We start from the raw sequence: 43,517 nt of genomic DNA on the forward strand, positions 1-43,517 counted from the left end.
CACCACGGAACGCTATCGGCGTTGTAGACCATGCCCAGCACTTTCGTGCCGAGCCGCTTTGCCCAGCCTAGAATAGTAGCGCTGTTCGCTGAACCGGCAGCCTCTGTTGTGCCCAACTTCGCCCTAGCCGTCTTCAGCCACTTCGGCTCTGTTGCCACAACGCTTACTCCTTACACCGACGCAAGCCGAACTGCCCGCGGTCGCGCTTGAACGCGCGGCGCTAGACCATCCGTTCCATCAGCGGCCGCATCGTCGCCACAACCGCACTGATCATGGGCGCGCCGATCATCACGCCATTCGGCGCATCAGTGCCGCGTCCGGCTGGCATCAGCCACAGCGTTCAGGCAGTCTGCCAGCACTTCCCATTGCCGGTATTGCTCCGGCCGCCCGGGAGGCGTCTTCTGCATACCCGACGCTACGATCTCGCACGCGCCCATCTGTCCGTGATCGGCCATCAAGGCGAAGGCCTGTTCCCACGCGTTCTGCATCAAACGGACAACCAGTCGGACTCAGCATCGTCGACCGCGGCGAACATGTCGCCCTCGGCCTGCATGGCGCTGAGATGCTTCCGCACCGCTTCGGGATCCCCATTTCGGGGGAAGCGGCGGTCGGCGAGTGCGGCCACAGAGAGTTGACCGACAAGATCGCTTCGGTCCTTCTGCGTCACAAGCCACTCGCCGAACGCCGGTTTCGGCTCCTGCTGGTCGTCATCGTGATCGGTCATTTGGCGTCCTTCAAATCATTGGCCCACCAATCGCATCAGATCGGTGTTCTTGCAATGTTCTTACGTACCGATCTGGATGTGGGAGGGCGACGCCGGCGCGACGCCCTCCCGTTCGCTCAGCGAACCGTACCGCGACGAAACATGTTGACGATCGCGAGCAGGATCACCGCGCCGACCAGCGAGATTAGGATCGACTGGATGTTGAGCGCGCCGTCCATGATCGAAGCGCCACCGATGAGCGGCGTGATCAGGAAGCCGGCAAGCAACGCGCCGACGATGCCGACGACGACGTTGAGGAAGACGCCCTGCTGCGCGTCGGTCCGCATGATCATGCTGGCGACCCAGCCGATGAGTCCGCCGACGACGAGAAGGATAATGAGGTTCATGATGAGGCTCCTGTTCGATATTGGTACAAATGCTTAACGGTCGCGGCGCCCGATCCGTTCAGTTCGCGCGGTTTTCGGCAAATTCGAAATTGGTGCGCAAGTACCGGGGCCATTGGTATATTAATGCCGGTGCGATTGGAACCAGGAGCCCTCCACGGCGCTGAACCGGGATGACCAAGATGCCCGCGAAACCGCTGCACGCCCCCACCCTGCACCATCTCGAACAGCTCATGACCGGGCTGCTCGAGGGTGTGATCCTGATGGATCCAACCGGGATCATCCTGAGCGCCAACCCGGCCGCGCTGAAGATGCACGGGGTGCGCGCGGTCGAGGATCTCGGGCAGACCGCGGATGAGTATGCCACGCGGTTCCGGCTACGCTACCGGGATCACCGCAAGCTGCCACGGCGGGACTATCCGCTGATGCGGCTGCTCGCAGGCGAGAGCTTTCCCGATCTGATCGTCGAGGTCGCGCCGGTCGACGCCGACGAGCCGCGCTGGGTCCACCAGGTCCGCGACATCGTCATGGACGAGGATGGCGGCGAACCCGATTGCCTGGGCCTCGTCATCAACGACGTCTCCGAACGGTTCGACGCGGAGGACCGGTTCGAGGCGATGTTCCACGCCAACCCCGCCCCCGCGCTGATCATCCGCGTCGCCGACCAGCGCTATGTGCTGGTCAACCAGGGTTTCCTCGACCTATCGGGCTATGCGCGCGACCAGATCGTCGGCAAGACGTTGTTCGATTTCGACTTCCTGGCCGAGGTCGACCGCAAGGCGTTCGTCAAGGAATGTATCGCGGCGGGCAAGACGATCCCGCAGCTCGAAGCCGAACTGCCGCTTGCCGGCGGCGAGACGACGCTGGTCATCCTTGCGGGGCAACCGATCGAGGTCGCCAACCAGGACTGCCTGTTGTTCACCTTCGCCGATCTCGAACCACGGCGGCGCGCGGAACATGCGCTGAAGGCAAGCGAACGCCACTTCGCCTCGGTGTTCGAGATGGCGCCGGTCGCGATGGTCGTGACCGAAGGCGACGACAACCGCATCGTCCAGGTCAACGCGGCGTTCAAGGCGCTGACCGGCTACACCGACCACGCGGTGATCGGCCGCATCGCCGACGACCTGCAACTCTGGAACGATGCCGCGCAGCGCCAGCAACTCGAAACCGAGATCGGCGAGCATGGCGGCTTCCGTAGTCGCGACGTGCAACTGCTGCACAAGGCTGGCGAGGCGCTCGACTGCCTTGTGTCCGCCGAACGGATCAGCGTCGACGGAACGCCGTGCGTGCTGTGGCTATATCAGGACATCTCGGCCCGACGACGCGACGAGTTGGAACTGGTCGAGGCGATCGACACGGTGATGAAGGACGCCAACTGGCTCAGCCGGTCGATCATGGATAAGCTGGCGACCTTGCGGAACCCGCGCGGCGCGACCGGGTCCGCGGCCCCCACGGCCGATCTCAGCAAGCGCGAGCGCGAGGTGCTGGAGCTGATCTGCCAGGACCTCGACGACGCGGCGATCTCGGAACGGCTCGGCCTATCGCGCAACACGGTCCGCAACCATGTCGCACGGCTTTACGCGAAGATCGGCGTCAACCGGCGCAGCGCCGCGATCGTCTGGGCGCACGAACGCGGCGTCGGCCCCTCATAAGGTGCACGACGTGGAAGATGCGGTTTGAGATGCGGTGCCGACAGTTCGGGCCTCATACTGCCGAGCAGGTCCTCAATCCGCATCGCTCACCGACAAGAACGTCACGGTCCCGTTCTCAAGCTTTACGCAGGTAAGGACGCCGGTTTCATAGGCCCCGGTATCGATGCCGATCCGATTGGCGCGGTGTTCGGGACTGCTGCTCGTCCAGGTATGCCCATGGACCACGATCTTCTCATGGCGGTTCGGCGAACCGAGAAACTCGTCCCTGATCCACAACAGGTCGGCTTCGGATTGCTCCGCAAGCGGCATACCCGGCACGATACCGGCATGTACAAAGGCGTAGTCGCCAACCGTCAACATCAGGTCGAGCTGTTCCAGGAAGTGCAGATGGGCGACCGGCAAGCGTTCAAGCAGATCGTCGCGCGCGCGCAGATGCTCTAAGACGTCGGCCGTGGCGCACGGTGGTTCGACCCCATAGGACTGTAACGTTTCCACGCCCCCGAACCGCATCCAGTCGCGCGCTTGCTCCGGATCTCGAACATAGTCGAGCATCACAGCCTCGTGATTGCCCTTGAGAAAGCGCACATCATACGGAGCGTAACGCTTGAGCCAGCAAAGCGCGTCGAGGACGCGCGCGGAGTCGGGGCCGCGATCGACATAGTCGCCACAAAAAATCAGGGTTGGCGCGGCCGTATCGCTTCGCGATGCAACGTCTTGAGCAATCTTCGTTAGCAACGAACGCAGCAGTTCGTAGCAGCCGTGGATGTCACCAATCGCATATATGATTTGGCCGTCGACGCTGCCGATGACGGGAGGCGTGCCCGGAGACGGAATAGCTGCCGATGTCACCAATCATTCCCCGTCGATCGCCGCTCTTCAATGAGATCGAGAAGCTGCAGCCGCAAGTCGCGGTAGCGGTCCAGAGTAGCGTCCGGGCGGTCAGATGCGCGTCGCTGCAAATTGGTCCAGCGCCTTTGAACGCGCGCCAAAGCCTCGCTATCGACGCCGGCACGACGCGCCGCTTCATAGGTCGTGAGGAGCTGACGATGCGCCGCCAACAGGCTTGGGCGCATGCACCATGCACGCTCATCGTCTGGCAGATCATCACAATTGTCAGCCGACCGAAGCGGGCGCCGGACATTGTCGGATCGAGCGCCCAACCCGGATCGCTCGACTTGAACCTCGGTTTTGCGAGGGGCGGGCAATGTCTTAGAAGTCGATGCGACCACCGTCGGCGGAGAGACCGATGACGCCGACGTCGTATCTGCAGACGCCTGTATCGGATCAGGAAGGGTTACTGGCGGACGCGGGACAAGAGCGGTCTTACGCACGGTTGAGGTTTTTTGCGCCACTGTCGTAGGCCGAGTGGGAGACACGTCGCCTACGAATAGCGCCAGCCCCGCCGATGCGCCCGCCAGCACAAGTACGCCAATGCCGATGACCGCCGGCATCACCCCCCGCCGCCGCCGCGTCTTCACGATCTTGACGATGCTGGTCGATCGCGGCGTGTCGCGTCGGTCGGTGAAAATTGCGTCGAGATCGCGCGCCACGCCGCTCCGTCGCGTCGCGAATACCGATTCCCGGGTTTCGTGCTCCATTGTTTCACCCTCGGTATCGATGTGTCGGTCGGCGGCGTATTGCCGCGGCAATATGAACGGCGGGCTAATCGCGACCTTGCCGCCGTCAAGGGCCGACGCGATTGCGCAAACGCTTCGACAGGCTACTCGTGATGAACATCATACCGGCTATGGCGAACGACCCACCCCAGATGACCAACACGATGATGAGTGCGATTTTCAGCATTCCCAGTCTCCTAAACGAGGAGACTATCCAAATCGTTCGGCACACCGTCTGAACATAATTGTTATGCGAAGTTCATGATCGTCAATCTGGTTGCGTTCCGCCAGCGCGCCGAACGTCGTCGCTGGGTGGACCCGAGGTGACACACGCGCAGGGGGACAGGCACGGGTGGGCGCGCATGCGGTCCCGCCGATGCTAGCCGCGAACTGCGGCGCTGCCCGTTGGCCCTTGTCCCCCGTGGACGCGTTGGTCCGCCAAGATGAATGGTACCGTTGCAGCGGGACCGGCCTTTCCGAACAGATAGCCTTGTCCGTAGTCACATCCGCGGTCGAGCAGGTAGCGCGCCTGAACATTGGTCTCGATACCCTCCGCCACGACCTCCATGCCCAATTTGTGACCAAGCCCGACGACCGCGTCGATGATCGCGGCATCGTCGGGATCCGTATCCAGATTGCTGACGAAGCTGCGGTCGATCTTGATGATGTCGACGGGAAAAGCTTTGAGATGGGTAAGCGATGCGTACCCCGTGCCGAAATCGTCGAGTGCGATCTTCACGCCTTCACGACTGAAGACGTTCAGCGCCTCCGCGACGGAGTCCGCGCCGCGACCGAGAAATACCGTTTCGGTGACCTCGAGCTCGAGACGCGCGGTCGCTATGCCCGAGCGGTGCAGGCGCTCCAGAATTCGTGAAACGAGGGATTCGTGGCGGAACTCGGCGGGCGAAAGGTTGACCGCGATGCGCCCGAACTCAACGCCGTCGTCGAGCCAGCGACGCATGTCCTGGATGATTTGGGCGAACATCCGTTCGCTGATACCGGTGGCCAGATCGAGATCCTCGAATGCGGCGGCGATGGTTCCGGGCGCTTGCACACCCAGCGTCGGGTGATGCCAGCGCAGGAGCGCCTCGAAACCACAAACGGCGTCGTCCTTCAGCGAGACCTTCGGCTGGTAATAGGGCATGATCCGGTTATCCCGAGCGGCATCGCGGGCAACGCTGATCATCGAGGACCGTCGCTGGAGGTCGGCGCGCATCGCCGCTCGGAAGGGCAGAAACCCACCACGGTTGCGCTCCTTCCCCGCGTATAGCGCGATGTCGGCGGCCTTGAGCAAATCTGCGGCGCTGGCGCCATCTTGGGGGTACACCGATCCGCCCGCCGTAGCCTGGCAATCGACGATGCGCCCTTCATAGGTAAGCGGCTCACGGAGCGCATCGAGCGCGGTCTGGACCTCGACGACGAGGGTGTCCTCGTCGGCCCGTTCGAGAATGACGGCGAATTCGTCGCCGCCAAGCCTGCCGATGGCACCGCGCTTGCCAAAAAAAGTCGTCAGCCGGTCGGCCAGGGTCTGCAGAAGCAGGTCGCCGGCGTCGTGCCCGATCGTGTCGTTGGTTTCCTTCAGATGATCGACGTCGAACAACACCAGCGCAACATGCGTATGATCCCTCGCGGCAGTGGCGATGGCGCTCTCCAACCGCCCCACGAACGCCGTACGATTGGGCAGGCGCGTCATCCCGTCGTGCTCCGCCGTCCATCTGATCCGGTCTTCGACGTTTCGTTCCTCGGTCACGTCGCGCACCGTCACGAGAACGCGGTGCAGCCTGCCCAATGGGGCTTCGATCCGCCACCCGGCCGTCTTCATCCACCGCTCGGCACCCGTGTCGGCGCGCCGGATCCGGACCATCGTCTCGAACCGGTGTCCGCTATGGCCGGCTCGAACCGCGCCGATCAACGTCAGCAGCTTGGGTCGGTCGTCTGGCACGACGCAGGACAACGCGGTATCGATGGACGGCGTGGCATCGATCGGCAGGCCCAGCATGGCCTTGAACTCGTCGGACCACTCGCGTCGGTCGTGCGATGCATTATAGTCCCAGATGCCAAGGCCAGCGGCCTGCGCCGCGAGGCGGAAGCGCTCTTCGCTGTCGCGCAGGGCCTGCTCCGCCAACTTGCGGTCATGAACGTCCTCCAGCGTCCCGTACCAGCGCACGACCCGACCTGCATTATCGAGCCGGGCCACCGCACGCGAACGGACCCATCGATATTCGGCGTTGCACGTCTTCAACCGATACTCGATGTCGATCGGTAGCTTGGTTCTGACCGACGTCCTCCAGGCCTTCGCCGTATCCGTCGCATCGTCGGGGTGAAGCCTTTTGAGCCACTGATCCCCCAAAGCGGCCGATGGTTCTGCGCCCGTCATCTCGGCCCACCGGGGGCTGACGCGTTCGATGCTCCCGTCCGGTGCCGCGGTCCAGTTGATCTGGGGACTAAGCGCCACGGCGTAACGCGCGTCTTCGTCATCCTCATCGAGGCTACCGGTCGACGACGGCTGACCGGCAACGCCCATCGCCGCTTCCTCCGCGGCAAGGACCGCTTCCGCGAAAGGATCTCCAGGTGCATCCCGGTCGTCATGGGACCGAAATTCTTGATGTCCGAGCTGATCCAACCCTCGCCCCTCCGATGCCGCGCATCGTCGCACGTGCCCCACTGATCGACGGTCACGCCTAACGAATGGTAACTGAACCAAAACGGGCGATAATTGCTCTAGTTGGGCGATACGGGTCGCGACAAATGGTGCATGATGTTAGTAGCCTTAGCCGCCTTGGTGAAGGAGGGGGACTATCATGCGAACCACATCAGTGACGTTTGCCGTATTGCTTCTAGCGGGATCTGCAACAGCACAAGAAACCCCGCAGGAGGTAACACGCCGGACCAACGGTGAAATCCAGTTCGCCAATTACCCGCGTGGATCACTTGCCCGTGGTGAACAGGGAACAGTAGGAATTGAGGTCACTACCGATAAGCAAGGTCGGCTACGATCATGTGCGGTATCTAAAAGCAGCGGTTTTCCGGCATTAGATGAAGCCACGTGCGACCTGCTCATTTCTCATCTCAAAATGAAACCATGGCTCGCGCCCAATGGCGGCGGGGTAGTAAAACGTCAGCAGGGACAAATCACTTGGGCACTGCCCAAAGACTACCAAGGCCCGATCGCCAAGCCTGCTGGACAGATAGCGCTCAAGACCAAATCAGCGGACCCTAACCGCAAAATTTGCCGTCCACAGACAACCACTGGATCGCTCATCGCAAGTACGCGAATTTGCCTGACGCGGGCGCAGTGGCAGCAGCAATACATCCATGCCCAAGAGGAGACTCAGGACATGCACTCAAAATTTCTACCGGGAGATTGAGAGGGGAAAGATCGCGGTTAACGAATGTCCGTTAACGGGAGCCCGGCTCGCCAGCTTGAACGTCCAAGCGTGAGCGTAAGCGGTATGGCGTTTCTGCGGAGGAAAAATTCCACATCACCCTCCATCGAAAAGCTCACTCTCCCGTTCATCGACTGTGCTCGAGCCTGATGTTGCTCGCGACCACATCCGACAAGCAGCGTGAAAAACGCAACGGGTAGGATAGCCTGACGGTCCATCCGATGATGGTAGCCACCTTAACGGTGTCCGCATTCGGGTATGCTACCACAGCTTTTGAATGGCTGCCTCAGGGCGGAACTGTCCCGCAAAGCGGAGCTGGCAAGACCCGCATTTCGACATTTACGCCGCCATTGCCGCTTCTCCAAACCAGACGCTTGTTTATCTTGCCACCGCCGCGCGGCAGAAACTAATCCCTTTCCATCCTTCGCGAGCTTGATAGCGTCGTGAACGTGCCCAATGATCGTATAGCGCTGCTAGCGTCCGTTCGGTCGACAATCATCCGCATATCGACGCGTAGCTTGTAGCGGTCAAAATCTAGCTTCGCCCAGCCTGCCTGCTCGACGTCAGCAAAACGAACATGCGGATTGTTGCGATCGATGTCGCCGAACCGGCCCAATGGCGACGACGCGACCGCGAGGGCCGAGGCAACAATTTCGCTTCCGATCCCCGAACCGCTGGGACCATCGAGATCATTGACCTAGCGGGAGTGCACGTCGCCACTCAGTACGATCGGATTACGCACGGCCAGGCGCGTCATTTCGTGCAGCATCCGGTTGCGGTTGGCGGCGTAGCCGTCCCACCGATCGCTGAAGGTCGATCGCCGCATCCCGTCGAGCCAAAGCGGCGCGAAAAACACTTGCTGCGCCACGAGCGACCAATAGCACCGCTCTCCGGCAAGCCACCCGGACAGCCACCTTTCCTGTCCCGTGCCCATGATCGTCCGCGCCGGTGCGGCGGCTTGCGCGCGCGCGTCAAGCCGCACGTTGCGTGCAACGCTCGGCGTGGCACATGGCGGCGTGCTACGGCATTGGCGGGTGTCGAGCACCGACAGCGACGCAATGTTGGCCCAATCCACCGCGCGGTACAGCTGCGGTTCGCGCCGTCCGCGCCAAAAACTCGGGCCGATCGGCAGATGTTCGAAATACGACCGGTACGCGACCGCGCGTCGCGGTGCCGTCGGTATCGGGATCGCAGTGATACCATCGCGCCGATCCATGAACACAGCGCTATCCATGACACGTGATCGGATCGTGACAATCGGCGCGCTGACGAGCGCTGGCGGGTTCAAGAGCGCGCGTCGCCAACGGCATCACGAGGACGTTCGGCACGCCGTTCATCAACGGCAAGATCGCCACCAAGGACTGGTTTCAGCTTCAGGTCGGTGCGACCCTCAGACTCGGGCGGCAGGAGTTCTTCGCCAATTATGCCAAGAACATGCGCGCTTATATCAGCTCGTTCCGAGGACCATTCGGTACCACGCAGGTCGGCGTCGAGATCGGCGCGACCTATCGGGTCGCCCGCCGGCTCTCGCTGATCGCGTCGTATTCTTATAACGACAGCATTTATGACGACGACACCGTCAACGGCACCGCGTTCGTGCCGACCAAGGGCGTCCGCATTGTCGACACGCCAGCACATCTCCCAAGAGGCGAGATCAATTACGACGACGGCATGTTCTTCGGCAACGTCGCCGGCGCCTTTACGTCGCGGCATAACGTTACTTACACCGACGACGTATCGGTGAACGGCTACACGCTGCTAAATGCCGCGGTCGACTATCGCTTCCCGGCGAACAGCGCGCTGGCCGGCGTCGAGATCCAGGTCAACGCGGTGAACCCGACCGACGCCTCCCTTGTCGCATCAACTGCCGTGACCCAGTTCCAGACGTTCAACCGCAATTTGCGCCTACGAACTCCGGACATCCGTTAATGGCGGCTCTACGCGTCGACAATAAGCCTTTGAAAGACAAGTAGTGGGACTTATTTCCCGTTCTCAGCATCTTCAGCAATCGACTGCTTTCAGGAGAAAACAGACCTCCCGGCGCCCCCCGGTGAACGCGAAGCACAAGTACCGATGGTCACTTGCCGACCTCCGACAACGGGCGGTCCTCGCGAAATGCCCAGCTTAAACTTACAGCGCCGCCACTCCTCCTTCGGGAGAAGGGTACGGCGCGGGTTTTCCGTCAACCCTCCAACCAATCACTTGTGATCTCGCCCCTATGCCCCTCCGGTGCCAGCACAGCGCGGAGGGCTTCCAGAAGAGGTGGCAGCGCCTGCATGAAGGCGTAGGGCGGGTTGACGATAAAAAGGCCAGCGCCATTATAGATGCCGGGCTGATCGTCATCGTACAACCAATGCTCCACCCCCAGCAATTTCGGGATGCCGAGCCGGCGCAACTGCGCCTTCCACTGCCAATGCGTGGCACGGTCTTTCAGCGGAAACCAGATCACCGTCACGCCATGCGCCCATTTGCGGTGAGCGGCGGCAAGGGTGGCTGTGATCCGTTCGCGCTCATCGAGTTGCTCGTATGGCGGGTCGACGACCACCACGCCGCGCGCAGTTCGGGGCGGCACCATCGCCAGCCAAAGTTCATAGGCGTCGCGCTCATGCACGGCAGCGGATGTGTCGCGCATTACGCCGCGCAGGGTATAGGCATCTGCGGGATGTTTTTCGTTCAGGATCAGGAAATCCTGTGGGCGCAGAAGCTGCGCCAGGATCCGCGGCGAGCCTGGGTAGACGTGCAGCTCGGCCCCGACGTTCACCGCCTGTACGACGGCACGGTAGTCGTCCAGCAACGGGTTCGGGTCGGCAAAGGCCCGCAGTACGCCCTGCGTGGACTCGCCGGTGCGTTGGGCGTCCTCGCCCTCAAGGTCGTACAACCCGCAGCCGGCATGCGTGTCGATCAGGGTCAGCGCGCCCGGTTTTTGCTGCAAGGCCCGCACGAGGGCGATCAATAGGCTGTGTTTTACGACATCGGCGCTGTTGCCGGCATGGAAGGAATGGCGATAATTCATTGCGACCCAAAATCCTGACGATCTACCTTTATCGTGCTGCTGGGCGCGGTTGCCAAGCGAGAGGCGACCGAAGCCGCCGATCGGGTGCCGATATAAAGTCGGACGGAAACCTTCAACGCACTTCGCGGCCGGTCGCTGAGTAAAGCCTGTAATCGCTCCGACCCGATCCGGTCTGCAAACGCCGATCCGACCGCGATGGCGAGGCACTGCGGCATCGCCTCCGCCTCGCTTACCTGCCTGTACGTGAAGCCGCTTTACGACAATGCGGAACTGCCGGCTGCGCCGGACCAGTTCCTTCGCCAATGAGCGAGACTACGACCGTGACAATCCGCCCTCAGTAAGAGCTGCCACGCCCCTACTCGCGATCGCTGCTGCGCCTCCGAATGGACGTGTGACTTGCACTACAGGATCGTTGGCTGCCACACCCGAACGCGGCCCGCGAGCCGCTTGAACGACGCCCGTTAACGTGGAGTCGGTACGTCACATAGGACATTGAGTGCCCCCAATCGACTCAACGCGCAGGAGGCTCAGTGCACCGGTGCAGATCAGGTTAGCCGGTCTCTGGTAGCGCCCCCCTGGTTTGTGGACACCGTCTGGCACACTGGTTGTGAGCGATGTTTCGTCATAACCTGTAGGGGTGCGGCAGCGCCGCGCAATGTCGGCTACCGCCATCTGCCTTCCCGTAAGCGTACAGTTCGCAATCCTTCCCTAGCAGCGCATAGAGGGGTCGAGAGCGGGTGTTCGAAGGTAGGGATACCGGCAAGCGACGAGCCGCCATCAACGCTTAGTCTCACGCGCCACGTTAGCCCCGGACACCGACGCATTCCCTCTCGCGCCAAGGCGAAAGTCAGGCGCGGCGCCCCGTTGCCTAACGCAACCAGCCTGTGACAATCGGCTCGGGTTTCGCTCGGAACCGCTCGAGCCTATAGACGCCGCATGACAAAGCCACCTCGCGAAACTAGCACCTCTAAGAAGCCACCTCTCAATGGTTGGCTCGGGATTGGCATTGTGCTTGTCACCATGACTATCTCGTTCTTCGTGGCGTATGCCTACTTGCTGTCGTAAATCCCGCTCGATCAGCCAGTCGCATACCGCGGTGTTCGAGCGCATGGGGAATGCGCCGTGAGCGATGCGCGCTGTTCTTCTTGATGGTGCGGTACATAGAACAGAGCTCGGCATACGTTAAACGCCAGCAGGTCGTTAGGACGTCGCAAATCGCCTATTCGTCGTACGATAAGGCGTCGGAGAAATCGGCGGCGTCGGTGTTGCGCCTGCGATCGGCAACGTCTTTTATCACGCCGACAAACGTATTCGCAGCCTCCCGATTATACTCGACCGGACGTTGCATTCGGCCGGGCTTGCTTGAACGGCGTCCGCGACCGATCGGTGCCCCGTTGATGAGTATAGCTCATCGCTCCATCAACGACGCGGCAAATTGTTCAAGCGATCAGACGGGCTATATTGCGAATTCGCCCCGCAGCCTCGTTGCGGTCGACAGCGCTCGAACGAAGACACGTGCCGTGCATGAACCGTGCGGACACCCCAATCCGACATAAGGACGTGCCGACATGGCCTCCCTCGTTGCTATTCCAGCGACTCGATTTGACGCGACAAAGGGCGACGCCAGGCCGGCACGCTGGAGCGCCGTGTATGCGATGGCGCTGTGCAGTTTCGTGCTCGTCGCGTCCGAATTCCTGCCGGTTAGCCTGTTGAGCCCGATCGCGGAGACACTGCGCCTAACCGAGGGACAGGCAGGACAGGCGATCGCGATCTCGGGGGTGTTCGCGGTCGTCACGAGCCTGTCTTTTTCGATACTGCTCGGAAGGATCGATCGACGACACGTCGTGCTAGCGCTGATCGCCATGTTGATCGTTTCGGGCGCGATGGTCGCGTTTGCGCCGAGCCATCTCATATTCATGACGGGTCGGGCGCTGCTGGGCATCGCGATCGGCGGTTTCTGGTCGATGTCGGCGGCGATTGCGATCCGGCTGGTCCCCGAGGAGTCGGTCGGCAAGGCGCTCGCGATCATGAGCGGCGGCACCGCGCTGGCGACCGCGCTCGCCGCCCCGATGGGCAGTTTCCTCGGCAGCCTGATCGGCTGGCGCGGCGCGTTCTTTTGCGTGGTGCCGGTCGCGGTCGGCGCGCTCGTCTGGCAGGCGAGCGCGTTGCCCAAGCTCCCCGTCGCAGAGCGGCAATCGGCACGCGCGATGCTCGGGTTGCTCCACAGCAAGGCGGTCCTGCTCGGACTGTTTGCCGTCGCCATGCTGTTCGTCGGCCAATTCGCGCTATTCACCTATCTACGGCCGTTCCTCGAACAGGTCACGCACGTCGGTGTGGTCATGCTCTCGGCCATGTTGCTGATCGTCGGCGCCTCCGGCTTCGTCGGGACCGTCGTGATCGGTCGGTTCATCGTCAAGCGCCTGTTCCTCACTCTTTGGCTGCTGCCCGTGGCGATGGCAGCGGTCGCGATCGGCCTAGCGCTGTTTGGCAGTTCTACCGTCGCAACCGCGCTCTTGCTCGCGGTATGGGGCTTTGCCGGAACCGCGGCGCCGGTCGGATGGTGGACCTGGCTCGCCCGGACCTTGCCCGAAGACGCCGAAGCGGGCGGCGGCCTGATGGTCGCGGTGGTCCAGCTGGCGATCACGCTTGGCGCGATCGTCGGCGGCGCGGTGTACGACACCGTCGGCGCCGTGCCCGAGTTTCTTAGCAGCGCGGCGTTGCTCGGCTTAGCGGCGATCGCCGCGTTCGCTGTCGCACGGCATGATCGCGCCAATGCCACTCTCTAATGAAAGATGGCGGTCGACACGCGCTTCGGCCTGTTTGTCACATCGACGAGGTCGACCCGACCATGTCGCCGTTAGGGCGAAGAACGTCGGGCTCCGCGTGCGCGGCTATCCGGTGACGCTGGACAAGCATATCAAAGAATTGCCCGATCTCGTCTGACACTTCACCTCAAAGGAGTACGACCATGGAATTAAAACGCGCAGGATCGCAGCCGTCGCAAAAGGGCCCCGCCGACTGGTTCACGGGCACGGTCCGCATCGATCCGCTCAACACCGCGAAGGAGCCCGCGCGGCACAGCTGTGCGGCGGTGACGTTCGAGCCCGGCGCCCGGACCAATTGGCACACGCATCCGCTCGGCCAGACGCTGATCGTGACGGCCGGTTGCGGCTGGACCCAGTGCGAGGGCGAGGCGATCGTCGAGATTCGTGCCGGCGACGTGATCTGGTGCCCGCCCGGCCACAAGCACTGGCACGGCGCCACGTCGACCACCGCGATGACGCATATCGCCATCCAGGAGGCGCTGGACGGCAGCCCGGTCGACTGGCTGGAGCCGGTGACCGATGCGCAGTATCTGGGTTCGGCCGCGTAGAGCTCTGGGATACATAACAGGACATGGTCACGAGCCGATCCGATTTCGCCGACTTCAGCTACTTCCTGGCGATCGCGAAGCACCGCAGCTTCCGCGTCGCCGGGTTGGAGCTCGGCGTCAGCGCGTCGGCGCTGAGCCATGCGCTCAAGGGGCTCGAGGGTCGGCTCGGCGTGCGGTTGCTCAACCGGACCAATCGCAGCGTGACGTTGACGGCCGCGGGCGAGGAACTGCGCGATGCAATCACGCAGCCCTTCGCGGCGATCGACCAGGCGGTCGAGGATCTCAACCGTTACCGCGACGCGCCGACCGGCCGCATCCGATTGAACGTGGTCGTCGATGCGGCCACGCTTCTGCTCAGCCGCGTCCTACCCGAATTCACCGATCGCTATCCGGACATCAACCTGGATATCGTCGCCACCGACCGCATGGTCGATATCGTCGGCGGTGGCTTCGACGCGGGGATTCGTCACGGCGGCACCGTCCCCGAGGACATGGTGGCACAGCGCATCTCGGGCGATATTCGCTGGGTGGTCGCAGGCTCGCCCGCCTATCTCGACCGGTTCGGCGACCCCCAGCATCCCGACGACCTCCAACAACACCGCTGTCTCGGCGTCCGGCTAGGCGACGACCGCATCTACCGGTGGGATTTCGAAGGCCGCGACGGCGAGTTCGCAGTCAGCGTGCCCAGCAAGATCTACGTCAACGAAGGCCGCGCGATGCTCGGGCTAGCACTCGGTGGCGCCGGGCTGATGTACGGCCCCGAACCGCTGTTCGAACCCTATTGCGCGCGCGGCGAACTGCGCATCGTCCTGCGCGATTGGGCGACGACGGGCCCCGGGTATCACGTCTATTATTCGAGCCGCAGACAGGTGCCTGCCGGCCTCCGCTTGCTGATCGAACTCATCCGCGAACTGCATCCCTTAGGACTGTAACAGGAACGAGAGCGGATATATGCGGGGCAGCGGAGACCCGGTCCCGGACATTCACGTCCGACTTGTGACTTCCCCACTTCAGCCTTTCGTAAGCTTCAAATTCAGACTTGAATTCGATATTCTCAGACAGGCGGCTTTCGAGCCTAGCCCTAGGAAAACGGGGATTTAGACTTTCCCCAACCGCGAGGGAGCGATGCGGTCGCGACTTTGAAGGCTTTAAGCAGGGCCTCGTGCTCGACTAGCCAGTCGATCGACTGAGGCGCGTCATCGCCATCGCCGCCACCGCAAGCAGCAGGATCGCGCTCGCCTCGAACACGATATTTTCGGGCGCCATGTCCTTGCTTTGCAGCACGATGAGCCGCGCCAGCGCGGTGATCGCGATGAATATCGGATAGATGAAGGTCGCGCCCTTGCCGGTGTAGAACACATTCACCATGCCGATCACCTCGGTGTAGAGAAACATCAGAAGGATATCGGCGAGATTGATCGAGCGGGTCTGGTAGATTTGATAGATCTCGGTTGCCGCACCGCAGATCGTCATCAGTGCGACGAGCAGGAGTAAGATGCGTTCGACGACATGAAAGCCGATCGACGCGACAGTGTGCTCGGTTTCGCCGACTGTCGGCTTGAAGGACCGATCGGCGACGATGTCCTCCTTCGAGGCGCCGGCCTGATTCTCGCCGAAAGGCTTCATGCAAGGCCCTATGCAATGCGTACCATGACCAATGGCGGGGGCAGAGAGGACGTGGCGCCGGACACACCGGCGCCACGATTTGCGTCACGGCATGAGCACCGTGTCCACCACGTGGACCACACCGTTCGACTGCATCACGTCGGCCGTCGTCACGATCGACTTGCCGCCCTTGGCGTCGGTCAGCACGATCTTGCCGTTCGTGACGCGCGCGGTGAGCGCCTCGCCCTGCACGGTGGTGAGCGTCGCCTTGCCGCCCCCGGCCTTGATCGCAGCGAGCGCATCCTTCGCAGTGATCTTCCCCTGCACCACGTGATAGGTCAGGATGCTCGCAAGCTGCGCCTTGTTCTCGGGCTTGAGGAGCGTCGTCACCGTGCCGGCGGGCAGCTTCGAAAAGGCCGCGTTCGTCGGTGCGAACACCGTGAACGGGCCTGGGCCGGACAGCGTCTCGACGAGACCGGCGGCCTTCACGGCGGCAACAAGCGTCGTCAGGTTGCTGGCGGCAGAGGCATTCTGGACGATGGTTTTGCTGGCATACATGGCGGCACCGCCAACCTTCGGGTTAGCGGCGACCGCAATAACCGGCACCGCAACCGACAGTGCGAGGCAGACGCCCAATGTGCGCGCGATCCGTGATGTCATCTTGGTTCTCCTAGCATCATACACTCCCGTCTGCCGGCCACCGACAAGCGTTCGGGATCCTGAAACGACGGGCCTGAAGGGGAGTCACAGCGCCTTTTCGGGGCGCGAAATCACTCACCATCAGCCCGTCTGCGGTCTCGGCACTAGGCGTTCGCCAGGCAATACGGACCAAAGGACGGGTCCGACCTACCCCGATCGGCAATGCGATCCCCGATACGCTGCCGTGCGATCATATCCTCTCGTCGAGCGACGCGACGCTGGCCGGCACGGGATACGGCCCAAAGTCCGTATCGTGACACGATTGACGAGAGCGTAGCGAAACCCACCCGCGGGTCTGCCCCCACCAGCACCGATCGGGCGTTGCAGCCGTTCGCCCCTGTCGCGGTGCCGCATCCGCGGTTATCGCACGGGATCGAACGACCGCTCGTGGAGCGCCGCAGATCCTCTCCCGACTCCCAGGAAAGACGACCGTCATGACCCGCCAGCGCGCTATCGTAATCGGATCGGGGATCGGCGGCATCGCCTGCGCGATCCGCCTGCAGAGCCTCGGCTTCGATACGCAGATCGTCGAGCAGCTCGGCGATGTCGGCGGCCGCGCCTATGTCCGCCGCGTCGATGGCTTCGTCTTCGACATGGGCCCGACCGTGCTGACCGTTCCGCATTTCATCGAGGAGCTGTTCTCGCTCGAGCGCGACGCGGCGATGCTCGACGAACCGGACTTTCCGCCATCGGTGCTCGCCGAGGGTAGCCGCATCGTATCGGGCGCAAGCGGCGGCCCCAACACGCAGCGCTACGTCGACATCGTGCCAATCCTGCCATTCTACCGGATCTATTTCGACGACGGCAGTTTCTTCGATTACGATGCCGATCCGGTCAACGTGCGGGCACAGATCGCGCGGTTGGCCCCCGAGGATCTCGAGGGTTACGAACGCTTCCACGAGGCCGCACGCGCGATCTTCGAGCGCGGCTTCCTCGAACTCGGCTATACCTATTTCGGCTCGCTCGGCTCGATGGTCGGCGTCCTTCCCGACCTGTTGAAGCTCGGCGCGATCCAGCCGCTGTTCTCGCTGATCTCGAAATATTTCAAGAGCGACAAGATGCGGCAGGTGTTCAGCTTCGAGCCGCTGCTGATCGGCGGTAATCCGCTCAAGGTGCCCGCAATCTATGCGATGATCCATTTCGTCGAGAAGACCTGGGGCGTGCATTTCGCGGTCGGCGGCACCGGCGCACTGGTCAAGGCGATGGTCCGCAAGTTCGAGGAGCTCGGCGGATCGGTGCGGCTGAACGCCAAGGTCGATCGGATCGACGTCGAGAAGCGCGGCCGCAAGCGCGTCGCGACCGGCGTGACGCTGGCGAACGGCGAAACGCTGCCGGCCGATCTGGTCGTCTCCAACGCCGACTATGCGACGACCTATCTGAAGCTCGTCGACAAGGCGCACCGGCGGATCAATCGCGACGCGCTGGTCAAGTTTCGCAAGCAGAGCATGTCGCTGATGGTGATCTATTTCGGATACCGGAAGCAGGACGGCGACCCCGACCTGCGGCACCACAACATCATTCTCGGCCCGCGCTACGAGGAGCTTCTGACCGACATCTTCGAGCGCAAGATCCTCGCCGACGACTTCTCGCAATATCTCCACATCCCGACGATCACCGACCCCAGCCTCGCGCCGGCGGGGCACCACGCGGCCTACACGCTGATCCCGGTCCCCAACAACCAGAGCGATATCGACTGGGATGCGGTCGGCGAAGGCTTTGCCGACACGGTGCTGACGTTCCTCGACGAACGCGGCTACATTCCCGGTCTGCGCGAACGGATCGTCCATCGCAGCTTCGTGACGCCGGACTATTTCGAAGAGGTGCTGGGGTCGCATCTCGGCAATGGCTTCGGGGTCGAGCCCCGAATGACGCAGACCGCGTTCTTCCGCCCGCACAACCGCAGCGAGGATGTCGCCAACCTGTATCTTGTCGGTCAGGGGACGCAGCCCGGCGGCGGCACGCCCTCGGTGATGATGTCCGCCAAGATGACCGCGCGCGAAATCGCGCGCGACTTCGCGATCGATCCGCGGATCGTTGGCGGCGTACCGTCGCAGGGTGGCGATGATCGAGCGCTGGCGATGGGGCTGGCGGGGGTCTGAACGGCCCGCGCGCGGCATGCGCGCTACGCGGCTGCCAGCATCTGCTCGGCAAGCTGCCGCCCGGATCGTGTGGCACCGGCAGCGGGCCAGCGCGTAACCACGCGAGCGCTGCCCAGCCGTGCATAGCCTCGACGAACGCGTGATCGCGCATACGCAGGATAGCCTGCAATGCCGGCAAAGACGATCGTAACCGTCCCGCGTGTCTCCAACCGATGGTACCGGGACATTACTGCCCCGGTGCCGGTAGAGGTCTCAGCCGGTCGGCAGCAGCACCTTGTCGATCACGTGGATCACACCGTTGGTGCAGGCGATGTCGGCGGTCACCACCTTGGCGCCGTTGACGGTCACGCCGTCGGTGCCATCGACGTGGACCGTCGCGCCGCCGGCGGTTGCCGGGTCGAGCACCTTGCCGACCACGTCCGCCGCCATCACCGTGCCGGGCAGCACGTGGAGCAGGAGGATTTCGGTCAGCTTGGCCTTGTTCTCGGACTTGACCAGATCGTCGACGGTGCCGGCCGGCAGCGCGGCGAATGCGTCGTCCGACGGTGCGAAGACGGTGAATGGCCCCTCGCCCTTCAGCGTGTCGACCAGCCCAGCGGCGCCGACCGCGGCGACCAGCGTCGTGAACGAACCCGCAGCGACGGCGGTATCGACAATATCATGCTTGGTATCGGTCATCTTGTTCGTCCTGAATCAGAGCAAATTAGTGCGTTTGCCAAGGTTCGACTGACGCAACGATCCGCCGCGGCCACCATCCGAGGCCGAAGATCAGAAATCGTCGCGCCGTGTCGTCGTCCGGCGCACCCCTCATTCCACCCGGTCATGCGAGGCGCGATATGACCTTTCGGTCGTATGGAAATCGGCGTCGTCAATGCCATGTGCCAATCCACCCCCGGAAAAGGGCTGTGGCTTTTTCCAACAGGTCCGGGATGTCGACAGCGCTGCCGTAGGCATCCGAAAGCTTTTCCCAGCCAGGGTCACCCGGTCCGATCGCAACCCAGCCTAAGCGACGTATCCGATGTCCGCAAAACCCGGTTGCGGAATGCACGGTCTTGCCGAGACTAATTGACGAGGGTCAGACCCGCGGAACCATCACGAACGGATCGCTACACGTAATTCGGCCGGGGGCGTCGATGCGCCCTGATACCCGCCTTAGATAGTTGGGGACTTTCGCTGCACCGATCGTGATGTCGTACCACCCATGGCTCTGGCTTAGCGGCCAGCTACGCTGGGCTTCGGTCAGCGGCGTCACCAGGGTCGTCGCGCCGATGCGTTCGGTCCGCGCGATCAGCTCGGACGTGCGGTGCCCGGCGGGAAGAAGCAATGTCATCTCGGTCGTGGTTGCGCGCCAGACCAGCTCGGACAACGGTGCGGGATCGTCCCTGTGCCCCATGAAGTGTCGGTGAAACCCGTTCGGACCGAGCACCCAGAGATCGTAGCGGCCTTCGTGATCGAACGGCCAGCGCCCATTTAATGCGCGTCCGGGCTCGACCGTGAAGCGGCGCGGCGTCTGGGTCAGGTTGGTCCGATCATAGACGTGGAACACTGCGCCCTGCGTGCCGTCCACGGCGAAGCGAAGCGTGATCGCGCCATCGGCGATCGTCTCGCCGACGGTCAACGCATAAGGTAGCGGGCGGGCACGACGGATCCCGGGTTCCTGCCATGGAGGCGATGAACCAGCCGGCGCCTGCGGGCTTACTTGCTTGGGGATCGCGGCAGCCCGCACGGCATCCGCGTGCGGATCGGGCATGGCGGCGAACGGCGCAGGGTCGGCAGCGGTGAAGTCGAACGCGGAGGTCAGATCGCCGCAGACCGCGCGACGCCACGGTGCGATGTTGGGTTCGTGGAAGTCGAACCGCTTTTCGAGGAAGCGGATTACCGAGGTGTGATCGAACATCTGCGAATTGACCCACCCGCCCCGGCTCCACGGCGACACGACGTACATCGGCACGCGCGGGCCAAGTCCGTAGGGACGACCGCGATAGGTGGGGAGATCGAGCGCCGCATCGCCCTTGCTCGGTTCCGTGTGATAGCTGCCGGCCAGATCGACCGTCGAGCCACCAAGTAGCGTGCCGTCAGCCGAACGCGATGGCGGCGCAGGGGGCGGGACGTGATCGAAGAAGCCGTCATTCTCGTCGAACATGACCAGCAACGCGGTCCGCGCCCAGACCTTCGGATCCGCGGTCAGCGCGTCGAGCACCTCTGCGGTATAGGCGGCGCCTTGCGCGGGGCTCGACGGACCGGGATGTTCCGAGCCTTTCGCGGTGGCGATCACGTACGACACTTGCGGCAGTCGCCCGGCGAGCACGTCGGCCCGCAACATGTCGAGCCCGCGTGTCGTCAGCGCACGGTCACGTAATGCAGGATCCCCGCTACCCTGGTGCGCGTCGCGAAACGCCGCGAAACCAACCAGCGGGTTGTCGGTGAAATTGTCCGCCATGTCCTGGTAGATGCGCCAGTCGACGCCCTTGGCCTGCAAACGCTCGACCACCGTCGTCCAGCGGTATGGTTCGGCATTACCGCCATCCTCGGGAAAGCTGTCGTGCGAATTGCCGATCGCGGGACCGCCCATCGTGCCGCCGGGATCGTTGGTGCCGCTCCACAGGAACAGGCGGTTTGTGTTCGTGCCCGTCTGGACCGAGCAATGATACGCGTCGCAGACCGTGAACGCCTCGGCGAGCGCGAACTGGAACGGGATGTCCTCGCGCCGGTAATGCCCCATTGCGCGCTGGCTCTTCGCCTCGGGCCAGTGTGCCATCCGGCCCTCGTCCCACCCGCGCTGCGCATCGGGCCAGCTGTGCGGCGTGCCCTCCATCCGCATCAGGTCGAAATTCGTGCGCGTGGCGAGATGGAACGGTAGGACGGTGCGCGCGCCGCCGGCCGCCGTCCGGTCGCGCTGATACCAGACTGGTGCGGGCTTCGTCGCATCGGCCGCCGAAGGCACGGGGATCGGCAACCGGTCGGCAAACCCGCGAACGCCGCGCAACGACCCGAAATAATGATCGAAGCCGCGATTTTCTTGCATTAGGATGACGACATGCTCGACATCCATGATCGACCCGGTCTTCACGTCGGGTGCGATCGCCGCCGCCCGCGCGATCGCCGCGGGAAACGCGGACAGCGCGGCCCCGGTAAGGCTGGCACCTAGCAGCGAACGGCGGGAAACGTCGGTCATCGGGGCAATCCACAAGTGAAGGACATGGTCCGCAAACGCCGACGAACCATGCCCATTTCAGATCAGAAGTCGAGCGACAGCGACGCGGTCACGGTCCGCGGCGTGCCGAGGAACGCCGAGCCACCATCGGCACTCGACAGATAGCGTTCGTCGGTCAGGTTGGTCGCCTGCACCGTGAACGACACGCCCTTGAGCTGCTCGCTCACCGCCTCAAGATCGGCGCCGACATAGCCGCTCACCAGCGTGAAGCTGCCGGCCTGGGCCTTGCCCTGCGTGTCGATATTGCGGTCGCCGACGAACTTGGTGGCGATACCCGCCTTGAAGATCGACTTCTTGTAGTCCGCCGAAACCACCCACATTGTACGCGGCGAATTGATCACCTGCTGGCCCGGCGTCACGCCGACATCGGCATCCTGTGCAACGTCGCCGGTGCCGATATAGGTCGCGTGGTTGTAGGTGAAGCTGCCCGACAGCGTCAGCGGTGGCAGCACGCGGTAGGCCAGCGCCGCCTCGATGCCGCGGCTCTTCACCCCGCCGACGTTCAGATAGACGCTGTCCTGCTGTTCCAGATAGTCTATCCCGGTGACAAGGTTCGACGAGATCGAGACGATCTGGTTCTTGAACTTGATGCCGTAGCCGGTCAGCGACGCCTGGATCCGCCCGGTATTGTAGCGTGCGCCGATCTCGATGTTGTTCGCGGTTTCCGGCCGCAGGTTGCGGATCGTCTCAGGCGGCTGTCCGAGGGGGCCGTTGCCGATCGCCGCGAAGTTCTGCGAATAGCCGGCGAACAGCTCCATGCCCTGCAACGGCGTCGCATAGGTCAGGCCGGCGTTGATCAGCGGATCGGAATGCGACTGGATCGACGTCGCGCTCAGATTGCCGAGCAGTTCGGTGCGGCTCTGATCAAGGAAGAACTGCTTGACGCCGAGCCGTGCGGTGACCGGGCCATAAGTCACCGCGTCTTCGGCATAATACATCACTTCGTCGAGCCCGTAGTCGGTGCTGAACTGCACGTAATACGGCGTGCCGTCGAAGGCTGGCCCGACCCGCGCGTTGGTGATCTTGTGCCAGTCGCGAAGCTGGTTGGCGCGGCTGTGCTCGAACCAGAAACCCGCACGGAACTGGTTCTGCACCACGCCGAAGTCATGCTGCCAGTCGACGTCGCTGGTGAAGCCCATGCGGTCGTTCTCGTAGTGGGTGTGGCGGTACGACATGACCGGCGTCGCGTTGGATGCGTAGCAGGTCGGCGAGTATTCGGCGGGCACGCCGCTGGTGCCGACGCAGCCGACGGTCATGGTCGCGGCCGCACCGGTGGGCGTGACGAAGTAGATCTTGCCGAGCGCATCGCTGCTGCGCACCGTCGGGCCACCGACAAATTCGCTCTCCGGGTTGCCGACGCCATCGTTGCGGACATCGACCAGGTACGGCGGCGCGAAATCGCCGCGGCCGCGCATCCGGTGATAATAGCCCGCCGCCTGCAGCCTCACTTCGCCGAGTTCGGTACGGGCCTTCAGATACCCGAACAGGTTCTTCCGCAGCGCGCGCGAGGTCGGGCGATAGGCCTGGTCGACGTACGGCAGCCCGGTCCAGCTGTCGGTATAGGCGTCATGGTTCGGATCGTTCGCGAACTGCGCGGGCGATACCGATCCGAACTCAGATTCATCCGCATCGTCGTACGAGACGAACCCTGTCAGGTCGACCGTACCGACACGGCTCAACACCTTGGCGTCGATATGGTCGCGGCTCGTCTTGCCCGATCCGCCGATCCAGTCGCGCACGCGTGAGGTCGACGCGCTGACATAGGCGGTAGTATTGGGCGCGATGGTGCCGGTATCGCCGCGCACGTAGAATTTGCGCGCACCGAAATCACCCCCGGCGGCAGTGAAGCGCAACCGGCTGTCCGTGGTCGGATCGGAGGTCACATAGTCCAGCGTCGCGCCGAGCGCTTCGTTGGAGCGCGACGAGATGTCGGCAGTGCCCTGCGACACGTTGACGGTTTTGAGATCGAGCACGTCGATATACCGATTGGCGCGCGATCCTCCGCCATAGCCCGAGCCGCCGTTCGGCAGGCCGTCGATCGTCGAGCCGATCTGCTGGCCGCCGCCGCCGCCGCTGTTGAAGCCGCGGATGCTGATCGAGGTCGCCCAGTCGGACGAGCCGAAAGCGTCACCCTCCGCGACGAACACGCCGGGCAGTTCGTTGATGACGTCGTTGACACTGGCGAGCGCGGACTGGCGGTCGATCATCGGCGCGGTCACGCGCGTGTTAGCGAATGCCGTCGACTGTCCGGTCACGACGATCTCGTCGCTGCGCGGCTGTTCTGGATCGCCAGCAGGCGTCGCGGACGGCGTTACGGTCGTCTGCGCGCGCGCATTCGTCGTCGCCGCGATCGCCAGGATCGCAGCCCCCATCATCCACTTGGTCATGTCGTCTTCCCCTTGCCACGGTCCGAGCATTGCCGGGCATCCTGTGACGCAGCCCTTGCAAGCGCCGTGTGACATGGCTGTGACATCGTGTGGATATTGTTGGTATTTTGTGGCTTGTACCCAACGGGAGATGCGGAGAAACAGGCCGTACAGGAGAAGCCGTGTGACGCAGTCGGATCGTATCGCCAGTCTAGTCGCGTTGCTCGAAGCGCGGGGCTCGTGTTCGATCACGATGCTCGCGGATCACTTCGCCGTATCGGACGAGACGATCCGGCGCGATGTGCGGCAACTTGAGGCGAGCGGCCGCGCGTACAAGGTGCATGGCGGGGTCAAGCTTCCCGACAACAGGCTGGAAGCGCCATACCGGTTGCGGATGCAGGCGCAGGCGGACGCGAAGCAGGCCGTCGCGCGCCAAGCGGCGACGCTGATCGAGGACGGGATGACCGTGCTGATCGATTCGGGCACCACCTCGTGCTGGGTCGCGCGCGCACTCGCCGATCGGCGACGACTGACGATCGTCACGAACAACCTGGAGGTGGCGGGCGACATGCTCGGTCGCGACGGGATCCGCGTCTTCCTGGCCGGCGGCGCGGTCAACGTCGATTACCGGGCGACGTTCGACGCGGAGGCGATCCGATATTCGCGCGGCTTCTCGCCCGACGCGACGATCCTGTCGATGGGCGCGATCGAGGCGAAGCGCGGCTTCATGGATTTCGAACCCGACGAAGCGGCGTACAAACGCGCGCTGCTCGATGGCGCGCGCCGAGTAATCGTCGTCGCCGACGCGGCGAAGTTCGACCGCGCCGGCACCGTCCATGTCGCCGACTTCGCGCAGGTCCACGATCTCGTTACCGACCTTCCCGCGCCACCGGCGATCGCCGATGCCGCGACACGCGCCGGCGTCCGGCTCCACACCCTCTGATCGCCCTCACCGCGCCGGCGGATGGCGGACGAACCAGAATGCCGAGACGAACGTCAGCACCAGCAGCGCGGCGCCGGTCAGCACGCCGGCATCGAGGAACAACCCGAGCCAGTTCCGCCCGGGGGCGGTCGTGCTCCGCATGAGCAACAGACCGATACTGCCCGAATAGCCGAACGCGTCCGCCAGATAGATCAGGAACCCGGCGGTGCCCGGCGAAGGGCTGGCGGCCATGATACGGTCGAACAGGATCGCGCTGAACGGGGCGTAGGCGAGGTAGATACCGACGCCGGTCAGGATCATACCGGTGACCGGCCCTATCGCCCCTGCGCGCAACGCCAGCATCGATCCGCCAAGGATCACGGCGCCCGCCATGATGACGCCGTGGATCGTGACCACCGCATACCGGTTGTCGCGCACCAGCCCCAGCATCGCCAGGCCGAGCAGCACAATCACCGCCACGGGCACCTCCGTCGCCACGTACAGCGCAGGCGTCGCCGGGTGATCGAGCGCCATCCACAGCTCGGGCGCGAAATTGTCACGCAGGTCGCGAAGTGCCGCCAGCATCGTATAGCCCACAACCAAAGCGGTCACCGGCACCCAATGCCGCTTTAGATACGCGCGCCGCGCTGCCGCATCCATCGGCCCACGCACCCCTCTCGCGATCGAGTCCGCCGCATCCGGCGGGGGAGAACGCGTCAGCGCCGCCACGCCCACCAACAGCAGCGGCGTGAAGATCAGCCCGGTCAGCGCCGGCATCCAGAACGCGCTGACGCCGTGCTCCAGCAACAGGCTGCCGACCGACCGCGTCACGCCCGACGACAAGATGAAGCTCGCGGTCAGGATCGACGCCAGCACCTCCGAATTGCGCCGCCCCTCCAGATAGCTGAACACCAGTCCCCAGATCATCCCGAGCGGCAACCCGTTCAGCAGCATCGCCAGCGGGCCAAACCGGGCAGGCAACAGCGCCAGCAGCAACAACGCCGCCCACGCCGCGCCGACCAGCGACAGGATCAGGCGCGTGCGGTGCTCCGGCCGATGGACCGACACGACATGCACGCCAATCATCTTCGACAGCGCATAGCCGACCGCTTGGGACAGGATCAGCGCCGTCTTGTAGTCGAGCCCGGCAAACACGGCCGGCACGCCGTCGAACCCTGCTGCCGCGATTGGCTTGCGAAACCCGTACATCGCAAAATACACGCAGAACGCGGCGATGCCCGGCGCGGTCGCCGTCAAGCTGGTTGGGAGGCGCATCGACGACGACAGGGACCGTAAGTTCACCGGCAGTCGCTAGACCAGTCACGTTTCATCCGCGTGACGCCGTTTCGCGTCAGGCTGCCTCACCCCTCCACCAGATCCGGATCACCGCAAGGAAGCCGCGGTACGCCACCAGGTTCTTCCACAGCCTGGATCCGGACAACCCTTCTTCCATGACCGCGTTGCCGCCTCGCGACGGCAAATCGCTCAAGACTCCTTCGTCCATCCGATGGCATTCAGGAGGACGTCGAACAGATGCGTGTTTGCGAAAAAGCCATGGATAGTCTCCGCCCCTGGCCCCGAGGCAGCGGCGATAACTTCCTCGCCGGTATGACCGTCCTGGACCCCGATCACGTCGTTGCTCGCGATCGTGGCGCCTGGTTTGGCCGCGGCTGCGGCAAACTGTTCGGCGAGCGGTGCGTCACGATCGCCGCCCGACATACGCAGGCCAAAGCTGTGGTCGGCCGTGAACAGGATGAGCGTGTCCTTGCCCGCAATGGCGGTAACGCGGCGGATCATGTCATCCATCTCGACGACGTGGCGCAGCCCCGCTTGCGGGTTATCGGTGTGCATGTCCCATTCGACCATCAGGAAATAGCCCTTGGGGTTGCGCGCGAGTTGGCCGATCGTTGCCTCGACGGCCGGTAACGGCGCGTAATCGTCGTCGCGCAGAACGGCGGCCCGTGCGGCAGTGCGAACGAGCGCCGGATCCGAACCGTAGCGATACCCCGCCTGGGTAAAGGCCTGCTCGGGCGTCTGCTGGATCTTGCCAAAGGACGCGACCGCGTCCTTGCGGCCCTTGCCGATCAGGATGTCGACACCGTTGCCAAAGCGGGGCGCCAACATCTGACGGAAAATCTCGTCCTTGTCCTTGCGGGACGCGACATGCGCGTAACACGCTGCCGGGGTGGCATCCCAGATCGGCATGTTCGTGACGACCCCGGTCGATAGACCGTGCTGCTCGGCGTATTCGAGGAACGTCTTGATCGGCTTCACTTCGCCGCCCGAGCCCGACGGCACGACCGATACCATCGCGTTGTTCGTCTTCCGCCCGGTCATGATCGCGGTCATGCCCGCACCGGAGTCCGTGACCCAGCGGTTGAGCGACGAAGTGTCCGATAAGCCGATATATGGCATCGACTGGATGTACAGGGATTGCGGTTTATCGTGCGCAAGGATGCCTGCGGCGTTAAGCGTCGGCAGACCGCCTGCATCGCCCAGGAACACGATGACGTTGCGGGGCTTTACGGGTCGCGCTTGAGCGGACGCTGCGCCGCTCCCCACCAGACCGGCGGCCAGACAGCACGCTGCCAATACATCCTTACGCAACGTGCGTTCGGAGGTGCTTCCGGTTCTTGTCATTGGTCGAGTCCCAGACTGGTAACGCGTTCGAGCGAAGATTTGTGAGTTGTCGCTACAGCGAGCATCTTACCCATTTGTGACAGCAGCGTTTGCAATCCCGCTGCGAAACCGCGCCCCTTAAAGGCGGCCAGGAATGACACCCGTCACCGTCCAGTCACGCAATCATCATGGGACAGTAATGTTACCGTAGTCCCGCCGTCATAGCCCGCCCCCATAGCGCTGTGGACACGTCGGCCGGTAAGGCCGGGACACATTGGGGTTCGAGTTACCATGCAGACGATCACGATACTGCGGGGGACCGCGGCGTTGATGGCCATCGCCGTCGCCACCGGCCCGGTCGATGCACAATCAGCGCCGATCGCACAAAAAGACACTATGTCGGCGCCCGATGCCGGTTCCGGAGATGAGATCCTGGTTACGGGCCGCCTCGGCACCGTCGCGCAGAAGAAGGTGGATGCGAGCTATTCGATCACCACGATCAGCGAGAAGGACCTTCGCGAGCGAGCGATCGGCAACCTGGCCGAGGCGATGCAGCAGATCCCGGGCGTGTGGGCGGATTCCTCAGGCGGCGTCGGTGCGAACAACACGCGCGTCCGCGGCATCCCGCGCGGCGGCTACGAGTCGCTCGCGGTGTACGAGGACGGCCTGCCGATCCAGCATGATCCCGGCATCAACTGGATCAATGTCGACCAGTTCCTCCGCATCGACGAGACCTATTCGGGGATCGAGGCGGTCCGCGGCGGCCCCTCCTCGATCTTTGCCGCCAACGCGCCCGGCGGCCTCGTCAACTTCATCCCGCGCAAGGGCACGCCGCAGCTGAGCGGCCTGCTCAAGCTGACGACGTCCGATTACGGCCAAATCCGCGGCGACGCGTGGCTCGGCGGGCCGATTGCGGACGGGTGGCGCTTTTCGGTCGGCGGCTATTACAACAAGGACCAGGGCATCCGCGATCCGGGGCCGGCGGCGAACAACGGCGGCCAGGGCCGCGTGCTGATCTCCAAGGATTTCGCGCGGGGCAGCATCTCGTTCGGCGTGAAGTACATGGAAGATAACAACTTCTTCTTCGACGCCATCCCATTGGTGCGCAACGGCGACGATCTGAAGCCGCTCGCGCCGTTCAACGGCCATGACGACACGCTGACCGGACCGCAGGACGGTCGCGTCCAGATCAAGACGCCCGACGGTATCCGCAAGGCGCAGTTCAACCTGTTCAACCAGACCAGCGACCTGCAGTTCACGCTGAAGGGCAATACCGAGTTCGACGACGGCACGACGATCAGCGGCGGGTTCCGCTATCGCGACTCCACCACCGATCGCAACGCGCGTGGGCTGAACAGCCTCAACACGCAGGCGGCGCAATTGTCCTCGGTCCGTGCCAACGCGGTCAAGGCGTTCGCAGGCCGCGGCGCGACCGACGTGCGGCTGGTCTATAACGACGATGGCAGTGCGTATGGCGCCAATGCGAACGGCAACGGCCTGGTCGGGGTCAACACCTTCCAGTCGATCCAGAATCCGATCAAGGAGACCATGGGCCTGATCGAACTCGGCCATGTCTACGAGACCGGGATCGGTCGACACGACGTGAAGCTCGGCCTGTACGGCACCACCGCAGACTGGGCGCATGATCGCAACGACGGCGTCGGCCTGACCGAAGTCGCGCCGAACGCACGCCTGCTCGATATCGTCGCGGTCAACGCGGGCGGGCAGGTCGTCGGGCGCGTCACCGACACCGGCATTCAGCGCTACGAGGCACGGTTCGCGCATTCCTATGGCGGGTATGAGGACGTCGCGTTCTACATTTCCGACGAGTGGCAGGTCACGCCGAAGCTGCGCGTCGATGGCGGCTTTCGCTACGAGACGATCTGGATCCATGGCTATTCGGAAGGCGTGAAAAGCTTCAATCTCGGCAATCCCGACACCCTCGCCGACGACAACGTCTTGTACGGCTCGGGCGTGTTCAACCGCTTCGACCCGAAGTTCAGCGACCACAGCTACACGATCGGCGCGAACTGGCAGTTCATCCCCGAGGCGGGCATCTTCGGGCGCTACACCAGCACCTACCGCCTGCCGCAGATCGGCCAGTACCGCGACAACGTGCTGCCGACCGGCATCCGCAGCCAGTCGATCGAACAGGCCGAGGCGGGCGTGAAGTTCCAGAAGCCCTGGGGCAGCCTGTACGCCACGCTGTTCTACAATTCGTTCAAGGACGTGCAGTTCACCAACACGTATATCGACCCGGCTAGCTTACGCATCGTCCAGGAGATCAATTACGGCGACGTCAGCACGACCGGAGTCGAGCTGGAAGCGAACCTGAAGCCGGTGCGCTGGTTCGACGTCTCGGCGACCGCGACGTACCAGGAGCCGAAGTTCAAGAACTATACCTACAACACGATCGTCGCCGGCGCGCCTGTCACCACCTCGTTCGACGGCAACCGCCCGTCGAGCATGCCCAAGGTGATGGCGAGCATCCGCCCGCGCGTATCGCTAATCGGCGGCCGCCTGCGCGTGCTGGGCGAATGGCGGTATGAGGGCGACAAGTTCAACGACGATTCCAACCTCGTGAAGCTGCCGGCGTTCTCGGTGTTCAATGCCAGTGCCGAGCTGGACGTGACGCAGAACGTCACCGTGCAGGTCAAGGGCACCAACCTGTCGAATGCACTCGGGCTGGGCCAGGGCGGCGGACAGCAGCTCGTGCCGGGGGCGGCGGATGGTGCGGTGATCCTCGCCCGACCGATCTTCGGCCGCGCGGTGCAGGGTTCGGTGTTGTTCAAATTCTGATCGGGAGAGTATCCGTGAAGCGATCGATCTTGGCGGGGCTGACCCTCGGCCTTCTTACCCAAACGGCAATGGCGCGCGATACCGCGCCGCCGCTGCGGATCAACGACGTGGCGGTGATCGGCACGCATAACAGCTATAAACAGCCGATGCCCGCCGCGACGATGGCGAAGGTCCGTGCGGCCGATCCGGCGATGGCGGATGCGCTCGATTACTCGCATCGCAGCCTGACCGAACAACTCGATGCCGGCGCCCGGCAACTCGAGATCGACGTGAACTACGATCCGCAGGGCGGCCATTACGCGCGCGGCTCGAACGATCCGAAGCTCAGACGGCCGGGCTTCAAGGTGCTGCACATCCCCGGCATCGACAACGCATCGAGCTGCGTCCTGCTGACCGAATGCCTGACGATCATCCGCGACTGGTCGGCAAAGCATCCGCGTCACGTGCCAATCCTGCTGATGTTCAACGCCAAGGACGAGCGCAACGCCGCGCGCGGCGGGATCGATGCGCTGGCGTTCGAGACGGCGGCATATGATGCGCTCGACGCGGAAATCCGCTCGGTAATGGCGCCCGGCAAGCTGATCGTGCCCGACGACGTGCAGGGTCGCTATCCGACGTTGCGCGACGCGGTGCTCGCGGACAACTGGCCGTTGCTGGAGGTCTCGCGCGGGAAATTCCTGTTCGCGCTCGACGAGCCGCCCGCCAAGGTCGCGGTGTACCGGGGCAAGCGGCGTTCGCTCGAGGGGCGCGTGTTCTTCATCAACACCGACGAAGCCTCGCCTGCGGCCGCCTATCTGACGCTCAACGACCCGGTCCGCGATGCCGACCGGATCCGCCGCGACGTCGCTACCGGGTTCATCGTCCGCACGCGGGCCGATGCCAACACGCGCGAGGCTCGTGCCAACGACATCGTTCCTCGCAACACCGCACTGGCGGGCGGCGCGCAATATGTCTCGACCGACTATCTCTGGCCCGATCCGCGGCTCGCCGGCGGCTATCACGTTGCCCTGCCCGGCGGTCTGGTCGCGCGCTGCAACCCCGTGCGCCGTCCCAAGGGCTGCGGCGATCTGGAAGGCGCTGCAAAGTGATCCGCAGCCTGTCGCTGCTCGCGGTCCTCGCGCTGACAGGCGCGGCGGATGGTCCCGCGGCTTATCTCGCGAACCAGCCGATGCCGGACCTGATGCAGGTCCTGCCCGCCCCGCCCAGGCCCGGTTCGCCGCAGGATGCCGACGACCGCGCAACCTTCCAGCAAACGCGCGCGCTGCTCGGGACGCCGCGGGGCGAAATGGCGACCCGCGACGTCACCGACGACCGCTTCACCGTCTTCGCCTGCGCGATCGGCCGTAAGCTCGATACGACGTCGTCCCCTGCCCTCACCCGCATCTTCGCGCGAATGAGCGACCAGGGCATGGTCGGCCGCGCCAAGGATGGCTTTGCCGTCAAGCGTCCGTACCTGAGGGACGACCTGCCGATCTGCGAACCCAAGACCGCGCATCTGGCGGGCAATGGCGATTACCCGTCGGGCCACACGACTTCGGGGTGGTCCGCCGCGCTGATCCTCGCCGAACTGATGCCGGATCGCGCCACCCGGATCCTGCGCCGTGGACGCCAATATGGCGAGAGCCGCTACATCTGCGGATCGCACAGCCGAAGCGCGGTCGAGGCGGGCTATATGGCAGGATCGGTGCTGGTCGCGATGCTCCAAACCTCGCCGGACTTCAGGCGTGAGATGGACGTGGCGCGATCGGAACTCGCCGAGATCAAAGCGCCTGCACCGGACGCGGAGCGGTGCAGGGCCGAAGCAAAGGGCGCCGGTCACGGATGATCATCGGCCGTTACGTGCGCACGGATATGGAATGTGTTGTCCGCCACCTCATCCATGTCGAACGGGACCGCCATGCGATAGCCGTCCTCGGCAAGCGCGGCCGCCAGTCCGCCGAGCAACATTTCCTGTCGCCTATCCAGATCATTCTGCGACACCAGCGGGCGGATCGTCGCGGTCAGCGAGCATTGCCTGGCCCGGCATTCCATTGCGACCTCGGATAGCAGGGGATACGCACGGCGGAGGTCCGCAACCGCGGTCTCGACTGGCATTGCAGTCGGTGCGACGCGGGTCGGCCTGATCGAGCTGAGCGGTACGGCCTTGGCGGCGGTAACCGGCGCACCGCGGATCACGACGATCCCCGTTGCCGGATCCGAGCGCGCGCGAGGATGCCATCCGGCAATTATTCCGCTCACGACGACCATCGACGTCAAGCCGCCGAGCAACACCGCACCGGATCGGGAACGAACGCTTTGCATGCGGCCTCCACAGCGCCAAGCACCCTGCGCCGCCGGGACATTGGCGGCGCAGGGTATCGATCAGCAGATGGTGGAGCCTGATGGGCATCCCGGCGAGTCACCGCCGGCATCGACGTTGGCGTTGAACCCGGGGGCTATGCCGCTCGCATTGGCGGCCGCGAGCGTGCCTGCGAACCGGGCGTCCTTATTGTCGAAATTCGCGCCCTTGAAATCGTAATTGGAGACCGCGTTCCTGACCCCGACCGACGGGTAGCCGTTCCAGCTTACCAGCGGCTGGATCAGCCATTGCCCGGTGCCGTTCTCGGCGGGCTCGTCGCCGCCGTCGGTCTTGGAGAAGCGCCACAGATGGGAGAAGCCCCAGGTCTCGTAATGGAAGACGAGCTTCGCGTGCTCGCCGCTCGAGTCGCTGACGAAGCGGAGTTGATCGCCGCTGCGCGTATCCCATTTGCCATGATCGCCGCGCGTGACGCCGACGACGCGGCTGCCGGTGCCCTGGTCGGTGGTCCAGACGATGATCGATTCCCAGTCATAGGCGTGCGAGAAATCGGACTGCCAGAAATAGCTGTAGACCCGCCCGCAATAGCCGTTGTTACAGCGGCTGCGCGCATAGACGTTGCTCTGCGTGCGATAGCTAGCGCTGCGGCACGATGCCGGTGGTCGCGTGGCGTAAGTGGATGCCGCCGGGCTGATCGAGCCTGCCGCGTCCACGGCCGGCACGTTGAAGCAGACGTCGGTGTCGAAGTCGATCGCAGGCTGGAAGCGTTTGTCGAGCGCGGTGGCACGTTCGGGCAGCGGCGAGACCGGCGCCGGCCAGCCTTGTGCGAATGCGGGCGTCGCCTGCGCCACCAGCATGGCGGCGGCGGTGCCGATCATCAGGGATAGCCGGCTCGTCGAAACATGGTTTTTCATACAAACTCCCGTTGCAGGATGTCGTGAGGTACGCCGTACGCTCTCGTCCGCGGCGAACACGCCGCGGACGAGGAGTTCAGAAACTGGTCGTCACGCCGAAGGTGAAGATGCGGCCGCTGCGGGTGTAGACGAGCGTCCGGTCGGTCGAGAGATCGGTGAACTGCTCGATCGGCCGATTGGTGACGTTGATCCCCTCAACGACGAAGCGCAGATTCTCGGCGGGGCTGTAGCGGACCTGGAAATCGACGTTGTTGGTCGGGCGGATGCCGTCGCCGACATTGGCGTTGCCGCCTGCGCCGGTCAGATACCGGCTGCGATAGGCGGTCGAGACACGTGCACCGAAGCGTTCGGTCTCGAAGTAGAGCGTCGCGTTGGCGGCCCATTTCGACAGATTGTAGAGCGGGATGCTTTTGACGACGCCGTTGTAGACCGCGGTCTGGTCGCCATCGATCCAGGTGCCGTTCGCGACGATGCCGAACCCGTCGAACGGCGCGGGCAGGAAGGTGAAGTCGTGCTGGAACGCGGCCTCGATACCCTTGATGCTGGCCCCGTCCCCGTTGATCGGGCGCGTGTAGTTGTACGGCGTCGTACCGTCCTGGCCCGGCAACAGCAGCGAGACCGGGAAGCCCGTCGCACTGTAGGGAACCTGCGACGTCTCCGACGTGATGAAGCTGTTGAGGTCCTTCCAGAAGAAGCCGACCGACGCGAAGCCGTTGCGATCCATGTAATATTCGAGCCCCGCCTCCGCCGAAGTCGACCGGAACGGCTGTAGATTGGGGTTGCCGACGGAGACGGACCCACCGAACGGCGCCACGGTCAGCGTTCCCGCTGCGGCAAGTTGAGGAAGGCCGGGACGGTTGACGTTGCGACTGGCGGAAGCACGCGCGATCAGCTTCGGCGTGATGTCGAGCGCGACGTTGAGCGCGGGCAGCCAATCGTCATTGCTGGTCCCGACCGTCACCGGCTGAAGCGTGGTCACGCCGTTGGTCGCGGTGGCGAGCGACCCGCTGGAGACCAGATCGGTGTGATAGTAGCGGACGCCGGCATTACCGCGCAGCCGCATCGACCCGATATCGGTGTCGAGATCGAGCTGCGTGAAGCCCGCCCAGGTCTTTTCCCGAATGCGAAAGTCGCTGCCCGCGGTCAGGTTGGCGGCGGTCAAATCCCGGTTGTTGCCGAGCAGCGCGTAGATCCCGGCAATGTCGCCGCCGATATACGGGAGCAGACTATCGCGGTTGATGACGTATTTCAGCGCGTCGGGTATCGCGCGATCGCTGGTCGCCGCGGTGCCGTAGAAGATGTTGGTGAGATACTGATACCCGCTGTTGGTGAAGCGCTTATACTCGCCGCCAACCTCCAGCTTCAGGATCGGCGTGAGGTCGTAGACCGCCTGAAGCTGACCGTTGAGATAGTCGCTCTTGATCATGTTCTCCTGCGTCACCAACCGTTGGACGTTCCAGTTCGCCGGGTTGGTGAGATCGAAGCCGTAGGTGTTCACGGGGATCGTCGGCTGCATGTCGAAACTGAACGCGGTGTTGCGAGCCTGCAGGAAGATCTTGTCGAACGTCGGCTGGACGAAATTCGACTTCTGGTAGCCGCCGAGCGCGGTCAGCTTCAGCCGATCGCCGACGTCCCAGCTGACATTCGCCACCGCCTGGTAGAAGTCGGTCTGGTTCTCGACACGGTGATGCTCGGTGCGCTGATCGATCCCGGTATAGCTGGCGGCGACGAGCGAATTGCCCTGGATCGTTGCGGACCGGATGACCTGCGTGCCGCTGACGTTGCCGGTCAGCGCGTTATAGCCGCCCGCCGCGATCGCCCAGTCGTCGCGCTTGTCGGCAAGATGTCCGTACAGCAGGTCGACATCGATCTTGAAATTGTCGCCGGGATGATATTGCAGCGCGCTCGTGACGCCGATCCGCTCACGATCGGTGTACCAGGTCGATGGCGATTGCGCCTGAGGCGCGAAGATCGTGCCGCCGCGCAGCAGCGCCCGTGTCGCCGCGTCGATCTCGGGACCGATATTGTTGGCGCCGTAGGTAACCTTGCCCCAGTTCCAGTTGCGATAGCCATATTCGTTGTTGCGCACCTTAGAATAGGCGACCGAGACGAGCGCGCCGAAATCGCCCTGACGCTGCGAGAACAAGCCGACGAGCCGCGGGGTGACGCCGCTGGTCTGATCGTTCGTCTGGGCCTTCGCGGACAGCACGATCTTCTGGCCGTCATAGTCGAACGGCTTGGCGGTGAAGAGCTGTACGGTGCCGGCGATGCCGCCCTCGTCCTGGTTGGCGGCGTAGCTTTTTTGCACGCTCACGCGGTTGAACAGCTCGGACGCGAACAGGCTGAAATCGAAGCCGCGGCTACGGCTGACATTGCCGCGGTTGTCCATGCCGGAGGCGGTGTTGCCGAGCACCTCCATGCCGTTCAGCTGCGTGCGCGTGAAATCGGGGCCGAGACCGCGCAGCGCGATCTGGCGTCCCTCGCCCGTGTCGCGGGTGATTGCGACACCGGGAACACGTTGCAGTGCCTCGGCGAGGTTCATGTCGGGGAACGCGGCGATGTCCGACGCCACGATATTGTCCTCGGTCCCGACCGCGCGACGCTTCAGGTCCTGCGCCGCCAGCAGGCTGCTGCGATAGCCGTTGACGACGATGTCCGGTGTGGACTCCGGCGTTTCACGCGCGAGCGTGGTCGCCTGCACAGCGGTGGCCGCAACGACTGGCGCGTGCGTGCCAACAGTGCTTGGCGCCGGCGGTGCCTGGTCCCGGCGGAGGATAGTCACACCGTTGCTCTCGACCGGACGCAGACCCGTCCCGCGTAGCAGCATCGCGAGCGCTGCCGACGTGCTGAGCCGCCCACTAACGCCCTTGGTCCGCTGCCCGCGAACGAGCGCGGGCGCGGCGATGACCTGCATGCCGGTGACGCTCGAATAGGCCGACAGCGCCGGTGCGAGATCGCCCGCGGGAATGGCAAACATCCGTGCGCTTGTAGACTGCGCATCCGCCACCGTCGGTGCGGCTAAAGCGAACGCTACCAAGGCCAGTGCCGACGTTCCGTGAAACCGCGTCATCATATTCCCCCGTCTTGGCGCCATCGGACGCCACCCGGAGGGAAGACGGCCGGCGCCGCCAAATCCGGACAGTGTTTTTCGTCAGTGCGCGGTTTCCAGCGTCAACGTCCCCCGCCGCTCGGTTACCGTGAAGCCGAACCCGCTGCCGATCGCGTTCAGAAACTGGTCCGGATGATCGGTGCGAAATCGTCCGAACACCGTCGTCGATGCCAGCGGTTCCGCCGGACGTGCGATCCTGACACCCCCCTGGCGATCGAGAATTTCGACCAGATCGTCCAGGCGCATACCCGCCGTGTCGATCCAGCCCTTCCGCCAGTCGGGCAACACCGGATCGAACCGCGTCGGCGCTGCCGCCACGCCGTCGCGGACGGCGCTGCGGTACCCGGCCCGGACCACGACGCCGCGCGGCGCCCCGACCGGATCGAAGCCGACCGCGCCGCGGTAGACCGCCAGTGCAACCTGAGTCCGGGTCACATCGAGGTCGAACGCGGTGCCGAGGACGCGTGTCTCGCTGGCACCGGCGCGCACGACGAAAGGGCGCGCCACGTCATGCCGCACATCGAAGAACGCCTGTCCCGCAAGTAATTCGGCGCGGCGCTGTCGGTCCGCATAGACAATTCGAAGCCGTGTCGCGCCGTTGAGCGAGACGGTCGAACCGTCCGCCAGCGTCACGGTCGTGCGTTCCCCCGCTCGGGTCGCGAACGTACGCGTCGAAATCGGCGCCACAGTCGGTTTGCCGATAAACGAGCCGGCGCCCACGAACAGCAGGGCGATGGCGACCGGCGCCGTTGCAACTGCCGCGATGGCGGATCGCCGTCGACGCCTGAGCGACCGGACCTGCTCGTCCGAGAGGCGACCGCAGCGCTTCGCCGCCGTCTGCAATGCGTCTGCGAGCGCGGCTTCGCTCACCGATGGTCCACTGCTGGCGGCGGTCACGCGCCGGCCTCCATCGTGAAGCCGCGCTTGGCGAGCGCGCCACGCAGGTCCTGAAAGGCGCGGACGACATGCTTCTCCACCGCCGCCATGCTCATGTCGAGGCTCTGGGCGATCGTGTCGGTCCTAAGACCGTCGAGCCGTTTCCGCAGGAAGATCTCGCGGCGCAGCGGCGGCATACGCTCGAGCGCGTCGGCCATGATTACGACAGCACGACGGAAGGCCAGCACCCTGTCGGCAGTCGGCTGCGGGCAGACGATCGCCTCGTCGAGTTCGACATGCGTGGAGCGCCGCGCGGCGCGGTGATGATCGAGCAGCAGGTTGCGCGCGATCGCAAAACAGAGCGCCTTCATGTCGTTGACCCGCGCGGTCGCCTGATAGGCGAACAGCCGCAGATAGGTTTCCTGCACCACATCGTCGCCATCGGCATGGTGATCCAGCCGACCTCGCACGAAACGCCGCAACGCGCCCGCCAGTTCGGCATCCGGATATTCCAGCGCCAGACTGTGATTGGGTAACGGGCCGTTGCCGATACCATCGACAAGAAATGCTCTGCTGCTCACCACGCCCCCGTCTGCAGTTCCGGAGCGGCTTATGAGACGATCGTGAAGGCAGAATGACAGCGACCGAAATCGTTGATCGGTACACGGCCCTACCCCTCTGCCGAGCTTCGGCTTGGCGAACAGCTCGTCCCGTTGGAAAGAGGTCGGCGCGGTCGCTGGCTTACGGCCGCGCGGCCCTATGTCCGGCTTCCAGGCGCACCGGCGGCCTTGACGAAGGCGTGGACGATCGTCGGCACGCGAAGCTCGAACGGGGTCGGTACGAAACCGAAACGAAGGGTGAACTCGCCGCCGTCGACGATGCAGGGACGGTCCCTGGTTAAGCCGTCATCGTCGACCTCCATGGCAAAACGATACACCAGCCCGATCGGCCGCAGCAGCGCGAAGGGCCGCGGCGCGGGCAATGTCGAAAACCTCGGCGAAGTCGTGCGGCGTATCGGCTGCGACCAGCACCTGCGTAGGCTTGTTCTAAGCCAACTCGCCAGAGGCACTCGCACCGAGATGCGCGCCTGCCACACCCGGACCGTCGAAGTCGGAGCCCCGCAAGGTCGCGGTACGCACGCGCGGGGTCGCGTCCTGCCAGTCGCGCACCACCTTGGCGAGGATCGCGTGCTTCGCGCCGGTCGGGATCAGCGGCATGCCCGCGGTACGCGGTGCCGTCTTGGGCCCAAGCTGGTAAAGATTGCCGATAAATACCACACGCTCGCCCGTGCCCAGAGCGTTGCCTCCGGACTCTCCTGGCAGAGCCGCCGGCTTCTGCGAAGACGACGGTGACTCGAAAACCCTGTTCCAAAACGGTCAAGCCGGGTCCTACGTGATGTGCCGGGGGCGCCCGCCCTCCCCGCCTGAACGAACGGCAGGCTATGATCGTCGACCGAAAGCGGCCCGGCAGCTTTCCACCAAATTCGCAAAAGACCGGCGGCCATTTTCCGACGACGCGTATTCTTTCGGGGCACCTTCAACCATCAAGCTGGTACCAGGCGGGTGGCACTGACCAGCTGGCAAGTTTAGTCATCCTACACCGCGGCTGCGACGCCGCACGACATACCATATTGGCCGCTGTCTTTGCGCGGCGTGTATTCAGGCAATGGGCTGTCTGGATCATTCGGATATGCGGGGATCAACACTCAGCGGACGCGGACCGCCCTGGTCTGCTTGAAGACGCCGTTAATCCGGCCCCTCATTTCATGCAAGGCTTTAGAAGGTCGAAGAACAATTTTGATTCGATGATATCTTTGATCGCTTTGGCGTCCTGATGGTGCGCATAGACTTCAGCACCCCACGTGCGACTTCCATTTACAAGGCCAACTGTGAATTATGGCGGTTCTGTCGTGAGCATCGATGCCTGACTGTGGACTGTCCTGCAGAAGGAATTTTCTCACCTTTGTCACACCAGCCCAAAACTTTAAGACGGCAGGATGCGACACGTGGCCAGCAGCTGCCGACAAAGAATAATGTTCCCTTCCCGATCAACGACGAAAGCTGTGCGCGAACATGCCTGCCGTCACCTTGGTCTGGGATGAAGCGCTCGTTCAAGAGAGCAGACGGACTGCATCACGCAACCCAAGGCAAATTCAGCTGGTGGGGCAACGAGTGAGCCAGCCGAAGCAAAGAGCTTTAAGTCGCTGATCTCTCAGCATAAAACTCAAGTAGGTGGCGGAGCGGGTGGCCATCATATCGAGTGGCGTTAGCTGTTCAATTTACACAAAAGTTTTTGGGCCACCCCCGCCACATACCATGCAATATACCATACCAATGAATTTTGCATGTGTGGCTGGTATAGCCGTATTCGAACTTCAGCCTAGGATCACCGGGTAGCTGTTCCGAAAGCCTGGCTATTTGCCCTCTACGAAACGAGCTGACGATATGAAAACCTACCGGCGGTTGCGAAGCTGAGGGTAGGCGCAGTGTTTAAGCGTCGAACTCCGGCCATTCCTCATCAGGATAGATTCCCGAGGAATGAGCAGCCAGATTTCTGCAGGATGCCGCCAGATAAGCCCTATGCATCCCTTCGGCGTCGTCAGTATATTGCGATATGCCGGCTTCTCCCGATCCAAACGTCCCATTGCGCTCGTCGCGATACTTCATCGAAGGGGAGGACGTTGGCCTGTCAGGCGGAACGTCCCGAGATTGCCGTTATATTAAAGGGTCGAGAGCCTTCACGGAGTGGATGGTGGGCTTTCGGGAGGGATGTGCAGCGCGCTTCGATCTCACCGATGACATGATAATCTGCCCTCCCTATGCCCCGAACTCGGGACCTTCCTCATCAGGATAGAACGCGTGGGGATCGTGAACCGGCCTCGCTGTGGCATGTAGTTAACCGAGCTTTCACGCCTTTCTGCGATCGAAGGGCTGATGAATTTGCATGAGTATACAGGCCTTAAGCCCTGTCGGCACCCGACCGATGAACGCGTCGCCGTCCGGCGTCCTATCCACCTGCCTGCATTCTTGATCGCCTCTGGGGGCGAGCGGTTTTCTGCGACCCTTCTTGATGTTTCGACGCATGGCTTCCGGATCAGCTCCGGATACCCGACAACGATTGGCCGATTTCTCGCGGTCGACATCCCGGCGTTCGCTCGATACTCAGGATGGGTGGCTTGGGCCTACCAATTTGAGTTTGGCTTTGACGTGGCCAATCCGCTCCCCGACGAAGTCGTGAACCATCTACAGCGGTTGGCCGCTGCCGACTAACGTGAGACATCATCTCGGACCGTTCGTCACCGGGATATAACGCGTGCGGACCGGGAATCGTGGCCGCGGCCGAGCCCGTTCAGCCCTCGACGAGCTTCAAACGCCAGTTGCCGTCATGCGCTGGCCGCCCCGTGGCCTGCAGAAGCGCGATCGCTCGTTCTTCGTAAAATTGGGCTAGGTCCATATGAAATTCCATCACCGGCACGGTCACGGCTAATGTCGCCAGCATGACGTGATGGCGCCGACAGGCCTCAAGGTCGATCAGATTGAAATCGGGCGGAAACAGCATGTTAGTCCTCTGCAGGATCTAGGTTTACACTGCAAAAACCATGCCTCAGTCTGAGTGTATTTTGGGTCAGTACGAGTGGAATTGTAAGCAAGCAATGTCGGCGGGAACACGCGCGCATTCTCGATCAATGACCGGACGCCGAGCTCTTCCTCATGAGGATAGAGCGCAGGTCTGCAATCGTACTGAGCCAAAGCAGTAGGCCGGGCGATCCTGTTCGACGATCGTTGCCTAGGTTTCGGTGAATACCATTGGCTGAGACCCTGAGACCAGACGCGTTTGAGATCACGGCTGCTGAGGGGAAGGTGCTGATAGAGGCGCCGGGCGTTGTTGCGACGCTCAACGTCGAGGCGGCATCCACCCTATCTGACCAACTGCTCGCTGCATGCGGGTCAGCTAGGCTTCAACAGCGCCGTGCTATCGGTCAGAAGAAGATAGGCGAGCATAATCGCCCAGTCGACTGGGTCTGACTAGGCGCCGAACTCTGGTCCCTCTTCGTCCGGATAGAACGCATGGGGATCGTACACCGCTCGCTGCGCCGGCCGCATCTGGCGGGAAGGAGGTCGCTTCTTAACGTCAGGGTCGGGCGGGGGCTGGGCAGGCAACCCGCCTCCGAACCGGATCCGGATATAGGTCCCGTTCCCGTGCATCGCCTGGAAGACTGCGGTCGCGTCGTCTTCCTTCATCCGTTTGCCGATGAGGGGCGCACGCTCGGCGCTGACGTAGCCCAGCTACGTGCCGCGGTCGGACCAGACGACAACGGTGTTCGCGTCGAACGGGTTCTTCGGCTCGAGCCGCAGTTCCACCAGGTCACCCGGGGCGCACATCATGCACTCCATTCGCCTGTTGCTCTTGCTCGCGTCCTCGTTCGGGAAGTCGATTCCGACGATTGAGGTGGTGAGCTCGTCCATATGCCACACCTGCGCGTTACTGAACGGGTGATCAAGTTTGCAAACCGTTATCCGGGTAGCCAGTGATGGACATCGAAAAGTTCGATCGGCTCTATCCTTCACCTGCACACGCAGCGGCCGCGGATTTGCGCGACCGGTATGCGCCCAAACATGTTCAGCCCGAGTCTAGGAGCTTGATCCCTGATCGCTCAGGCATCGTTATTGGAGTTGCCGCACTCACAGCGGCGATTTTAGGCGGTACGGCATACATGTTGACGGCAGGGCAAACGTTAAAGCCGACTGCTGGCAATAGGACGATTCAAGTCTCATCAGCAGTGCCGGCGGTAGAGCGGTTGGTTCCGATAGCACGCGTTGTGCCGGCTTCAGCCCAACCCAGGGTAGCGCCGCGGCGCACAATCGTAGTAGCTCCTGGAACTAGGCCGGCACCAAGGCTGGAAAAACCCGTTCATGAAAGAAAGGGGTCCTCTGGCTGGATCCTCGACCCACTGTCAGGTGACGCGCTAGCCGCTGCGCTTGTCATCGATAAACAGCGGACGATCGAACTGAACGCGCGACAGTTGGGCAAAATGACGAAAGACGATATTCGGCCACTCCCCGCAACCGATGCTGACGGTGACAAGGATCCCGGTAGGTCGTAGGCGGTATGGTCGCTAATTTAGATAGTTCGCCCGAATCGATCGACTGCGAATAGGTTTCGCTTTGCGGTGGCAGAGATGACCAGATCGAACGCGCAGCGCGCCCTGCACAGGTTTCATGCCGACAATTCACGCGGCCCGCTGGTCCATGTCCATCCAGTATGTGCTTGCACGGGATTGGAAAAGTCATAGACTCGACGTCCCATGCCGTTCAGCACCTTCGATTTAATCTTATGCGCCTGCATGCTGGTCACCCTAGTTATCGCCGGTTCGTGGTTGCTAATCGTCGGCAAGCGATTGGAAGGTATCGAGCGGAACAAATCCTCGCGACGGCGTCAGGAATATTTTCATAACGGGGGACTTGTTCGAGCGCTGATGGCGCGGTGGAGCCGGCAGGCACGCCTTACAGATAGAACCGACAGGCCTCTCGATTGAGTTGCCTGAATCGGCTGGCCGCGCGTAGGCTTCGCGAATGTTGAACGAGTGGAGCGATCGCGACCCGCACCGGCCGCGCCGCGAACTGCCGGTCAAACGCTGGCAGTGGCTATGGGTGCCGGTGGCGATCACGAGGCTGTTCGCGTTCGGCTGACTGTCGTTCCGATGATGAGCGACCGCGCCATGATGGTGAAGGCCGGCGAGATCCTCGCGGAGCATGGTGACGTGACCCCCGCCTTTCATCCAGCGGCAACCAGAGACCGACCGTTGTTGTCGCGCAGGAGCGCGGGTGAAGCAACGGTGGGGTTTAAACCCC

Annotated in this window: 37 protein-coding genes (1 of these 37 only partly in view); 13 read left to right on the forward strand and 24 right to left on the reverse strand. The window is 63.4% G+C overall.

The window, feature by feature from the left end; all coding sequences use genetic code 11:
* The 3 genes from C8J46_RS07040 to C8J46_RS07050 all read right to left on the reverse strand — a co-directional run.
* A protein-coding gene (locus C8J46_RS07040) for a TIGR02594 family protein (protein ID WP_132736711.1) crosses the window boundary here: on the reverse strand, positions 1–158 show its 5' end (the start). The gene continues 346 nt to the left of window position 1, outside the view; only the first 158 of its 504 coding nucleotides appear in the window; the start codon lies at positions 156–158; its stop codon lies off the left edge, out of view.
* A 329-nt stretch (positions 159–487) separates the two neighbouring features.
* Complete coding sequence (locus C8J46_RS07045; RefSeq protein ID WP_132736714.1) at positions 488–724, reverse strand: hypothetical protein; 237 nt, start codon at positions 722–724, stop codon at positions 488–490.
* A gap of 116 nt (positions 725–840) precedes the next feature.
* Complete coding sequence (locus tag C8J46_RS07050; RefSeq protein ID WP_093400148.1) at positions 841–1,110, reverse strand: GlsB/YeaQ/YmgE family stress response membrane protein; 270 nt, start codon at positions 1,108–1,110, stop codon at positions 841–843.
* A gap of 170 nt (positions 1,111–1,280) precedes the next feature.
* On the opposite strand from C8J46_RS07050, the gene C8J46_RS07055 reads away from it, so the two are divergent.
* A complete protein-coding gene (locus tag C8J46_RS07055) occupies positions 1,281–2,759 on the forward strand; it encodes a helix-turn-helix transcriptional regulator (protein WP_132736717.1) in 1,479 nt (492 codons plus the stop codon).
* Positions 2,760–2,831: 72 nt separating this feature from the next.
* On the opposite strand, the gene C8J46_RS07060 is transcribed toward C8J46_RS07055, so the two are convergent.
* The 3 genes from C8J46_RS07060 to C8J46_RS21180 form a co-directional block, all read right to left on the reverse strand.
* The gene (locus C8J46_RS07060; protein ID WP_243643249.1) at positions 2,832–3,608 is read right to left on the reverse strand and encodes a metallophosphoesterase family protein; all 777 of its coding nucleotides are present in this window, start codon (positions 3,606–3,608) and stop codon (positions 2,832–2,834) included.
* Complete coding sequence (locus C8J46_RS07065) at positions 3,605–4,357, reverse strand: hypothetical protein (protein ID WP_132736722.1); 753 nt, start codon at positions 4,355–4,357, stop codon at positions 3,605–3,607. Before C8J46_RS07065 ends, C8J46_RS07060 begins: the two co-directional genes overlap by 4 nt.
* A 397-nt stretch (positions 4,358–4,754) precedes the next feature.
* Complete coding sequence (locus C8J46_RS21180; protein ID WP_243643250.1) at positions 4,755–6,140, reverse strand: bifunctional diguanylate cyclase/phosphodiesterase; 1,386 nt, start codon at positions 6,138–6,140, stop codon at positions 4,755–4,757.
* 9 nt (positions 6,141–6,149) lie between these two features.
* Here C8J46_RS21180 and C8J46_RS21185 point away from each other — a divergent pair, with 9 nt between their 5' ends.
* Together C8J46_RS21185 and C8J46_RS07075 are read left to right on the forward strand one after the other, a co-directional pair.
* Positions 6,150–6,641, forward strand: a complete 492-nt coding sequence (locus tag C8J46_RS21185; protein ID WP_243643251.1) for a hypothetical protein — start codon at positions 6,150–6,152, stop codon at positions 6,639–6,641.
* A 535-nt stretch (positions 6,642–7,176) separates the two neighbouring features.
* Positions 7,177–7,743, forward strand: coding sequence for an energy transducer TonB (locus C8J46_RS07075; protein ID WP_132736728.1), 567 nt, complete (start codon positions 7,177–7,179; stop codon positions 7,741–7,743).
* Between the two features lie 715 nt (positions 7,744–8,458).
* On the opposite strand, the gene C8J46_RS07080 is transcribed toward C8J46_RS07075, so the two are convergent.
* Positions 8,459–8,995, reverse strand: coding sequence for an alkaline phosphatase D family protein (locus C8J46_RS07080; protein ID WP_132736731.1), 537 nt, complete (start codon positions 8,993–8,995; stop codon positions 8,459–8,461).
* A gap of 200 nt (positions 8,996–9,195) precedes the next feature.
* Here C8J46_RS07080 and C8J46_RS07085 point away from each other — a divergent pair, with 200 nt between their 5' ends.
* Positions 9,196–9,690 carry a TonB-dependent receptor gene (locus tag C8J46_RS07085; protein ID WP_132736733.1) on the forward strand — a complete coding sequence of 165 codons (495 nt, stop codon included), beginning with the start codon at positions 9,196–9,198 and terminating at the stop codon, positions 9,688–9,690.
* A gap of 253 nt (positions 9,691–9,943) precedes the next feature.
* Here C8J46_RS07085 and rlmJ read toward each other — a convergent pair whose 3' ends face one another.
* Positions 9,944–10,774: a 23S rRNA (adenine(2030)-N(6))-methyltransferase RlmJ gene (gene rlmJ, locus C8J46_RS07090; protein ID WP_132736736.1), complete on the reverse strand. Its 831-nt coding sequence runs from the start codon at positions 10,772–10,774 to the stop codon at positions 9,944–9,946.
* A 1,568-nt stretch (positions 10,775–12,342) separates the two neighbouring features.
* Between rlmJ and C8J46_RS07095 the strand changes: the two genes are divergently transcribed.
* Genes C8J46_RS07095 through C8J46_RS07105 form a run of 4 tightly spaced genes read left to right on the forward strand, consistent with a single transcriptional unit; the run spans position 12,343 to position 15,079 of the window.
* The gene (locus C8J46_RS07095) at positions 12,343–13,560 is read left to right on the forward strand and encodes an MFS transporter (protein ID WP_132736739.1); all 1,218 of its coding nucleotides are present in this window, start codon (positions 12,343–12,345) and stop codon (positions 13,558–13,560) included.
* Positions 13,561–13,594: 34 nt separating this feature from the next.
* Positions 13,595–13,717 (forward strand): hypothetical protein, encoded by a 123-nt coding sequence (locus C8J46_RS21395; protein WP_279388893.1) that lies wholly within the window; start codon positions 13,595–13,597, stop codon positions 13,715–13,717.
* Positions 13,718–13,742: 25 nt separating this feature from the next.
* Positions 13,743–14,147: a cupin domain-containing protein gene (locus C8J46_RS07100; RefSeq protein WP_132736742.1), complete on the forward strand. Its 405-nt coding sequence runs from the start codon at positions 13,743–13,745 to the stop codon at positions 14,145–14,147.
* A gap of 23 nt (positions 14,148–14,170) precedes the next feature.
* Positions 14,171–15,079, forward strand: a complete 909-nt coding sequence (locus C8J46_RS07105) for a LysR family transcriptional regulator (RefSeq protein ID WP_132736745.1) — start codon at positions 14,171–14,173, stop codon at positions 15,077–15,079.
* Between the two features lie 238 nt (positions 15,080–15,317).
* Here the strand turns inward: C8J46_RS07105 and C8J46_RS07110 are convergent, their stop codons facing one another.
* Both C8J46_RS07110 and C8J46_RS07115 read right to left on the reverse strand, forming a co-directional pair.
* Complete coding sequence (locus tag C8J46_RS07110; RefSeq protein WP_132736748.1) at positions 15,318–15,773, reverse strand: phosphate-starvation-inducible PsiE family protein; 456 nt, start codon at positions 15,771–15,773, stop codon at positions 15,318–15,320.
* 84 nt (positions 15,774–15,857) lie between these two features.
* Positions 15,858–16,412 (reverse strand): fasciclin domain-containing protein, encoded by a 555-nt coding sequence (locus C8J46_RS07115; RefSeq protein WP_132736751.1) that lies wholly within the window; start codon positions 16,410–16,412, stop codon positions 15,858–15,860.
* Positions 16,413–16,885: 473 nt separating this feature from the next.
* Between C8J46_RS07115 and crtI the strand changes: the two genes are divergently transcribed.
* On the forward strand, positions 16,886–18,550 hold the full coding sequence (gene crtI, locus C8J46_RS07120) for a phytoene desaturase family protein (protein ID WP_132736754.1): 1,665 nt from the start codon (positions 16,886–16,888) through the stop codon (positions 18,548–18,550).
* Positions 18,551–18,802: 252 nt separating this feature from the next.
* Here crtI and C8J46_RS07125 read toward each other — a convergent pair whose 3' ends face one another.
* The 3 genes from C8J46_RS07125 to C8J46_RS07135 form a co-directional block, all read right to left on the reverse strand.
* Positions 18,803–19,228, reverse strand: coding sequence for a fasciclin domain-containing protein (locus tag C8J46_RS07125; protein WP_132736757.1), 426 nt, complete (start codon positions 19,226–19,228; stop codon positions 18,803–18,805).
* Positions 19,229–19,625: 397 nt separating this feature from the next.
* Entirely contained in the window at positions 19,626–21,725 is a 2,100-nt protein-coding gene (locus tag C8J46_RS07130) for a phospholipase C, phosphocholine-specific (protein WP_132736760.1), read from the reverse strand.
* A gap of 62 nt (positions 21,726–21,787) precedes the next feature.
* A complete protein-coding gene (locus C8J46_RS07135) occupies positions 21,788–24,151 on the reverse strand; it encodes a TonB-dependent receptor (RefSeq protein WP_132736763.1) in 2,364 nt (787 codons plus the stop codon).
* Positions 24,152–24,314: 163 nt separating this feature from the next.
* On the opposite strand from C8J46_RS07135, the gene C8J46_RS07140 reads away from it, so the two are divergent.
* Positions 24,315–25,073, forward strand: coding sequence for a DeoR/GlpR family DNA-binding transcription regulator (locus C8J46_RS07140; RefSeq protein ID WP_243643252.1), 759 nt, complete (start codon positions 24,315–24,317; stop codon positions 25,071–25,073).
* Between the two features lie 6 nt (positions 25,074–25,079).
* Here C8J46_RS07140 and C8J46_RS07145 read toward each other — a convergent pair whose 3' ends face one another.
* Together C8J46_RS07145 and C8J46_RS07150 are read right to left on the reverse strand one after the other, a co-directional pair.
* A complete protein-coding gene (locus C8J46_RS07145; RefSeq protein WP_207894120.1) occupies positions 25,080–26,354 on the reverse strand; it encodes a DUF5690 family protein in 1,275 nt (424 codons plus the stop codon).
* Positions 26,355–26,537: 183 nt separating this feature from the next.
* A complete protein-coding gene (locus C8J46_RS07150; RefSeq protein WP_243643253.1) occupies positions 26,538–27,659 on the reverse strand; it encodes an alkaline phosphatase in 1,122 nt (373 codons plus the stop codon).
* A 303-nt stretch (positions 27,660–27,962) separates the two neighbouring features.
* Here C8J46_RS07150 and C8J46_RS07155 point away from each other — a divergent pair, with 303 nt between their 5' ends.
* The 3 genes from C8J46_RS07155 to C8J46_RS07165 are packed head-to-tail and all read left to right on the forward strand — an operon-like array spanning position 27,963 to position 32,295.
* Positions 27,963–30,470, forward strand: coding sequence for a TonB-dependent receptor (locus C8J46_RS07155; RefSeq protein WP_132736772.1), 2,508 nt, complete (start codon positions 27,963–27,965; stop codon positions 30,468–30,470).
* Positions 30,471–30,484: 14 nt separating this feature from the next.
* Entirely contained in the window at positions 30,485–31,558 is a 1,074-nt protein-coding gene (locus tag C8J46_RS07160) for a phosphatidylinositol-specific phospholipase C1-like protein (RefSeq protein ID WP_207894121.1), read from the forward strand.
* Positions 31,555–32,295: a phosphatase PAP2 family protein gene (locus C8J46_RS07165; protein WP_132736775.1), complete on the forward strand. Its 741-nt coding sequence runs from the start codon at positions 31,555–31,557 to the stop codon at positions 32,293–32,295. Before C8J46_RS07160 ends, C8J46_RS07165 begins: the two co-directional genes overlap by 4 nt.
* Here the strand turns inward: C8J46_RS07165 and C8J46_RS07170 are convergent.
* From C8J46_RS07170 to C8J46_RS07210, 9 genes are all read right to left on the reverse strand, one after another.
* Positions 32,286–32,771, reverse strand: coding sequence for a hypothetical protein (locus C8J46_RS07170; RefSeq protein WP_132736778.1), 486 nt, complete (start codon positions 32,769–32,771; stop codon positions 32,286–32,288). The genes C8J46_RS07165 and C8J46_RS07170 overlap by 10 nt on opposite strands.
* Positions 32,772–32,831: 60 nt before the next feature.
* Positions 32,832–33,644, reverse strand: coding sequence for an NPP1 family protein (locus tag C8J46_RS07175; protein ID WP_165886480.1), 813 nt, complete (start codon positions 33,642–33,644; stop codon positions 32,832–32,834).
* 112 nt (positions 33,645–33,756) lie between these two features.
* Positions 33,757–36,750: a TonB-dependent receptor gene (locus C8J46_RS07180; RefSeq protein ID WP_132736783.1), complete on the reverse strand. Its 2,994-nt coding sequence runs from the start codon at positions 36,748–36,750 to the stop codon at positions 33,757–33,759.
* Positions 36,751–36,831: 81 nt separating this feature from the next.
* The gene (locus C8J46_RS07185) at positions 36,832–37,686 is read right to left on the reverse strand and encodes a FecR domain-containing protein (RefSeq protein WP_132736786.1); all 855 of its coding nucleotides are present in this window, start codon (positions 37,684–37,686) and stop codon (positions 36,832–36,834) included.
* On the reverse strand, positions 37,683–38,246 hold the full coding sequence (locus tag C8J46_RS07190; protein WP_165886481.1) for an RNA polymerase sigma factor: 564 nt from the start codon (positions 38,244–38,246) through the stop codon (positions 37,683–37,685). The genes C8J46_RS07185 and C8J46_RS07190 overlap by 4 nt, the downstream gene beginning before the upstream one ends.
* A 176-nt stretch (positions 38,247–38,422) precedes the next feature.
* Positions 38,423–38,647, reverse strand: coding sequence for a hypothetical protein (locus C8J46_RS20765; protein WP_165886482.1), 225 nt, complete (start codon positions 38,645–38,647; stop codon positions 38,423–38,425).
* Positions 38,648–38,711: 64 nt separating this feature from the next.
* Entirely contained in the window at positions 38,712–38,942 is a 231-nt protein-coding gene (locus C8J46_RS07195) for a hypothetical protein (protein ID WP_132736790.1), read from the reverse strand.
* 2,071 nt (positions 38,943–41,013) lie between these two features.
* A complete protein-coding gene (locus C8J46_RS07205; RefSeq protein WP_132736795.1) occupies positions 41,014–41,223 on the reverse strand; it encodes a hypothetical protein in 210 nt (69 codons plus the stop codon).
* A 728-nt stretch (positions 41,224–41,951) separates the two neighbouring features.
* Positions 41,952–42,131, reverse strand: coding sequence for a hypothetical protein (locus C8J46_RS07210; protein ID WP_132736798.1), 180 nt, complete (start codon positions 42,129–42,131; stop codon positions 41,952–41,954).
* Positions 42,132–43,517 lie beyond the last annotated feature (1,386 nt).

Source organism: Sphingomonas sp. PP-F2F-A104-K0414 (genome assembly GCF_004340945.1).
In the GTDB taxonomy this organism is placed as follows: Bacteria; Pseudomonadota; Alphaproteobacteria; order Sphingomonadales; family Sphingomonadaceae; genus Sphingomonas.

Coding starts and splice junctions, on each gene's coding strand:
- C8J46_RS07135 (WP_132736763.1), bottom strand. CDS start 24,151: ATGACCAAGTGGATGATGGGGGCTGCGATCCTGGCGATCGCGGCGACG.
- C8J46_RS07050 (WP_093400148.1), bottom strand. CDS start 1,110: ATGAACCTCATTATCCTTCTCGTCGTCGGCGGACTCATCGGCTGGGTC.
- C8J46_RS07095 (WP_132736739.1), top strand. CDS start 12,343: ATGGCCTCCCTCGTTGCTATTCCAGCGACTCGATTTGACGCGACAAAG.
- C8J46_RS07085 (WP_132736733.1), top strand. CDS start 9,196: ATGCGCGCTTATATCAGCTCGTTCCGAGGACCATTCGGTACCACGCAG.
- C8J46_RS07105 (WP_132736745.1), top strand. CDS start 14,171: ATGGTCACGAGCCGATCCGATTTCGCCGACTTCAGCTACTTCCTGGCG.
- C8J46_RS07125 (WP_132736757.1), bottom strand. CDS start 19,228: ATGACCGATACCAAGCATGATATTGTCGATACCGCCGTCGCTGCGGGT.
- rlmJ (WP_132736736.1), bottom strand. CDS start 10,774: ATGAATTATCGCCATTCCTTCCATGCCGGCAACAGCGCCGATGTCGTA.
- C8J46_RS07175 (WP_165886480.1), bottom strand. CDS start 33,644: ATGATCGGCACCGCCGCCGCCATGCTGGTGGCGCAGGCGACGCCCGCA.
- crtI (WP_132736754.1), top strand. CDS start 16,886: ATGACCCGCCAGCGCGCTATCGTAATCGGATCGGGGATCGGCGGCATC.
- C8J46_RS07210 (WP_132736798.1), bottom strand. CDS start 42,131: ATGGACGAGCTCACCACCTCAATCGTCGGAATCGACTTCCCGAACGAG.
- C8J46_RS07205 (WP_132736795.1), bottom strand. CDS start 41,223: ATGCTGTTTCCGCCCGATTTCAATCTGATCGACCTTGAGGCCTGTCGG.
- C8J46_RS07170 (WP_132736778.1), bottom strand. CDS start 32,771: ATGCAAAGCGTTCGTTCCCGATCCGGTGCGGTGTTGCTCGGCGGCTTG.
- C8J46_RS07155 (WP_132736772.1), top strand. CDS start 27,963: ATGCAGACGATCACGATACTGCGGGGGACCGCGGCGTTGATGGCCATC.
- C8J46_RS07110 (WP_132736748.1), bottom strand. CDS start 15,773: ATGAAGCCTTTCGGCGAGAATCAGGCCGGCGCCTCGAAGGAGGACATC.
- C8J46_RS07065 (WP_132736722.1), bottom strand. CDS start 4,357: ATGGAGCACGAAACCCGGGAATCGGTATTCGCGACGCGACGGAGCGGC.
- C8J46_RS07080 (WP_132736731.1), bottom strand. CDS start 8,995: ATGGATAGCGCTGTGTTCATGGATCGGCGCGATGGTATCACTGCGATC.
- C8J46_RS07045 (WP_132736714.1), bottom strand. CDS start 724: ATGACCGATCACGATGACGACCAGCAGGAGCCGAAACCGGCGTTCGGC.
- C8J46_RS07180 (WP_132736783.1), bottom strand. CDS start 36,750: ATGACGCGGTTTCACGGAACGTCGGCACTGGCCTTGGTAGCGTTCGCT.
- C8J46_RS07115 (WP_132736751.1), bottom strand. CDS start 16,412: ATGACATCACGGATCGCGCGCACATTGGGCGTCTGCCTCGCACTGTCG.
- C8J46_RS07130 (WP_132736760.1), bottom strand. CDS start 21,725: ATGACCGACGTTTCCCGCCGTTCGCTGCTAGGTGCCAGCCTTACCGGG.
- C8J46_RS07055 (WP_132736717.1), top strand. CDS start 1,281: ATGACCAAGATGCCCGCGAAACCGCTGCACGCCCCCACCCTGCACCAT.
- C8J46_RS07075 (WP_132736728.1), top strand. CDS start 7,177: ATGCGAACCACATCAGTGACGTTTGCCGTATTGCTTCTAGCGGGATCT.
- C8J46_RS07100 (WP_132736742.1), top strand. CDS start 13,743: ATGGAATTAAAACGCGCAGGATCGCAGCCGTCGCAAAAGGGCCCCGCC.